Source organism: Achromobacter marplatensis (assembly GCF_049060505.1).
GTDB lineage: Bacteria > Pseudomonadota > Gammaproteobacteria > Burkholderiales > Burkholderiaceae_B > Achromobacter > Achromobacter marplatensis_A.
Genome location: NZ_JBMGRB010000006.1, coordinates 279,797 through 337,467 on the forward strand (window position 1 = coordinate 279,797; position 57,671 = coordinate 337,467).

46 protein-coding genes (1 of these 46 cut by a window edge) are annotated in these 57,671 nt (G+C 64.1%); 21 read left to right on the forward strand and 25 right to left on the reverse strand.

The window, feature by feature from the left end; genetic code table 11:
- Positions 1–437, forward strand: the final stretch of a protein-coding gene (locus tag ACI0FO_RS17365) for an alpha/beta fold hydrolase (protein WP_416028550.1). 649 nt of this gene lie to the left of the window's left edge; 437 of the gene's 1,086 nt are visible here — the last part of the coding sequence; its start codon lies beyond the left edge, outside the window; its stop codon occupies positions 435–437.
- Positions 438–548: 111 nt separating this feature from the next.
- Here ACI0FO_RS17365 and ACI0FO_RS17370 read toward each other — a convergent pair whose 3' ends face one another.
- The gene (locus ACI0FO_RS17370; protein WP_416028552.1) at positions 549–1,496 is read right to left on the reverse strand and encodes a LysR substrate-binding domain-containing protein; all 948 of its coding nucleotides are present in this window, start codon (positions 1,494–1,496) and stop codon (positions 549–551) included.
- A gap of 121 nt (positions 1,497–1,617) precedes the next feature.
- On the opposite strand from ACI0FO_RS17370, the gene ACI0FO_RS17375 reads away from it, so the two are divergent.
- The 7 genes from ACI0FO_RS17375 (at position 1,618) to ACI0FO_RS17405 (ending at position 9,734) form a co-directional block, all read left to right on the forward strand.
- Positions 1,618–2,751 (forward strand): ABC transporter substrate-binding protein, encoded by a 1,134-nt coding sequence (locus ACI0FO_RS17375; protein WP_416028554.1) that lies wholly within the window; start codon positions 1,618–1,620, stop codon positions 2,749–2,751.
- Positions 2,752–2,777: 26 nt separating this feature from the next.
- A complete protein-coding gene (locus ACI0FO_RS17380) occupies positions 2,778–3,992 on the forward strand; it encodes a thiolase family protein (RefSeq protein ID WP_416028555.1) in 1,215 nt (404 codons plus the stop codon).
- Complete coding sequence (locus tag ACI0FO_RS17385; RefSeq protein ID WP_416028556.1) at positions 3,989–5,500, forward strand: AMP-binding protein; 1,512 nt, start codon at positions 3,989–3,991, stop codon at positions 5,498–5,500. Before ACI0FO_RS17380 ends, ACI0FO_RS17385 begins: the two co-directional genes overlap by 4 nt.
- 76 nt (positions 5,501–5,576) lie before the next feature.
- Entirely contained in the window at positions 5,577–6,476 is a 900-nt protein-coding gene (locus ACI0FO_RS17390; RefSeq protein WP_416028558.1) for a helix-turn-helix domain-containing protein, read from the forward strand.
- Positions 6,477–6,603: 127 nt separating this feature from the next.
- A complete protein-coding gene (locus ACI0FO_RS17395; RefSeq protein WP_416028560.1) occupies positions 6,604–8,289 on the forward strand; it encodes a thiamine pyrophosphate-binding protein in 1,686 nt (561 codons plus the stop codon).
- A gap of 85 nt (positions 8,290–8,374) precedes the next feature.
- Entirely contained in the window at positions 8,375–9,364 is a 990-nt protein-coding gene (locus ACI0FO_RS17400; protein WP_416028561.1) for a Bug family tripartite tricarboxylate transporter substrate binding protein, read from the forward strand.
- Between the two features lie 52 nt (positions 9,365–9,416).
- Positions 9,417–9,734 (forward strand): NIPSNAP family protein, encoded by a 318-nt coding sequence (locus ACI0FO_RS17405; RefSeq protein WP_332009528.1) that lies wholly within the window; start codon positions 9,417–9,419, stop codon positions 9,732–9,734.
- A 25-nt stretch (positions 9,735–9,759) separates the two neighbouring features.
- On the opposite strand, the gene ACI0FO_RS17410 is transcribed toward ACI0FO_RS17405, so the two are convergent.
- The 6 genes from ACI0FO_RS17410 to ACI0FO_RS17435 form a co-directional block, all read right to left on the reverse strand.
- Positions 9,760–10,875, reverse strand: coding sequence for a mandelate racemase/muconate lactonizing enzyme family protein (locus tag ACI0FO_RS17410; RefSeq protein ID WP_416028563.1), 1,116 nt, complete (start codon positions 10,873–10,875; stop codon positions 9,760–9,762).
- Positions 10,876–10,992: 117 nt separating this feature from the next.
- Positions 10,993–11,283, reverse strand: a complete 291-nt coding sequence (locus tag ACI0FO_RS17415; protein ID WP_416028565.1) for a hypothetical protein — start codon at positions 11,281–11,283, stop codon at positions 10,993–10,995.
- Between the two features lie 158 nt (positions 11,284–11,441).
- Positions 11,442–12,488: a MerR family transcriptional regulator gene (locus ACI0FO_RS17420; RefSeq protein WP_416028567.1), complete on the reverse strand. Its 1,047-nt coding sequence runs from the start codon at positions 12,486–12,488 to the stop codon at positions 11,442–11,444.
- Positions 12,489–12,690: 202 nt separating this feature from the next.
- Positions 12,691–15,780 carry an efflux RND transporter permease subunit gene (locus ACI0FO_RS17425; RefSeq protein ID WP_416028569.1) on the reverse strand — a complete coding sequence of 1,030 codons (3,090 nt, stop codon included), beginning with the start codon at positions 15,778–15,780 and terminating at the stop codon, positions 12,691–12,693.
- Positions 15,777–16,886 (reverse strand): efflux RND transporter periplasmic adaptor subunit, encoded by a 1,110-nt coding sequence (locus ACI0FO_RS17430; protein WP_416028571.1) that lies wholly within the window; start codon positions 16,884–16,886, stop codon positions 15,777–15,779. Before ACI0FO_RS17430 ends, ACI0FO_RS17425 begins: the two co-directional genes overlap by 4 nt.
- A 79-nt stretch (positions 16,887–16,965) precedes the next feature.
- Positions 16,966–17,580 (reverse strand): TetR/AcrR family transcriptional regulator, encoded by a 615-nt coding sequence (locus ACI0FO_RS17435; RefSeq protein ID WP_416028573.1) that lies wholly within the window; start codon positions 17,578–17,580, stop codon positions 16,966–16,968.
- A gap of 89 nt (positions 17,581–17,669) precedes the next feature.
- Between ACI0FO_RS17435 and ACI0FO_RS17440 the strand changes: the two genes are divergently transcribed.
- The 6 genes from ACI0FO_RS17440 to ACI0FO_RS17465 all read left to right on the forward strand — a co-directional run bounded on the left by ACI0FO_RS17440 (position 17,670) and on the right by ACI0FO_RS17465 (position 23,966).
- The gene (locus ACI0FO_RS17440; protein WP_416028575.1) at positions 17,670–19,130 is read left to right on the forward strand and encodes an efflux transporter outer membrane subunit; all 1,461 of its coding nucleotides are present in this window, start codon (positions 17,670–17,672) and stop codon (positions 19,128–19,130) included.
- A 116-nt stretch (positions 19,131–19,246) separates the two neighbouring features.
- Positions 19,247–20,143 carry a LysR substrate-binding domain-containing protein gene (locus ACI0FO_RS17445; protein WP_105556094.1) on the forward strand — a complete coding sequence of 299 codons (897 nt, stop codon included), beginning with the start codon at positions 19,247–19,249 and terminating at the stop codon, positions 20,141–20,143.
- A 134-nt stretch (positions 20,144–20,277) separates the two neighbouring features.
- Positions 20,278–21,471 carry a CaiB/BaiF CoA transferase family protein gene (locus ACI0FO_RS17450; RefSeq protein ID WP_416028577.1) on the forward strand — a complete coding sequence of 398 codons (1,194 nt, stop codon included), beginning with the start codon at positions 20,278–20,280 and terminating at the stop codon, positions 21,469–21,471.
- Positions 21,468–22,418, forward strand: coding sequence for a hydroxymethylglutaryl-CoA lyase (locus ACI0FO_RS17455; RefSeq protein WP_416028578.1), 951 nt, complete (start codon positions 21,468–21,470; stop codon positions 22,416–22,418). The genes ACI0FO_RS17450 and ACI0FO_RS17455 overlap by 4 nt, the downstream gene beginning before the upstream one ends.
- A gap of 82 nt (positions 22,419–22,500) precedes the next feature.
- A complete protein-coding gene (locus ACI0FO_RS17460) occupies positions 22,501–23,487 on the forward strand; it encodes a Bug family tripartite tricarboxylate transporter substrate binding protein (protein ID WP_416028580.1) in 987 nt (328 codons plus the stop codon).
- 200 nt (positions 23,488–23,687) lie between these two features.
- Positions 23,688–23,966, forward strand: a complete 279-nt coding sequence (locus ACI0FO_RS17465; protein ID WP_105556090.1) for a hypothetical protein — start codon at positions 23,688–23,690, stop codon at positions 23,964–23,966.
- 146 nt (positions 23,967–24,112) lie between these two features.
- Here ACI0FO_RS17465 and ACI0FO_RS17470 read toward each other — a convergent pair whose 3' ends face one another.
- The 4 genes from ACI0FO_RS17470 to ACI0FO_RS17485 form a co-directional block, all read right to left on the reverse strand.
- Positions 24,113–25,078 (reverse strand): Bug family tripartite tricarboxylate transporter substrate binding protein, encoded by a 966-nt coding sequence (locus ACI0FO_RS17470; protein ID WP_416028583.1) that lies wholly within the window; start codon positions 25,076–25,078, stop codon positions 24,113–24,115.
- A gap of 26 nt (positions 25,079–25,104) precedes the next feature.
- Positions 25,105–25,965 carry an alpha/beta hydrolase gene (locus tag ACI0FO_RS17475; protein WP_416028585.1) on the reverse strand — a complete coding sequence of 287 codons (861 nt, stop codon included), beginning with the start codon at positions 25,963–25,965 and terminating at the stop codon, positions 25,105–25,107.
- A 129-nt stretch (positions 25,966–26,094) separates the two neighbouring features.
- The gene (locus ACI0FO_RS17480; RefSeq protein ID WP_416028587.1) at positions 26,095–26,907 is read right to left on the reverse strand and encodes a tRNA U-34 5-methylaminomethyl-2-thiouridine biosynthesis protein; all 813 of its coding nucleotides are present in this window, start codon (positions 26,905–26,907) and stop codon (positions 26,095–26,097) included.
- Between the two features lie 33 nt (positions 26,908–26,940).
- A complete protein-coding gene (locus tag ACI0FO_RS17485) occupies positions 26,941–27,864 on the reverse strand; it encodes a tRNA U-34 5-methylaminomethyl-2-thiouridine biosynthesis protein (protein ID WP_416028589.1) in 924 nt (307 codons plus the stop codon).
- A gap of 255 nt (positions 27,865–28,119) precedes the next feature.
- On the opposite strand from ACI0FO_RS17485, the gene ACI0FO_RS17490 reads away from it, so the two are divergent.
- Complete coding sequence (locus ACI0FO_RS17490; protein ID WP_416028591.1) at positions 28,120–28,650, forward strand: MarR family winged helix-turn-helix transcriptional regulator; 531 nt, start codon at positions 28,120–28,122, stop codon at positions 28,648–28,650.
- Between the two features lie 86 nt (positions 28,651–28,736).
- On the opposite strand, the gene ACI0FO_RS17495 is transcribed toward ACI0FO_RS17490, so the two are convergent.
- Positions 28,737–29,183 carry a GNAT family N-acetyltransferase gene (locus ACI0FO_RS17495; protein WP_416028593.1) on the reverse strand — a complete coding sequence of 149 codons (447 nt, stop codon included), beginning with the start codon at positions 29,181–29,183 and terminating at the stop codon, positions 28,737–28,739.
- 239 nt (positions 29,184–29,422) lie between these two features.
- On the reverse strand, positions 29,423–30,151 hold the full coding sequence (locus ACI0FO_RS17500) for an IclR family transcriptional regulator (RefSeq protein WP_416028595.1): 729 nt from the start codon (positions 30,149–30,151) through the stop codon (positions 29,423–29,425).
- A 95-nt stretch (positions 30,152–30,246) separates the two neighbouring features.
- Between ACI0FO_RS17500 and ACI0FO_RS17505 the strand changes: the two genes are divergently transcribed.
- From ACI0FO_RS17505 to ACI0FO_RS17515, 3 genes are all read left to right on the forward strand, one after another.
- Positions 30,247–31,215: a Bug family tripartite tricarboxylate transporter substrate binding protein gene (locus ACI0FO_RS17505; RefSeq protein WP_416028597.1), complete on the forward strand. Its 969-nt coding sequence runs from the start codon at positions 30,247–30,249 to the stop codon at positions 31,213–31,215.
- Positions 31,216–31,324: 109 nt separating this feature from the next.
- Positions 31,325–32,008 carry an RraA family protein gene (locus ACI0FO_RS17510; protein WP_416028599.1) on the forward strand — a complete coding sequence of 228 codons (684 nt, stop codon included), beginning with the start codon at positions 31,325–31,327 and terminating at the stop codon, positions 32,006–32,008.
- Positions 32,005–32,958 carry an NAD(P)-dependent oxidoreductase gene (locus ACI0FO_RS17515; protein ID WP_416028601.1) on the forward strand — a complete coding sequence of 318 codons (954 nt, stop codon included), beginning with the start codon at positions 32,005–32,007 and terminating at the stop codon, positions 32,956–32,958. Before ACI0FO_RS17510 ends, ACI0FO_RS17515 begins: the two co-directional genes overlap by 4 nt.
- A gap of 21 nt (positions 32,959–32,979) precedes the next feature.
- Here ACI0FO_RS17515 and groL read toward each other — a convergent pair whose 3' ends face one another.
- The 5 genes from groL to ACI0FO_RS17540 all read right to left on the reverse strand — a co-directional run bounded on the left by groL (position 32,980) and on the right by ACI0FO_RS17540 (position 38,668).
- Positions 32,980–34,602 (reverse strand): chaperonin GroEL, encoded by a 1,623-nt coding sequence (groL, locus tag ACI0FO_RS17520; protein WP_416028602.1) that lies wholly within the window; start codon positions 34,600–34,602, stop codon positions 32,980–32,982.
- A gap of 57 nt (positions 34,603–34,659) precedes the next feature.
- Positions 34,660–34,977 (reverse strand): co-chaperone GroES, encoded by a 318-nt coding sequence (gene groES / locus ACI0FO_RS17525; protein WP_416028604.1) that lies wholly within the window; start codon positions 34,975–34,977, stop codon positions 34,660–34,662.
- Between the two features lie 113 nt (positions 34,978–35,090).
- Positions 35,091–35,714, reverse strand: a complete 624-nt coding sequence (locus ACI0FO_RS17530; protein WP_416028606.1) for a diguanylate cyclase — start codon at positions 35,712–35,714, stop codon at positions 35,091–35,093.
- A gap of 70 nt (positions 35,715–35,784) precedes the next feature.
- A complete protein-coding gene (locus ACI0FO_RS17535; protein WP_416028608.1) occupies positions 35,785–37,782 on the reverse strand; it encodes a sensor histidine kinase in 1,998 nt (665 codons plus the stop codon).
- Between the two features lie 115 nt (positions 37,783–37,897).
- Positions 37,898–38,668, reverse strand: coding sequence for a response regulator (locus ACI0FO_RS17540; protein WP_416028706.1), 771 nt, complete (start codon positions 38,666–38,668; stop codon positions 37,898–37,900).
- Between the two features lie 230 nt (positions 38,669–38,898).
- On the opposite strand from ACI0FO_RS17540, the gene ACI0FO_RS17545 reads away from it, so the two are divergent.
- Positions 38,899–45,930: an autotransporter outer membrane beta-barrel domain-containing protein gene (locus ACI0FO_RS17545; protein ID WP_416028609.1), complete on the forward strand. Its 7,032-nt coding sequence runs from the start codon at positions 38,899–38,901 to the stop codon at positions 45,928–45,930.
- Between the two features lie 28 nt (positions 45,931–45,958).
- Here ACI0FO_RS17545 and ACI0FO_RS17550 read toward each other — a convergent pair whose 3' ends face one another.
- From ACI0FO_RS17550 to ACI0FO_RS17580, 7 genes are all read right to left on the reverse strand, one after another.
- A complete protein-coding gene (locus tag ACI0FO_RS17550; RefSeq protein ID WP_416028610.1) occupies positions 45,959–48,169 on the reverse strand; it encodes a TonB-dependent receptor in 2,211 nt (736 codons plus the stop codon).
- A 100-nt stretch (positions 48,170–48,269) separates the two neighbouring features.
- The gene (locus ACI0FO_RS17555) at positions 48,270–49,283 is read right to left on the reverse strand and encodes a siderophore ABC transporter substrate-binding protein (RefSeq protein WP_416028613.1); all 1,014 of its coding nucleotides are present in this window, start codon (positions 49,281–49,283) and stop codon (positions 48,270–48,272) included.
- Positions 49,280–50,056 (reverse strand): ABC transporter ATP-binding protein, encoded by a 777-nt coding sequence (locus ACI0FO_RS17560; RefSeq protein ID WP_416028614.1) that lies wholly within the window; start codon positions 50,054–50,056, stop codon positions 49,280–49,282. The genes ACI0FO_RS17555 and ACI0FO_RS17560 overlap by 4 nt, the downstream gene beginning before the upstream one ends.
- Positions 50,053–51,000 (reverse strand): iron chelate uptake ABC transporter family permease subunit, encoded by a 948-nt coding sequence (locus tag ACI0FO_RS17565; protein ID WP_416028708.1) that lies wholly within the window; start codon positions 50,998–51,000, stop codon positions 50,053–50,055. The genes ACI0FO_RS17560 and ACI0FO_RS17565 overlap by 4 nt, the downstream gene beginning before the upstream one ends.
- On the reverse strand, positions 51,000–51,941 hold the full coding sequence (locus ACI0FO_RS17570) for an ABC transporter permease (RefSeq protein ID WP_416028615.1): 942 nt from the start codon (positions 51,939–51,941) through the stop codon (positions 51,000–51,002). Before ACI0FO_RS17570 ends, ACI0FO_RS17565 begins: the two co-directional genes overlap by 1 nt.
- Positions 51,941–53,695, reverse strand: a complete 1,755-nt coding sequence (locus ACI0FO_RS17575; RefSeq protein ID WP_416028617.1) for an ABC transporter ATP-binding protein — start codon at positions 53,693–53,695, stop codon at positions 51,941–51,943. The genes ACI0FO_RS17570 and ACI0FO_RS17575 overlap by 1 nt, the downstream gene beginning before the upstream one ends.
- Positions 53,689–55,497, reverse strand: coding sequence for an ABC transporter ATP-binding protein (locus tag ACI0FO_RS17580; protein ID WP_416028619.1), 1,809 nt, complete (start codon positions 55,495–55,497; stop codon positions 53,689–53,691). Before ACI0FO_RS17580 ends, ACI0FO_RS17575 begins: the two co-directional genes overlap by 7 nt.
- Before the next feature lie 138 nt (positions 55,498–55,635).
- Here ACI0FO_RS17580 and ACI0FO_RS17585 point away from each other — a divergent pair, with 138 nt between their 5' ends.
- Both ACI0FO_RS17585 and ACI0FO_RS17590 read left to right on the forward strand, forming a co-directional pair.
- Positions 55,636–56,262 carry a TetR/AcrR family transcriptional regulator gene (locus ACI0FO_RS17585; RefSeq protein ID WP_416028621.1) on the forward strand — a complete coding sequence of 209 codons (627 nt, stop codon included), beginning with the start codon at positions 55,636–55,638 and terminating at the stop codon, positions 56,260–56,262.
- Between the two features lie 57 nt (positions 56,263–56,319).
- Positions 56,320–57,243, forward strand: a complete 924-nt coding sequence (locus ACI0FO_RS17590) for an ADP-ribosylglycohydrolase family protein (RefSeq protein WP_416028623.1) — start codon at positions 56,320–56,322, stop codon at positions 57,241–57,243.
- The last annotated feature ends 428 nt before the right edge of the window (positions 57,244–57,671 follow it).

Here is a 57,671-nt window from a genome sequence, read left to right on the forward strand (position 1 = left end):
AGTGGCGCGACGACTACGACAAATGGGTACTGATGGCCGCCGGCATGCTGCAGGGCGACGGCCGGGAACGCGTGGCCTGGAACCAGGCGCTTACCTACGACATGATTTACACGCAGCCTGTCGTGCATGAGTTCGGTCAGATCGCCGTGCCCACTACCCTATTGATCGGCGAACAGGACAACACCGCGCCCGGCAAGGACGCCGCGCCGCCCGAGGTCGCCAAGCGCCTGGGCAATTACGCCGAACTGGGCCCGAAGACGGCTCGCGCGATCCCGGGCGCAACGCTGGTGATGTGGCCCGAACTGGGACACTCGCCGCAGGTCCAGGATCCGCAGCGCTTCAATGCAGCGCTGCTCGATGCACTGAAACGGCCCGCGCCGACCAAGGACGCGCCGATTAAGGGCGCACCAGTTAAGGGCGCACCGGTCAAAGGCTAAGTGCGCGCCGGCGTGGGCTCGCGGCTAGTCGCGCAGCGCATGCTCTCGCCGCGCGGGAACACTTGGCAAAAGCGTATCTCCGTGACGATTCGCAGGGACTGAAAAATCGCTTCACGCCCGTTGAACCACGGTTGCCGCCTCGCGCAGGGCGTTCAGGAACGACGAGGCGGCAGCCGCCGCACGCGCATCGCGCCGGGTCATGATGCCAACCGGATGCAGCCGCGCCTGCAGTTCCAGCGGCAGGATGGCCAGCTGCCCGCTGGCGGCAAATGCGCGCGCCACGCGCAACGGAATGGCCGACAGCAGCGAGGTCCGCTGCAGTAACGAAACAATAGTCAGAATGGCGCTGGATTCGATGGCGACCTGCGGAAAACCCGCCCCCCGCGCCGACACGGCGGCTGCGACCATGCTGTAGAGCGCGGCATTGCGCGACGGCAACACCCAGCGGCAACGATCCAGGGCAGCGCCGCTCAGCCGCCTGCGCAAGGCCAATGGATGCGCCGGTCCGCAGACGACGGCGGTCGCTTCGTCGTACAGAATCTCGCATTGCAAGTCCGCGTCCGCGCCCTCCACTCCCAGTCTTCCCACGACGCAATCCAGTTCGCCCGCGCGCAAGGCCGGCAGCAACTGCTTTTCCAAGCCCTCGGACAATTCGATGCGCAGCGCCGGGTGCGTCGCTTGCAGGCGCTCAACCGCCAAAGGCACCAACAGATGCGCCACCACCGGGAAAATACCCGCCCGCACCTTGCCCGTCGCGCCATTGGCTGCGGCGGCCAGTTCGGCATGGGTGGCATCCAGTTCGTTCAGCAGCAACCGCGCGCGGTCGATCATCAACATGCCCAGCGCCGTTGGCGCGACGCCATGATGCGACCGCTCGAACAGCGCTTGGCCCGCCAGCGCCTCGGCTTCGCCCAACAGTTTGCTCAGCGCCGGTTGGCTGAGGTGCATCGCTTCGGCCGCGCGGTGCAGATTTCCCACGCGCCCCAGCTCGTCCAGCAACACCAGGTGGCGGATGCGCAAGCGCGACCGCAATTGATGCAACGTGGGAATTTCCGACATGGGCGGCACTTGGAAAGTGGTTATCGACTGATCATGAATTGCAATTATCCAGTTATCGCCAACATGCCCATACTAGGGTCATCCCGCTAGCCGGGCCATATCCAGAAGAAGGGGAATAGCCATGTATCGTCGTCTTGCCGCGCTGGCGCTGGCCTGCGCCCTGGCGCCTAGCGCCGCCCTCGCTGACATCCGCATCGGCATAATCGCCAGCAGCACCGGACCTGGCGCATCCATGGGTTCGCTGTACCGCAGCACCGTGCCGCTCCTGCCCAAGACGCTGGGCGGCAGGCCCGTGGAGTACATCGCGCTGGATGACGCGACCGACCCGTCCTCCGCGGTCAAGACAGCGCGCAAGCTGGTCTCCGAGAACAATGTGGACGCCATCATCGGGCCAAGCAACGTGCCGACCTCGATGGCGGTCACGGAAGTTGCTCGCGAAGCCCGCACGCCGCAGTTGTCACTGGCGCCCATCGTGATCGGTCCCGACCGCGCCGAGTGGATTTTCGTGGTGGCGCACGGCATCGACCTGATGGTGGATTCACTAACCGCCAACATGTCCAAGCGTGGCGTGAAGACGGTGGCGTACATCGGCTTTTCGGACGCCTGGGGCGACGCCGTATATCGCGCGCTGCAAACGTCGGCCGCCAAGCGCGGCATCAAGGTGCTTAGCAACGAGCGCTATGCGCGCACCGACAATTCGGTCACGGCCCAGGTGCTGAAGATCGTATCGCTTACGCCGGACGCCGTGCTGGTCGGCGGATCGGGCACGCCGGGCGCCCTGCCCCATTTGTCGCTACGCGAGCGCGGCTACCAGGGCGTCCAGTACAACACCCATGGCGTCATCAACAAAGACTTCCTGAAACTCGGCGGCAAGGGAGTGGAGGGCGTGATCGTGCCCAGCGGCCCGGTGCAGGTGGTGGAACAATTGCCCGCCGACAGCCCGATCAAGCCGGTGGCCAGCCGTTACGCCCAACAGTACGAAGCGGCTTACGGCGCCGAATCGCGTAACGCCTTCGCGCCGTATACCTACGACGCCTACCTGCTGCTGGACGCCGCCGTGGCCAAGATTCCCGCCGACACGCCGTCCGGCACGCCGGCCTTCCGTCAAGCCTTGCGCGATGCGCTGGAAAGCCTGCAAGGCACGGTCGGCACGCAGGGCATCTACATGATGTCGCCCACCAACCACAACGGCCTGGACGAGCGCGGCGTCGTACTGATGCAAGCCCGTTCTGGCGCCTGGCAGTTCCTGCCCTGAACCGTCCTTTTGCAGCAGGAGTCCGCATGACCGGTGTACACATTCCCTATGGCGTGTATTGGAGCACCCCGTTTTCGCGTTGGCAGGGCAGTTTGTCACGCCTGCATAGTCTGCGCTTCGCGGCCTGGACCGCGAGCCGCGAACTGGAACGCCGGGGCATTGCCCCCACGGCGCTGCAAAGCGCGGTGCTGGGCTGCTCGGTGCCGCAACAAGGGGCGTTTTACGGCCTGCCCTGGGTAGCCGGCATGCTGGGCGCACCTCATCTGGCGGGACCGGTGGTGTCGCAGGCTTGCGCCACATCCGTGCGTGGTCTGGCAACGGCCGCGGCCGACCTCATGCTTGGCAATGCCGAGACCTCGCTGGTCCTGATGGCTGACCGGGTTTCGAACGGCCCGCAGCTCTACTATCCCGACCCCGCCGGCCCCGGCGGTTCCGGCACGCACGAAAACTGGGTGCTGGACAACTTTTCGCATGACCCCTGGAGCGGCCTGTCCATGGTGCAAACGGGCGAGCGCGTGGCCGCGCGCCACGGCATATCCACCGATGAGCAAAATGCGGTCACGCTGCGCCGCTACGAGCAATACGCGCAGGCCTGCGCCGATGGACGCCGGTTCCAGCAGCGCTACATGACTCTGCCCTTCGAAGTCCCCGACGCGCGTTACGCCAAGATCGCGTCGGTGATGGAAGGCGACGAGGGCATCCACGCCACCACGGCGGACGGCCTGGCGCGCCTGGCCCCGGTGCTGGCCGACGGCACCATCACCTACGGCGGCCAGACGCATCCGGCGGACGGCAACGCGGGCATGATCCTGGCGACCGCGGAGCGCGCCCGCGAGTTGTCGCGCCGCCCCGAGATCAGCATCGAGATCCTGGCCTTCGGCCAGTCGCGCACCGAAAAGGGATACATGCCGCAGGCGCCCATCGAAGCCGCCAGCCGCGCGTTGGCGCGAGCCGGCCTGGCGGTCGCGGACTTGCATGCCGTGAAGACACACAATCCTTTCGTGGTGTCGGACATCGCATTGGCGCGCGCCATGGGGTTCGACGTCATGGCCATGAACAACAATGGCTGCTCGCTGGTGTGGGGCCACCCCCAAAGTCCGACCGGACTGCGGTCTGTCATCGAGCTCATCGAGGAGCTGGCCGATCGCGGCGGCGGCCTGGGCTTGTTCACCGGCTGCGCCGCCGGCGACAGCGCCATGTCGATCGTGCTACGGGTAGACGCTACCGGAGGCGCAGCATGAGCCCCGTCAGCCTGGAAAACGTACCGCGCATTCCCGCACTGCTGGCGCGCGCGGCCCAAGACTATCCGGAGCGTACCGCGCTTGTCTTCGGCGCGCGCCGTATCGACTACCGGCGCTATGCGGCGGAAATCCAGGCAACGGCCGGCCGCCTGCGCGAGGCCACTCGCTTGGGCGACCGGGTCGCGACGCTGCTGGGCAATTCCGACCTGGCGTGCGTCATGACGCTGGCGCTGCAATGCGCCGGCAACCAGCACGTCCCGCTCAATCCGCTGTATACGGCCCGCGAATTGGAGTTCATCCTGCGGGATGCGCAACCCGGGCTGCTGGTCGCCGACGGTCCGTCCGCCGCCGTGGCCGCCCCACTTGCGACGGCGTTGGGCATCCGGCTGGTCATGGAAGACGAGGCCCGCGCCTGGATGGAGCCTGCGCCGGACATGGCGGCCACGCCCCTGGACGACGTCGCGTCGCAAGCGCCGGCCTTGCTGCAATACACGGGCGGCACGACCGGGCAACCCAAGGGCGTGATCCTGGGGCGAGACGCCATCGCCACCAATGTGTTTCAACGGGAATTGGCCCTACCCACCCGGTACGGCGCCGACAGCGTGCTGTGCGCCATGCCGCTATTCCATTCCTATGGCATGGCAATGGGCCTGTTCCTGGCGGCCAGCGCCGCCGCGACGCTGGTGCTGCTGCCACGCTACCGTCCCGACGATGTTTGCGACGCCGTTGAGCGCGAGCGCATTACGTTGTTTCCCGGCAGCCCCACCATCTATACCGGCCTGCTGGCGCACGCGCGCTTCGCGCTTACCGACTGGTCCAGCGTGCGTGTCTGCTATTCCGGATCCGCGCCGCTAGCCGAAGAAGTGCATCGGCGCTGGGAGGCCGCGGTGGGCGCGCCGATATACGAGGGCTACGGCCAGACGGAAGCTGGCCCCATCCTTACCTACAACGGCCCGTCGGGAACGCGCCACGGCTCCGTGGGCACGCCGGTCGCATGCACCGAGGTGCAGGTGGTCGATCTGGAATCGGGCACCGTCGTGCTGCCGCCCGGCCAGCGCGGCGAAATCCGCGCGCGCGGCCCCCAGATCATGCAGGGTTACCTGGCCAGGCCGGATGCCACCGCCGAATCCCTGCGCGACGGCTGGCTATATACGGGCGATATCGGTGAATTCGCGGAGGACGGCTTTTTGTACATCCGCGACCGCAAGAAAGACCTGGTGATCTCAGGCGGCTACAACATCTATCCGCGCGAAGTCGACGAAGTGCTGTATTTGCACCCGGACGTAGCGGAAGCGGCGGCGGTGGGCTGGCCGGACAGCTACCGCGGCGAGGTCATCCGCGCCTTTGTGGTCCTGCGGCCGGGCGCGGCGGTCGACGAAGCCGGCCTGATCGCGCACTGCCAATCCAATCTGGCGCGCTACAAGGTGCCGACGGTCATCAGCATTCTTGACGCCCTGCCCTATACCAGCGCCAACAAGGTCGACAAGAAAGCGCTGCGCGCCGCCTAGGGGCCGGCTTTTCCGGGTTTGCCTATATCATGGCAAAAAATAGAGCCGCCCCGCGCGCCGTCAAGGAGACTCCCGCTTGTCCGCAGGCATGCACACGCCCAACCCGGAACCGTTCCCCACCTTTGAAACTTCCGATTTCTCAGGCGAGGGATCGTTCTATTTCGACCTTGTCCGCTTGCAGGACCGGGACGATATCCCGCGCGGCTTCCTGCACCGGCACAACTACTATCACTTGCTCTGGATGAGCGAGGCTCGTGGCACCCACATGCTGGACTTCGAGCAGCACGAGGTGCGTGACCACTCGGTGTTCTTCCTGTCACCCGGCCAGATCCACGCCTGGACTTCGTCCGTCAAGCCACGCGGCTACGTGCTGAACATCAGCACGGACTTCTTCGCGCACATGTTCCCGCGCGCGGACGACATCGCCAAATTTCCCTTCTTCCACCTGGCGGGCGGTTCGCCCGCCATTTATCTGTCGCGGGAACAGCACGACGGCATGCTGCCGCTGCTTAATGAAATCGAACGCGAAACGCGCGACCGCCAGACGGGGCGCTTCGACGTGGTGCGCTCTTACCTGCTGATCCTGCTGACGCAGCTGCGCCGCCTTTACCCGGCCGACGAGCGAGAGACCACTGCCGGCCCCAGCTATTCGCTGGCCAAGCGGTTCACCATGCTGATCGAAGAACACTATCTGGACTTCGACGCCATCCGCCAATACGCCGACGCGTTATGCGTCAGCGAACGCCAGCTGAACGAGGCGGTCAAGCGCAGTGTGGGCCGCACCGCCAGCCAACTGGTGCAAGAACGCGTCGCGCTGGAGGCCAAGCGCCTGCTTAGCAATACGGGCCTGAGCATCGCCGAAATCGCGTTCCAGCTGAACTTCGAAGACCCCTCGTACTTCGCCCGCTTCTTCAAGAAGCACACTGGCTGCACCGCCGGCGACTTCCGCAAGAAGTACGACCGCCCCATCGGCTGACGGCCGCCCGGGCGAACCTGCGGAAAAGTGCAATACAAGCTCTGATCTGTCCTAACGCGCCCGACGCCGGGCTGCGTAAAGTTCATCCAGACCCAACCCGCCGCCTTGCGGCCTGATTGAAACTGCGATGAACGACACTCCAACATTGATGACAGGCGGCCAGCACGTGGTACGGGCGCTGCTGGAACACGGCGTGGACACCGTATTCGGCGTTCCCGGCGAAAGCTATCTGGACGTGCTGGACGCGTTGTACACGGAACGCGAGCGGATCCGCCTGGTGTCCTGCCGCCACGAAGGCGCGGCCTCGTTCATGGCTGAAGCGCATGGCAAGCTGACCGGCCGACCGGGCATCTGCATGGTCACGCGCGGCCCCGGCGCCACCAACGCCAGCATCGGCGTGCAGACGGCGTTTCAGGATTCCACGCCGCTTATCGTGCTGGTGGGCCAGGTGGGCAACGACATGGTCGAGCGCGAGGCGTTCCAGGAAATCGATTACCGGCGCATGTTCGGCCAGTTCAGCAAATGGGTGGCGCAGATCGACAGCGCCGCGCGCGTCACCGAATACATGAACCGCGCCTTTTCGGTAGCGATGTCGGGCCGGCCCGGCCCAGTGGTATTGGCGCTGCCCGAGGACATGCTGACCGAACTTGCCGCGCCCCAGGGCTGCGGCACGATCCAGTTTCCGCAGGCGCACCCGGCGCCGGATGCACTGGCCGACATGCAGGCCCTTCTGGCCGGCGCGCGGCGGCCGCTGATGGTCGTGGGCGGTTCGGGCTGGACAGACGCCGGCCTGGACAGCCTGGCCCGTTACGCCAGCCGGAACGGCCTGCCCGTGACGTGCTCGTTCCGCCGCCAGGACCTCTACGACAACCACCATCCGCAATACGTCGGTGAAGTGGGTATAGGCGTCAATCCGGAACTGGCCGACGCCGTGCGCAACGCCGATGTGATCCTGGCGGTGGGCGCGCGCCTGGGTGAAATGGTGACGGGCGGCTATACGCTGCTGCAGGCTCCCGTGCCCAGGCAGACGCTGATCCATGTGCTGGCCAGCCCTGAAGAGCTGGGCCGGGTGTATCAGCCCGTCTTGAAGATACCGTCGGGCCTGAACGCCTTCGCGGACGCGGCCGCCAGACTGGAGCCAGTAGACGCGGCCCCGTGGCGCGGCTGGCTGGACGGGCTGCGGCAGAGCTACCTGCGCTACACGGAACCGCCCGCCAACGATCTGCGCATGGATCCCGCACGTGTCATCGTCGCCCTGCGCGATGGGCTGGATGCGCGCGCCATCCTGACCAACGGCGCGGGCAACTACAGCGCCTGGGCGCATCGCTACTACCGTTTCAGCCATCGCCGCACCCAGCTGGCGCCCACCAGCGGCGCCATGGGCTACGGCGTGCCCGCCGCCATCGCGGCCAAGCTGCGCCACCCCGAACGGCAGGTCGTCTGCCTGGCCGGCGACGGCTGCTTTCTGATGACCTCGCAGGAGCTGGCCACCGTCAAGCAACACCGCCTGGCCATCGTCTTCATCGTGTTCAACAACGGCATGTACGGCACGATCCGCATGCACCAGGAAGTGAGCTATCCGGGCCGAACCATCGGCACGGACCTCTGCAACCCCGACTTCGTCGCCTACGCGGAATCGTTCGGCGTGGCCGCTGAACGCGTGGACAGCCACGAGGGCTTCGCGCCCGCCTTGACGCGGGCGCTGGACAGCGGTTCCCCCTATCTGATCGAACTCAGTCTGGACCCCGAGGTGATCACACCCCGGGCCACCCTGACCCGCTTGCGCGAAAAGGCGCAGCTTGCCGCATCCTGACGTTCAGGATCGGATTGCCGCGCACCGGCCGCAAGCACGGCGTGCGGCGACCCCATAAAAAAAAAGCCATACCTGGAGAGAGACTATGAATACCCCCCTGCCCCCCTTGCGGCGGCTGGCCGTGGCCGCGATGCTGGCCGCCGCCACCCTCAGCACCGCATCGTCCGCCGCCGCCTCCGGCTACCCCGAGCGCCCCTTGCGCATCATCGTGCCCTTTGCCGCGGGCGGCGCCACCGACGTGATCGCCCGCACCGTGGCGCAATCCATGTCCACCCGCCTTGGCCAGCCGGTGGTGGTGGAAAACAAAGCCGGCGCCAACGGCAACATCGGCGCCGTCATGGCGGCGCGCGCCGAGCCCGACGGCTACACGCTGCTGATGGCCACGTCCAGCCATGCCATCAATTCCACGCTTTATCACAAGCTGGACTACAGCCTGACGGGCGACTTCGCGGGCCTGTCGAACCTGGCATCGGTGCCCTTGCTGCTGGTGGTGAACCCGTCGGTGCCGGCCAAGACGCCCGAAGCACTGGCCGCATACGCCAAAGCCAACGGCAACCGCGTGAACTACGCCTCGGGCGGCACCGGCACGGCATCGCACCTGGCGGGCGCCCAGTTCAATTCGCTGGCCGGCGCGCAGATGACGCACGTGCCCTACAAAGGGGGTTCGCAAGCGCTTAATGACCTGATGGGCGGCCAGGTCCAGATCATGTTCGCGAACCTGCCCGAAGTGCTGTCGCAGGTGCAGGCCGGCCGGCTGACGCCCATCGCCGTCACGGGCCAGCAGCGCCATGCCGCGCTGCCCAACGTGCCGGCGTTTTCCGAAACGTCCTACCCGGCCATGAACGCCCGGTCCTGGTTCGGCCTGTTCGTGCCCGCGGCCACGCCGGCGCCCGTGGTGGAAAAGCTGTCGCAGGCCATCACCCAGGGCGTGGCCGACCCCGCCGTGCAAGACAAGCTGAAAGGGCTGGGCGCCGACCCCGTCGGCGACGGCCATGCCGCCTTCCAGCAATACGTGAACCAGGAAGTCGAACGCTGGAGCGTGCTGGTAAAGCAGTCCGGCGCCACGGCCGACTGACGATCGATTCCCCTTCGCAACCCCAATCGCAACACCCCATCAAGGAAACACCATGCTTTACGACGTAAGGACTTACACCTGCCGCGCCGGCACCATCAAGAAGCACCTGGCGCTTTATGCAGAGCACGGCTATGAGGTGCAAAGCCGCCACCTGGGCAAACCCCTGGCCTACATGCAGACCGAGACGGGCGACGTCAACAGCTACATGCACATCTGGGTCTATGACAGCGCCGCCGACCGCGAAGCCAAGCGCCAAGCGCTGCAGAAGGACCCCGCCTGGGCGGGCTACCTGGCCAAGAGCGCCGACGCCGGCTATCTGATCCGCCAGGAAAACCGGCTGATGACGCCCACGGCGTTCTTCCAGCCCTGAGGCACGTCCAACGCCCAATTGCGCTTTATCTGACAGTGCAGGAAGCGCGGCAGTAGGTTTCGATGCTGTGCAAGTCGACCTCGAATCCCAAACCCGGTGCTTCGGGCAACGATAGAAAGCCGTTATTGATCCATCCATCATAGGTACAGGTGGATCGAAGGGGGTTGTGATTAACGTCCAACTCCAAAAACCCTTCCCCTCCCGTTGCGGCAAGCACGTGGGCAGATGCCATCGCGGCGATGTGGGTTCCGAAGGAATGGGGGCAGAAGTGCCTATCCAAAGCGATTGCGTGAAGCCCGACGGTATGGACTCCGCTGACTCCGCCCCATTTCGCAACGTCAGGTTGGATGACGTCGAGCCAAGACATGGCCTCGACGAATTCGCCGGAAGCGGCGAGGTTCTCGCCAGCAGCAATCGGAAGCCGCGTCATGGACTTGAGCGCCCGCCATTCGGAGGCGGGGCACTCCGGGCCCAACGGCTCCTCGATCCAAGCGAAATCACCCTCCTCCAACTGCGCCAAAGCCTGCTTGGCGGCGGCCAGGTCCCAGCCACAATTGGCATCCAGCATGATTGATTCTGCTGGATCCAGCCCGCGTTGTTGCCGGAGCAACAGGGGGATGGTCCTGGCGTCGTCGAAACCGGCTTTGAACTTGAACGCCCGGAATCCCTGCTCCCGCAACCTATCGAGACGAGCGGGCGATGTATCCGGCGCAAGCCCGCTTGCGTAGCACCGCATACGGGCTCGCGTACCACCCAGGACACGATAAAGGGGCAAGCCCAATCGCCTTGCCTGAAGATCCCAAAGGGCCGTATCGATGCCGCCAAGAATCTGGGCGGCCGGTCCCGGCTCTCCCGCCAGGCGAACGACTGGCAGGAGCAGTCGGCGCAGTTGGGCGACAGCCGGCTGTACCTCCTGAAACGTCGTCCCCACCAGCGCAGGAGCGACAAACTCTCGAAGAAGGTTCAGCCGGTGCAGCGCGCCCGACGCAGGCATGCCTGCCCATACTTCGCCCCAACCGCAGGAGCCGGAGTGACCGCAGCAAGTTGCTCGATACGAGTCTCGAGGTGGTCTACATGGAGGACGCTGTGACTGCCGCCTCCCAGGCCTTTCTTGCTTACTTGAAAGGACAGGGAGTGGCACTCAAGCGAAGTGCGTAACGCCGTGGCCAGGATGGCAGCTACCGGCCAGACACGTCGGTTGCCATTGAGGCCGCCGATTGCATGCAGGACTTGAACCGATCGCCCCTGGCGAGGGCGTTCAGGCGCTCAGGAAGCGAGTGACTTCGGCCCAATCGTTCGTCGACAGGGCGACGTCCTCGAAGTCGCCAGCTTCCTCGTCGTAGCGCGAAACACAGAAGCGCTGGCTCCTGCCGGATGCGCGGTCGGCATAGTTGGCGTAGTCGACATACACTTTCAAAGTGCCCTCCTTGTTCTCGAATGAAGGCGCTGCATCGATGTAGCTCGACGCGTCGAAATACCCTTCGGGTAGGGTGGGCAGGGTCGTGATGTCAAAGTCGGGAAATTCACGACGGAGTCGTTCAAGGTTCATAAAAGACGCATTTGGAGGCCGAAGGCCTGATATTTTACGTTGTTCAGTGTCGTCAGTCGCCACAATGGCCCCCAAATAGAGTTTGAATCAGCGCTGCGCGAATTTTCGCCATGCCATGCGAAGAGCCTCGCACGTTGCGCATGCGTATCCCGGGATCACTATTGCCTCCTGCGCGGGCTTTGTTTCTGACTATGCGCCCCCATCGCCTGCCGCATGAACGCCAGCGTCGCGTCGTCCGCCCAGGTGCCGGCGGTTAATTCAGGCTCGGTCATCAGTGCCTGCCGGAACTTGGCGTGCGTGGCCGGGTTCTTGCCCGCATACGAACTGAACAGTTCCAGCCACCGCCGCGCCAGCGCCCGGCCGGTTTCCGAGTCGGGCGCCACGCCCGCGTCAATGGCGTTCCGCACCTCTGCGATTAACGACGGCCATTCCGAGATCCGGTCGCCGTAATGCTCACGCATGAACCGGGCTTCGTCTGGCGTCAGATATTTTTCGTAGATAAGCAGTTTGCTTTCCGAGAAGGCGCGCAGTACATAGTCGCGCATGGCTTTGGAAACGCCGACGTGCGTCTGCATGCCGGGTTCCTGCTCGTGCATGTGATTCAGCTTCACCAATAAGCGCGGATCGCCGTTGGTATCGCGCAGCAGCAGTTCCATCCAGCGCTGGGCAAGTTGGCGCGGCTTAACGTCCTCGGGTGCCACGCCCTGCCCCATCTGCTGCCCCACTTCCCGAACCAACGCAAGCCAATCCGGGTCGCCGTCCGGCCCACGGGTGTACAGGGGCAAACGCGCCAGTTCTTCTGGCGAAAAGTATTTATCGTACATAGTCATCATTTCCAGAGTTTTTAGCCAATCGGCCAGCTCAGGCTCCGTGCCGTCCGCCAGCTGCTCGTGCAGCTGCGCCAAGCGTTCGCGCAGGCGCGCGGCCTGCTGCATCTGACGGTCCAACAGGGCAATCTGCCGGGCGATCACGTCCGCCAAGGGAGCGCCGGGCTGGTCCAGGTAAGCGCCGATTTCCGCCAACGCCAATCCGAAGCGACGCAATGCCTGGATCTGATGCAGACGGGCAATCTCGTCGCGGCCGTACAGGCGATAGCCGTTGTCGGCGCGCGCTGAAGGCGTCAACAAACCAATCGCGTGATAGTGGTGAAGCGTGCGCACGGTCAGCCCGCTACGCTTTGCCAGTTCTCCTACGGTCAGCCGCATGTTTCCTCCTTCGAATGCGCAGGCCAAACTCTGGGGCATCACGTTACGTGAGGGTCAAGCAGTGCTGCAAGTTCTGTGGGCGGCCAGGGTTCAATGCGATGTGAGGCGCCGGAGCATGCCGGAAGCGACACACGTGGGTTGACCGCGCCGCGCCGGCACTTCTGCATCGAGCGCAGTTGCAAGCCGCCATCCCGCCGCCCGGTTATGCGTGCTGAGCCGTTTCGGTGTTTTTGTCCTGCTCTGGGCGAATCTTGAACCAGATCGAATACATCGCCGGCAGAAAGACGAGTGTCATGATCGTGCCGCCCAGCGTCCCTCCGATCAAGGTATAGGCCAACGTTCCCCAGAACACCGAATGCGTAAGCGGGATGAAGGCCAGAATGGCCGCCAGGGCGGTGAGCAGCACGGGGCGCGAGCGCTGGACCGTAGCTTCCACCACCGCGTGAAAGGGGTCCAACCCCTCGTGCTCATTGTGGTGAATCTGCCCAATCAGAATCAGCGTGTTCCGCATCAAGATGCCCGACAGCGCGATCAGGCCCACCAGTGCGTTGATGCCAAACGGCTGCTGGAAAATCAGCAAGGTCGGCACCACACCGATCAGCCCAAGCGGCGCAGTGAGGAACACCATGACCATGGCCGACATCGAACGGACCTGCAGAATGATGATCAGCAGCGTCAGGGCGATCATGATCGGGAACAGCGGCAGCATCGCCGTGCTGGCTTTGCCCGATTCCTCGATCGAACCCGCCTGTTCAATCCGGTAACCATCAGGAAGCCTTTCGATGACCGGCTGCAAGTCTTTGGATATCGCTGCAGATACGTCAGGCGGCTGCAGGCCTTCGGCAATATCGCCTCGCACCGTAATGGTGGGGGTGCGGTCCCGACGACGCAGAATGGGATCTTCCATGCGAACATCGGCGTTGCCCACCTGTGACAGCGGGATGCGCTGGCCAGCGGAACCCACGAGGGTAAAGCCTTCAATCTTGGCGGGATCGAGTCGGATATCGCCCGCTGCGCGCCCCACCACCTGGACGGACCGAATATCCTCGCGGACGGCAGTGATCGGCACGCCGGTGAGCAGGAATTGCAACTGCTGGGCAACGGCCGAGGACGTCAGCCCAACCGCCTGCAAACGATCCTGATCCAGCGAGAAATGCAGTGTCGGCACCAGCGGCCCCCAGTCAGTATTGACCGTGCGCATCATGGGACTGGCTTGCATCACCTGCTGCACCTGACCGGCGATATCGCGCAACCTGGACGGATCGGGTCCCATCACTCGGTAGGCCACAGGGAACGGCGAATACGGGCCGAACACGAGCTGCGAGACCCTGACGCGGGCTTCCGGCGCAAGTCCGTCAGCCGCGGCTTCACGCAGGCGTAGCTTGAGCGTTTCGCGCGCCTCCTGGCTGTCGGTAAGCACGACGATCTTTGCGAACGAGGGGTCGGGCAGCTCAGGCGCCATGGCCAGATAGAAGCGCGGCGCGCCCTGGCCAACATACGCCGTGACGATCAGCGCTTCTTCCTGCTTTTGCAGCCAGGCTTCGATCTTCGCCGTGGTGGCGCTGGTTTGCTCAATGGAGGTGCCATAGGGCATCTGCACCTCGACCAGCACCTCCGGACGATCAGAATTCGGAAAGAACTGCTTCTTGACCACGCCCATGCCAGCGATCGCCACCGCAAATGCCGCGATGACCGTTCCAGCCACCAGCCACTTGCGGGCGATGACACGGGCCAGCACCTTGCGAAAGCGGTTGTAGCGAGGCGTGTCGTAAATGGCCGCGTGCCCTCCCTCGACTTTTTTGATATTCGGCAGCATCTTCACCCCAAGGTAAGGGGTAAAGACCACGGCGACGACCCACGAGGCGATCAGGGCAATGCCCACGATCCAGAACATGTTGCTGGTGTACTCACCCGCCGTCGACTGGGCAAAGCCGTTGGGCATGAAGCCGACTGCGGTGACCAGGGTGCCAGAGAGCATGGGCGCCGCGGTGTGGCTCCAGGCATAGGCCGAGGCGCTGATCCGCTCATAGCCTTCCTCCATTTTCACGACCATCATTTCGATGGCAATGATGGCGTCGTCCACCAACAGGCCAAGCGCCAGAATCAGAGAACCCAGTGTGATTCGGTCGAAGTTCTTGCCGGTGGCCGCCATGATCACGAAGACCACCGCCAACGTCAGCGGCACGGCCGCCGCGACCACCACGCCCACTCGCCATCCCATGCTGACAAAGCACACCACCATCACCACCAGCAGGGCGACGAAGAATTTGACCATGAATTCGTCGACCGCCGAGCTAATGTTGACAGACTGGTCGGTGACCTTGGTCAGGGTCATACCCAGTGGCATGTCTTCATTGATTTTGACCGCCTCGGCATCAAGCGCCTTGCCCAGATCCAGGCCATTCCAGCCTTCGCGCATGATGACGCCCAGCAGCAGGGCTTCTTCGCCGTTATTGCGCACCAGGAACGACGCCGGGTCTTCATACCCGCGCTGGATGGTTGCTACATCCGAAAGCTTGAACGAGCGCCCCCCCGCTACGATGGGCGTATTGCGGATCTTTTCCAGTTTGTCGAAGGCCCCGTCAAGGCGCAGGAAAACCTGCGGCCCTTCGGTCTCGATCGAGCCGGCCGGGGTAAGGACGTTCTGACTGTTCAGTGCAGAAAAAATGTCCTGTGGCGATACGCCTAGCGTGGCAAGACGGTCATGCGAAAACGAAACGAAAATACGTTCGGCCTGCTCGCCAATGATGTTGACTTTTTTGACACCAGGCACGTGCAGAAGACGTTGACGCAGCGTTTCGGCGTCTCGCACCAACAACCGCTGCGGCTCGCCCCGGGCTTTCAGCGCGAAGAGCGCAAAGGTCACGTCCGAGAACTCATCGTTGACCATCGGTCCGATAACACCGGCCGGCAACTTGCCCGATTCGTCGCTGAGCTTCTTGCGGGCCTGATAGAACTCCTCCTGGACTTCGGAGGGCGGCGTCTTGTCGGCAAGAGACACCATGGTGAAGGCCAAGCCTGGACGGGTGTAGGTTTCCGTTCGGTCGTACCACTTCAACTCCTGCATGCGCTTTTCAAGCGGCTCGGCCACCTGATCCTGCATTTCCTGGGCAGTAGCGCCCGGCCAGGCGGTGATGATCGTCATCTGCTTAACCGTGAACGGCGGATCCTCCGCACGACCCAACTGGAAAAACGCCAGGGTTCCGGCAACCGCAATCAGAAAAATGAGGAATACCGTAACCGAGCGCTCACGAACGGCAAGCGCCGAAAGATTGAAACGCCCCTCGCTCATGGACGGCTCCCGGCTACGCTGGCGACGCTCTGAGAAGCCAGCCGGACCTGCTCGCCCTCATGCAGCAAATGGGCGCCCAGCGCGACAATCTGCTCGCCGGGCTTCAGTTCACCGGACACGCGCGCGGCATCATCGCCCAGGCTCAGGACCTCGACGGATCGCCACGTCACTTTTGCCGGGTTGCCCGCAATCGCCCACACACCCGGCCCCTTGCCGGCGTTATAGATGGCCGCGATCGGCACTTGAAGCACTGGCTTGTTGGTGGGCCCTTCGGGAATATGAAGCGTAACCGTCGCGCCCAGTGGGGCATTAGACAGCGCACCTTCCAGTACGTAGCGCGCCTCGAACGTCCGAGTAAGACGGTCCGCCGAGTCAGACAGCAGCCTCAGCGTTGCGGATACCGCACCGGTGTTGCGGCCATATAGCGTCGCTAGCGCCGTGGATCCAGGAGCCGGGCGCAGCGTCTCTGGCAGGTTCACGATTGCCTCTCGCTGGCCAGCGCGCGCCAATCGAACCACTGGCTGCCCCGGACTGACGACCTGCCCGGGCTCGGCCAATGTCTCCATCACCACACCATCGGCGTCGGCCAGCAGCACGGCGTAGCCCGAGGCATTGCGGGCCACATCGGCCTGTGCGACCGAAGCGCTTAACTGCGCCCTGGCCGAGTCGGCGGCTGCCTTGATCTGGTCATACGCGGATGCCGACACGGCGCCGGCAGCGACCAGGTCACGATAACGCGCCTCATCATCGGCGGTTTGCTTGGCCCGCGCCCGCGCGGCCGTCACTGCCTCTTGCTGTGCGCGTGCCTGAAGACCAAGGTCAATGGGATCCAGGCGCATCAGCGGCTCACCGCGCTTGACGGTCTGTCCGGTATCGACCAGCCGCTCAAGGACCTTGCCCGATACGCGGAAGCCCAAGTCGCTCTGCACACGGGCCGCGACAGTGCCGGTGAACGAACGGGAAGTATTGGAAGCATGTTGGACCACTGCCGATCTTACGAGTGGCGCGTAAGTGCGCGGATCGTCGGCCCTCGAGGGCTCGCCACACGCCGTCAAGACGAAAGGCAGCAAGCAAACGGCAATGGTGGCAGGTCGTAGCCGAAGCATGGGTTCCCTTACTTAGATGGATAGAACAGGAACCGCATTCTGCGACTAGTGACTACTAAAGTCAACGGTCACTACAAATCTAGGGCGACAGGCTCCTCAGGATGAGCGCTGATAGTTGCACTGCCGACTCCGTCGCCATGTCGAGGTTGTACTGAAGCTGTACAGGATTGATGTAAGGCCGCATGACCAGATAGATGGCGTTGGACGCTTCGTCCAGCGGCGTCTTACGCTCGAATTCGCCCGATTCGCGTCCCTCCAGAAGGATGTTCTGGATCACCTGGCGCAAATGTGCCTCCAGCGCACGCACGGCAGGCCATTGATCGCGTGCGGCAACGGCGGCAATGTCATAGAGCTTGCGATCATGGAAGAAAAGGTCGCTGCCGGTCTCGGCCAGCGCACGGAAAAGGCGACGCAATCGCTCTGACGCGGAGGGCGAATCAGCGATTACCGAGTCCACGACCTGCATGATGATCGCAAGACGGTTCGAGCAAATCACCTCGCCGATGGCCTGCTTGGAGTCGAAGAATTTATAGATGTAAGCCTTGGAGAAACCGATCGCCTTGGCCAGATCCGACACAGTCGTCTTCTCGTAGCCGTAGTGGCTGAAGTGCTCGGTCGCCGCGTCGACGATCTGGTCGCGCACGTTGTGCTCGGAAGGCCCACGCGAGGGGGCTGTAGTACTGTTTTCAGTCATTTACTTAGCTTAGCCTGAAGAACTTTGATTGACAACGAGTGACTATATTGTAATATCGTCACCTCTCCGTGCTCATTCAAGGATCCCCCATGCTTTCCCCTCGCTCTCTCGCCCTGGTGATGAGCGCCTGCCTGGTGACGGGTTGTGCGGTGGGGCCGGACTATCACCGGCCGGATGCTCCGCTTTCAGAGCACTACATGGGCAAGCAGGCCGTCGAACAACGGACGGCGGCTACCCCTGCCAGCCTTGCGATCTGGTGGGAGGGCTTTGGAGACCCGGTACTGAGTCACTTCGTCACAAGGGCGCTTGAGCAGAACCTGGATCTTGCCCAGGCTTTGGCCAGGGTGACTCAGGCGCGCGCCGGACTGGGCGCCGCGACAGCCGCATTATTGCCTACCGGCAACATCAATGGCCAGGCAGGACGTGCGTATCAGTCTATTGAAACGCCGCTCGGCCAGGTGCTGAACTCGACCCCGGATTTCGACCGGTACGGCAACTCGTATGAGACCAACCTGGGTGCAAGCTGGGAACTGGATGTGTTTGGAGGGTTGCGCCGCGAACGCCAGGCCGCGCTCGCCGAATACCAGGCATCAGAGGCAGGTGCTGCGGCCACACGGCTGGCCGTCGCCGCGCAGACCGCCGACATTTACATCACCATCCGCGGATTGCAGGCGCGCCTGGACATTGCAAACCAACAGGTAAAGACGCAACGGGGGTTGCTGGAGAAGGTTCAGTTGCTACACAGCAAGGGCCTTGCCGCCGAATACCAGGTTCGGCAGACTGAAGGCTCGCTTGCCCAGGTGCAGGCAACGGTTCCCGTGCTTCAGACCGGCCTGGATGCCGCGATGAATGCGCTGGACGTCATGCTGGGCACCCCGCCTGGCACCCATCGCACGGAACTGGCAGCCATCGGAACTATCCCGAAGGCCCCGCAGATCGCCTCCGCAGGTACGCCTGCGGACCTGTTACGCCGTCGACCCGATCTCATCGTGGCAGAACGTCGCCTTGCCGCATCCAACGCGCGCATTGGCGTGGCGATCGCCGAGTACTACCCGAAATTCTCGCTGAATGCCTTGCTGGGCAGCGCCACTTCCATTTCCGGCGGTAACCTGTTCACAAGCGGCGCCAGCCAGTCGGCCGCGATTCTGGGCCTGCGGTGGCGGCTTTTCGACTTCGGCCGCATCAATGCGCAGATCGATCAGGCCAAGGGACAGGAAGCCGAAGCGCTCGCGGCCTACCGCCAGTCCGTGCTTCGCGCCACCGAAGACGTCGAGAACGCGTTCTCGGCCCTGGTCAACCGGGAGGCGCAAGCCACGACGCTTACCGGTGGCGAGGACTCGTTGACGCGTGCGCGTCAGTCGTCATTCATCGCCTACGAGAAAGGCACGGCCAGCCTGATCGACGTCCTGCATGCGGACGAAACCCTGCTGCAAGCCTCGGACGCAAGGGCGCAAGCGCAGACCGAGTCGGCTCGGGCCGCCATTTCGGTGTTCAAGGCGCTGGGCGGCGGCTGGCTGCCCCCTCGGTTTGAGTCCGTGGCGGTTCGATGACCTGGCGCTTGCGCGCATTGGGGGGCCAAGGAGAAATTCGGACATAATTATTGAATTGGCGACCCGGCCATAGCACTCAGCCGCACCGCCTTGGCATACTCCGCGCCGAATTTTCCATGAACCTTGCCCGCATCGACCTTGTCACACTTGCCCTGTTTGTTTCCGTTGCGCGCCAGGGCAGCATCTCGGCCGGCGCACGCCAGTCGCACCTGGCGGTTGGGGCGGCCAGCAAACGAATTTCGGACCTGGAGGCGGCCCTGGGCACCGCGCTGCTGTACCGCAACGCGGCCGGGGTGGAATTGACCGACGCCGGCCAAGCCTGCCTGGTGCACGCGCTTCGCGTGTTGCAGGAAGTGGAGCAGATGACGGGCGCGCTATCTGATTTCGCCCAGGGCGTGCGCGGGCAAGTACGCATTGCCGCCAATACCTCGTCGCTGACGCAGTTTCTGCCCGAAGACCTGGCCGCCTTCATGGATGGCCATCCGGCCGTGCGGATCGACCTGGAAGAGCAGAACAGCAGCGACATCGTGACCGCCGTGCTAGAGAACCGCGCCGATATTGGCGTATTCGCCGACCGCACGCCGGCCGACGGCTTGTCGACATTTCCCTATCGGCTGGATGAACTGGTGCTGATCGTGCCGCAGCGCCATCCGTTGGCCGCCGAGGCACAGGTGGCGTTTGCGGACACGTTGGCCTACGACTACGTGGGCCTGCCGCCGGCCACGTCGCTGGCGACCCGCCTGTCCGACGAAAGCGGCCGTCTGGGCCGGGCGATGCGTTTGCGCATCCAGGTGCGCAGCTTTGACGCCATCTGCCGCATGGTGGCAGCGACCCGTGGCGTGGGCATCCTGCCGCGCATCGCCGCCGAACCGCATGCGCGGTCGATGCCGATCAAACTCATCCCCCTGACCGATGAATGGGCGCGCCGCTGGCTGCTGCTGGGCGTGCGCGATGCCGACACGCTGACCGTCGGCGCCCGCCTGCTGCTGGCGCATCTGCGCGGCGATCACTGAGGCGATTGCCGCTGCGGGTTTGCCCGGGGTTTCTCGTTCCAGGAATACCCCTTTCCCCGATTGTCCATTCCGTGCGCCCTCGCTTCGCGGGCACACTGCCGCCTATCAATATCGAGTGTCGCCAAGGAGGCGTAATGGCTGGGCAGATTCTTGCTGGCATCCGCGTGCTGGAGCTGGGTCAACTGATAGCAGGGCCGTTCGCCGCCAAGACCCTGGCGGATTTTGGCGCGCAGGTCATCAAGATCGAACCGCCCGGACAGGGTGATCCGCTGCGCAAATGGCGTTTGCTGCACGAAGGCACGTCCGTGTGGTGGGAAGCGCAGTCGCGCAATAAACAGTCGGTGTGCGTGGACCTGCGCCAGCAGGAAGGCCAGGACATCGTGCGCTTGTTGGCGCAGCAGGCCGACGTGCTGATCGAGAATTTCCGCCCCGGCACCCTGGAAAAATGGGGTTTGTCGTGGGAAACCCTGCATGAACTGAACCCGCGCCTGATCATGCTGCGCATCTCGGGCTACGGCCAGACCGGCCCCAAGGCGCGCGAACCGGGCTTTGCCGCCATCGGCGAGGCCATGGCCGGGCTGCGCTATCTGAACGGCGAACCGGGCCGCGCGCCGGTGCGGGCCGGCTTGTCGCTGGGTGACACCATCGCGGGTCTGCATGGCGCGCTGGGCGTAATGATGGCGCTGTACCAGCGCGATGCCCGTGGCGGCGTGGGCCAGGTGATCGACGCGGCGCTGTACGAAAGCCTGTTCAACCTAAGCGAAAGCCTGTTGCCGGAATACTCCGTTTTCGGCGCCGTGCGCGAGCCGGCCGGGGCCGCGCTGCCTGGCATCGCGCCGTCCAATGCCTATCCCTGCCAGGACGGCTACGTGCTCATCGCCGGCAATGGCGACGCCATCTACACCCGCCTGATGGCCCGCATTGGCCGCGACGACCTGGGCCAGGACCCGGCCTTGGCGCACAACGATGGCCGCGCCCGACGCGTTGCCGAGATCGACGCCGCCATCGGCGCATGGACGCAGACCCGGCTTATCGACGACGTATTGGCCGCGATGCGCGAAGCCGACGTGCCGGCGGGCCGCATCTATTCGGTAGCGGATATCGCCGCCGACCCGCACTACCGGGCCCGTAACGCCATCACCACCGTGGCATCCGCCGCCGGCGTGCAAGTGGAAATGCCGTCCGTCTTTCCGTATCTCTCGGCCAATCCCGGCGCGGTGCGCGAACGCGCGCCCACGCTGGGCGAACACACCGATACCGTGCTGGCGCAGGCGGGATTGTCGAACGAACAACGCGCCGCGCTGCGCGTCAAGGGAGTGATTGCATGAACGCCGGCCCCGCCAAGATCGAGATCAACGAAGTCGGCCCCCGCGACGGCCTGCAGATTGAAAAAGCCCTGGTCGCCACCGACGACAAGGTCGCCTTCGTGGACGCCTTGTCCGACTGCGGCTTTGCGCGCATCGAAGTCACCAGTTTCACGTCGCCCAAGGCTATCCCCGCGCTGGCCGACGCCACGGAAGTGATGCGCCGCATCCGCCGCCGTCCGGGCGTGATCTACACCGCGTTGGTGCCCAACATCCGCGGGCTTGAACGCGCGTTGGAAGCCGGCACCGACGAAATGAACCTGGTCATGTCGTGCAGCGAGACGCATAACCGCGCCAACCTGCGCATGACGCGCGAGCAGTCGTATGCGGAACTGTCGCAGGTGCTGGCCGCCGCCGGCCGCAGCGGCACGCCGTGCAACGTGTCACTGTCCACCGCCTTCGGCTGTCCGTTTGACGGCGACGTGGCCGTGAACCAGGTGCTGGATCTGGCCGCGCGGCTGGCGGACGCGGGCGCCACCGGCATCACGCTGTGCGACACCACCGGCATGGCGTTCCCGACGCAAGTAGCCGCCTTGTGTGAACAGGCGTCCGCGCGTCTGCCCGGCGTGGCGCTGACCGTGCACCTGCACAATACGCGCGGCATGGCGCTGGCCAACGCGATGGCCGCCTGGCAAACCGGCATCACCCGCTTCGACGCGGCGGCCGGCGGCCTGGGCGGATGCCCGTATGCGCCCGGCGCCAGCGGCAACGTCAACACCGAAGAACTGGTCCACATGTTCGCCTGCATGGGCGTGGACACCGGCGTGTCGCTTGCGCCTTTGCTGGCCATCGTGCGCGGCTTGCCCGCGCTGGTGCAGCGCGACCTGAGCAACGCCTTGCTGCAAGCGGGGCCTCGCCTGGCAACGCACGCGGCCCCAGCCTGGCTGGCCGAGAGATTTCCGCAGTCGTAGCGATGTAGCGCCCTACCGAGGTCGCGCAGCCGTTTTATCCGTTTGTTTTGACCACACCTATAAAAAACCAAGGAGACATCCCATGGCATTGCCAAGCCTGCCCACCATCCTGCGCGCCGGTATCGCCGCCGCGCTGACCCTCGGCGCCAGCGCCGCCAGCGCACAAGCGGACTTTCCCAACCGCCCTGTCACGTTGATTGTGTCCGCCGCGCCCGGCGGCACCACCGACATTGCCGCCCGCCTGATCGCCCAGCCCCTGGGCGCGGCGCTTGGCCAAAGCGTCGTGGTCGAGAACAAGCCGGGCGCCTCCGGCGGCATCGCCGCGCAGGCGGTGGCCCGCGCCAAGCCCGACGGCTATACGCTGCTGCTGCAATACTCCGGTTTCCAGGTCATCACGCCGCACGTGACGCCTGCCGCCGGCTGGGATCCCATCAAGGACTTTGCCCCCGTCGCCAACGTGCTGTCGGCGCCGCAAGTCGTGGTGGTGCGCCCGGACCTGCCCATCAACTCGCTCAAGGAACTGGTGGCATACGCCAAGGCCAACCCGGGCAAGCTGAACTACGCGTCGTCCGGCAACGGCTCGTTGCAACAGGTGGCCACTGAATTGCTGAACCAGATGGCTGGCACGCAGATCACGCATATTCCCTACAAAGGCACCGGCCCCGCGCTGAACGACCTGCTGGGCGGCGCCGTGGACATGACCATCACCACGCCCCCGCCGCTGTTGGGCCAGATCGCCGCCGGCAAGCTACGCGCGCTGGCTGTCACGGGCAATGCCCGCCTGCCGTCCCTGCCGAACGTACCAACCGCGGCCGAAGCCGGCTATCCCGACCTGATCGTGTCGTCGTGGTTTGCCATGTACGCGCCCAAGGACACGCCCGCGCCAGTCGTGGATAAGATCGCCGGTGAAATCCAGAAGATCATGAAGACCGACGCCTTCCGCCAGAAGGCCGCCGAACAAGGCGCCGAAGCCATCTTCATGGGGCCGAAGGAACTGGGGGCTTATACGCAATCGGAACTGGACCGCTGGGGCAAGGTGGTCAAGGCCGCCAACATCACGGCCAACTGATCGCAGGTTTCCGTCCTGGAATGGGAAAGGCAGGTCTTTCCAACGTGGGACGGTCAGCCGCTCACGTGCGAAGGCCCGGGTCCGGTATTGCACCGGACCCGGGCCTTACTGCGTGGCGCCCCCCGCGCCGCGTCGGGCGGTAGCGCGCCAGTTCACCGCGGGAGTATCGTGAAAGTCGGCAACAGACACCGGAGCCCGTCATGCTCGACACGCCCTACATCGAGGCCAGCGCTTCGCAACTTGGCAATCTGACACAGTTTCTGATCTGGGTGGCCGAACGCCCCCGTACCTACGCCGACATCATGGAGGCGTGGCGCACGTCATGCCCGCGCCTTTCTGCATGGGAGGACGCGACCGCCAACGGGCTGGTCGATCTGGCCCCCGATCCGTCCGCGGCGACGAAAACCCCGGTGGCGGTTTTGACGCCCAAGGGTCGCGCGTGGCTGTCGACGCGAGGGGCGCAGCGCGAGCAGGCATAAGTGCCTGGCTCGGGATGAAGCAGCGGATTTAGAATGACCGGCGCACATTCGCGTTTATCGAATGCGGGCGGCTGTTGCCGGCATACTGGCCCGCGTATCCCAGCCTTAGCGACGCCGTGCGCTTGCATCGTTGCCGTTGACGCCCTCTATTCCGCTCTAGCCCCCGAAACCTTGACCGTCTCGGCCCACCGTTTTGTTTCTGCGGCAATGAATGCCGCGAATTCTTCAGGCGTGGAGCTGATCGGATTGAGCGACATCGCGGCATTGGCCTGGGCGACTTGAGGGGTCTTGAGCGCAAGCCCGATCGCTTCGTTCATACGCCCAACGATTGCGTCCGGGGTTCCCTTTGGCGCCACGATTCCTCCCCATGCCACCGCTTCGAAGTTCGGAAACCCGGATTCAGCCATCGTCGGAACATCCGGCATTGTCGCCAGGCGCTTCGAACTGGTGACCGCAAACGCTTTAAGCGTTCCGTTGCTGATGAACTGTTGCACGCCATTCACGTTGTCGAACATGACGTCGACCCGGCCGCTGACGACATCTGATAGCGCCATGGAACCACTGCGATACGGCACGTGAGTAATCTCAAGCGCTCCGACGGCTTTCATCATTTCACCGGTCAGATGGCTACCCGAACCTACCCCCGTTCCGGACGCGAAGTTCACCTTGCCGGGGTGCTGTTTTACATACGCAATAAACTCGGCGATGGAATTCGGCTTGAAGTCTTTCCTTGCAACCAGGATGTAGGGGTTATCGAACAGCAAACCGACTGGAGAAAAGTCCTTTATCGGATCATAGGGCAGGCTGCGATAGAAACTCGTATTAACTGCCAAGGTGATGTTGTTGCCAAAGCCAAACGTGTATCCATCCGGCGCTGCCCTTGCGACCGTACGGGTGCCCACGATCCCGCCAGCGCTCGCCAGGTTTTCCACGATAACGGGCTGTTTGAGAATTCTTCCGATCTGTTCGGCAACGGGGCGCGTTGCAACGTCAGGACCCGACCCTGCGGCATAGGGAATGATCAGCTTGATCGGCTTGCTTGGCCAAGATTGCGCATGCACTGCCGTAGACAATGTAATTGCCAAGAGCAATATCAATCGGGGAATTTTCATTGCGTTCTCCAACGTACCTATTAAGTTCATCCGTGCAAGATTTGAATCAGCCGATTCGTCCAGGGCGAGTTCGGTTCCCCTGCCGAAATCGCCGGGGAAAAATGATCACCCGGGAGCACCATGGTTTCGCATGGAAGCCGCAGCCGGCGCAGCTCGACTTCCATGGTTTGATTTCCCTTCACGATGCGTGGCAAGTCCTCGCTGGCATAAGCCAGCAACATATAGGGCACGTCCTTATTCAAGAGACACACCGGACTCGCCATCGCGGCTTCCGAAACGTCGTTAAACAGATTCAGATGAGTGCGCTCTTCTCCACTGCCCGGCGCGCGATCGGGATATCGGATATCAAGAGGCGCGCACAGTGGAAAACAAGCAACGATCGACGACGTCGGGATGTCGTGACGGGTCAGACCCTCGGCGCTCAGGGCGGCAAGCGTCATCAAATGACCGCCTGCGGAATGGCCTCCAAGAGCCATGCGCTTGGGGTCCCCGCCATACTTGTGAATGTTCCGATGCACCCAGGAAACCGCTGATAGGCAATCGTCCAGCAGCGCCTGCCATTTGAAGCGGGGCGCGAGGCGATACGAAACCGAGACAAACGTAATGCCGGCGGCGACCAAGGCAGGGGCCATCAACCCCACCCATTCCTTGTAGCCATTCGTCCACGCTCCGCCGTGCGCGAAGACCAGCACTGGGCTCGCTCTCCCATCTGCGTTTCGGCTCGGGTACACGTCCAGCCTGTGCGCGGCGGTATCCCCGTATTGGATGTCGGCGACACGTTCGCAGCGCAGCGCGGCAGCGGCCGACAGTTCCAGGGCCGCCTGCGCATAGTCCTCGGCCTCTGGGGGATACAACGGGGGCTGTGCAGAGAGATTGGCAAAACTCATGTCTATTCCGTCTTGATGAAGGTCGTTGCAAGAAAGCGCTGGCCAATAGCGACCCATTGAGACGCCCAACGCGCCCCCGACGGCTCCTTGGCAAATACAGGCCGGCTTGGCAAGCCCCGCTGAAAGGCACTACTGAAGATTGAACTCCACGACGGCGCCACCGCTGCCGTACAGCGGCGCGTACTCGTGCACGATTGCGCGCTTGAAATTCCCACCTATCGCGCCAAGTAGCCAATAGAACTGCTTCAGCCCCATGTCCGGACGCGCTTCTTTGGCATATTCCGGCAGGCTTGCGCGAATAGCCTCCACATCGCCGCTTTCCATCAAGGCAAGCAAACGCCGATTCCACGCGTCATCCGCTTCCGACAGGATGTGATCTTTCTGAAGATCGATGTTTTCGCGGAACATGCCGCTGGAGAGCCCCCCGATTCCAACCACCGCGACGCGTTTGTCTTGCAAGGCGTTGGCGGCGATGGCACCCAGCTGCTCCGTCTGCGCGGCGCTGTGGTAAAGGTTGTTTGCGGCGATGACCACCGGAAGCACCGATGAGCCAAAGCGCATCAGTGTCGTCGCGGTAATGGTGCCGGTGTCTATCGGGAATTGGTCGTAGTCGACACCGCGTGTCTTGATACCTGCTTCGTTGCAGGCTTGGACGCATCGATGCGCCAGAGCTGACTCAGAATGAATGTCGAACGGCTGCTCACCGAACTCGTGCCAGTTCTCATCGACATGTAGCCCGGTGCTGCGTGGCCGGGTTATCCAAAGCTGGTCCAACACGGCGAACCATTGTGTCGAGTAGACCAGCACGCAATCCGGTTTTGACTCGGCCAGCAGTTTTCCGGCTTGCGCGAAGGCGTCTTTAAGGCGGCCCCACGGCGCAACATCGGGACGCAACTGCGGCAGAGGACTGCCCGGAACAAGAAACGCGGATACGACGCTCATGCAATTCCCCTTTTTCTTTAGCAAGCTGCGCAATCAAGCGGGCCGGGCTGCTGACTTCAGGCCTGAAAGCCCTGCATCCTGAAGGTTCCACTCGACAACGGCGTTGCCGGTGCCGATGACGGTGCCATAGCCGTGCAGCCTGCCGGCAAGTTCGGGATATCCCATCGCGGCGTGCATCCATGTGAAGGCGCCGGACTTCACCTCGGCAAAAGCTTCATCAATGAACTGAGGAAGAAGTTGGAAGGTCTCTTTCATGCGGCCTTGTCGCATCAAATTGATCATCCGCACGTCCCACTTGTAGCCGTCATAGCGCTCGGGATGCTCTTTGGTCATGTCTTCAGGCAACTCCGGTTCTTCGTGAAAATGCCAGTGGGACAAGGTATTGCTGGCCAGCAGAACGGCGCGGCGTCCGGTCTTGCGGATGGCCTCCCGCGTGGCACGGCCCAGAAGATCCATCTCGCCCAGGCCTTCCTTGGTGTTGAGGAAATACGGCGTGTTATTGGCGGATATCCCCACAACGGGGATGTCCCATTGTGGTCGGACCATGTGGAGTGTCGTGATCGTTCCGTAGTCGGGCCGGAACTTCGGATTGCGCATCATCTTGCTGACCAGCCCAAGATTTTTGGCCTCTTCGCAGCACGCCTCGGCCAATTCGACGTCCACGTCCATGCCGAAGTCATACCGGAAAATGTTGGGGAAGATGGGATCGACCGAACGCCCGGTAAGCCTGGGAACGCCAAGAAAGTGGTGCCCCACCTGCGTAATCCAATGAGGGGAATGGACCAGCAGCACGTCAGGCTTCATGCGTTCGATGCTCTCGCGCGCGTGCTCATACGCCCAGCGCAGCGGTTCCCAGCCGCCTTCAGACCGCGGTTCGTTCTGGGGCGGGTTTTCACCGTAGACCAGATGGGGAGGATGCGGCGCCAGGAAACCGGAAAGAATCAGTCCTTCGCTCATGATGAAGCTCCTTACTTTGACAGTTGAAGCTCACCTCCGCGGCGGCATCCTGCGGACTGGGCTTTATCAGACGTATACGTACTATCGTAAGTCGGAGCGAAATGCCAAGAAACGCGTACAAACCCTATATTTATTGCTTGGCTGTAAGGGCAAGGGCTTTCGGAAAAAACCTGAACTTATACGTACACGTGCTATGGTAATTACGCGGGATCCCCTCCTAATATCCTCAACGACCGTCAAAGCGCTGCGATCAAAATGGCCCGATCACCCTCCCCGAAGCTCCCCCCACCGCATGTCTCGCCTTCGCCCGCCCCGGCCAAAGTCGAATCACTGCTGAAAAATTTCCGCCTTGAGGATGTGCCGTCCCATCTTTTACGCCGAGCTCATTTCAAGGCCGAGGAGATCTTCGCGGCTACGTTTCCCGGCGAGGGGGTAACACCCAGGCAAAAAGCCGCCTTAGTCTTGCTTTACCAAGAGCCCGGGCTTAGCCAAAACTCCTTGGCGGAACGCTTGGCAATGGATCGCAATACCGTCGCCGAAATGGTGAGACGCATGCATAGCGGCGGACTGATAGAACGACGGCCGTCACCGACGGACGCTCGGGCCTACCAGCTTTATGTCGCGCCAGCCGGTATGGACCTTCTGTGCAGGGTGATGCCGCGCGATGTGCTGGTGGAAGACCAGCTGCTGGCGCGCCTGCCCGAGGAATACCGGGGACTGTTCGTCAAGTGCTTACGTTTGATTGTTGAGTACGGCAATGACGCGGGCCCGCCAAAGCCTGATTGACGAATGCCGGTCCGGCGCGGGCAAGGGCGGACGCTGGCCGTCCGGGAGGTGATGCCATCGTCGGACCCAACGACATGGCAACCGGGTCAGGGCAGGGTTTTGCGCATTCTCACTGCGTGTGAGAACTCCGTGTCCACGGTGGCGGCAAACAGAAATCCGGAGGCTTCGTAGAATGATCGCGCTCGATCGCCAACCACGGCGTGGAGCGACCGAATTCCAAGCTGCGCGGCGCGATGCTCGGCTTCGTTAAGCAGCCGCGTTCCCACACCCATTCGCCATAGTTCGGGCGCGACAAACAGGTCTTCGAGTTCCGCCTCGGTGCCGGTCTCGGGGACTACCGTTATGAACCCGACGAGAACGCCATCCAGTTCGGCGACCATGGCGTATGGCAGACGTGCAGCGGAAAACTGCCCCGCCTCTGCCAGCGCAAGCAACTCGTCAACATGATCGCCCCACGCCAGCGTGGATCGCAGTTTGAGCGTGCCAAGGGTATCTTTGTCCGCGTGGTGTGCCGCTCGAATCAAGACCTCCATAGCGATTTTTCCTTATCTCGCGTTCGCGACCAGTTTCTTACGCTACAGGGCATTGCCCGTGCAGCACATCGCCCTTGAGCAGCTTTTTTCGCAATCGACGGCTCACGGCCAGGAGCGGTCGCTTGACATCGAGGCCGCCGATCGCATGCAGGAATCCACTGCACAGATTCAGGTTGGGCAGCAGCCGAAACTACTCGTCAACCGCCTTCAACCGCCACCGACCATCACCCTGACACTCCCTACGCTTGTCGAACGCCCATCATCGACCGCGAAAGTCGACTGGCTGCGGTCAGAATGGGCTCCTTGAGCTCGAGCAGCACGCTTTCGGTCAGACGCGAAATCGGCCCCGAGATGCAGATGGCCCCCTGCAAGGTCCAGTTGATGCCGTAGACCGGCGCGGAAATGCTGGAGACTTCCGCATCGCGCTCGCCCAGGGAAATCATGTAGCCCGCGCGACGCACCGATTCGTAAGGCTCGCCCGGCTCTCCGGAAAACGCCAGCAGCACACGCCCCGGTGAGCCCAATTCAAGCGGCAGCGCCGCGCCAATCCGCACATGATGGCGGATTGATTTGGGTCCTTCGACCCGCGCCATGCAAATGCGCTGTTTGCCCTCGCGCACATAGAACGTGGCGCTTTCTCCCGTTGTGGCCGATACCTCCCTCAGGACGGGCTGCACGATTTCCGCGATGTTGAACGTGGCCTGGTAGCAGGCGCCAAGCCAGCCGGCTGCGCGCGCCAGACGCCACGTGCCGTCTGGCCGTTGGGCCAGATAGTCGTCCATGGCGAGCGTGCGCGCCAAGCGCAATACGGTGGACCGGTGAAAGCCGGTACGCCGGCTCAGTTCCGCCAGGGACAGATGGGTGTCTTCCACGCCGAACGCCGCAAGGATGCTCATCGCTCGACGCACGGCCACTACGCCTTCTTCTGCCGGGGACTCATCAGCATCGCTAGGTTCTTCTGCGTTCATGGTATGGAACATGTTTCATCTGACGGACTTGCATTGTATTAGCCGGAACACCGATTCACAATGCCGGCACCAAAAACAACGATCGGAGACAAATCATGAAGCAGATCGCGCGTGTGCTTTCGGGCCTGGCCCTGGTGTGCGTGAGTGGCCTTGCCGCGGCGCAGGGCTACCCCAACAAACCCATTCGTCTGATCGTTCCTTTCCCGCCTGGCGGCGGCACCGATGTGCTGGCCAGAGAGGCGGCGATCAAGGTAGCCAGCAATACGGGCTGGAACATCGTCACGGAAAACAGACCCGGATCGGGCGGCAACATCGGCGTGGATACGGCAGCCAAGTCGGCGCCGGACGGCTATACGCTGGTACTGGGCCAAACCAGCAACTTGGCGATCAATCCCACGCTCTACGCCAAGTTGCCCTACGACCCCGAAAAAGACCTGACCGCTATCGGTCTGGTCGCGGACGCCCCGCTGGTGATCGTGGTTCCCGCCAACTCGCCGCTGAAGACCTTCGAGGACATGCTTGCCGCAGCCAAAGCCAAGCCGGAGTCCTTGAACTTCGCCAGTTCGGGCAACGGCACCGTGGCTCATCTGGCTGCGGTGCAACTGCAGAATGCCGCGGGCATCAAGCTTACGCACATTCCTTATAAGGGCGCGGCGCAAGCGTCCAATGACCTGATTGGCGGGCAGATCGACATGTATCTGTCATCAGTGCCCACGCTGATTGGCCACGTGCGCAGCGGCAAGATGCGGGCGCTGGCGGTGACCTCGGCACAGCGCGTGCCCGATATGCCCGACGTGCCCACCATTGCCGAACGCGGCTTCCCGGGCTTTGAAGCCGTGACCTGGTTCGGCCTGGCCGCGCCGGCCGGCACGCCCGAGGACATCGTGCAGCGCCTGAATACGGAGTTCAACAAGGCGCTGCAAGCTAAGGACCTGAGCGTGAAATACCAGGAACAAGGCGCGCGCGTGCTGACCAGCACGCCGGCAGATTTCGGAAAACTGATCCACGACGACCGCATCCGCTGGGGCAAGATCGTCGAAGAATCGGGCGCGAAGGTCGAGTGATTGGTCATGCAGGCGCGCTATTCCCATCGCTGCAAAGTCATCCGCGGAGCCGGTATCAAGCCGGCCTGATTACTCCCCGCATCACCCGCTTCTTCAAACAGGAATACTCATGGCCAATCAGGACATCATCAAGGATTTCCCCCGCGTCAGCGCCGACATTGTGCGTCGCGCCGCGGATCTGCAACCTGCCATCCTGGCCGACGTAGCCGGCCGACGCGGCGCCCTCAACGGCCGCATCCGTCCGTTGCATCCCGGCATGAAGCTTGCCGGCACGGCGTTTACGGTTGAAGTGCGTCCCGGCGACAACCTCATGATCCACGCCGCGATTTCCCTGGCCAAGCCCGGCGACGTTCTGGTGATCGACGGCAAGGGCGACCTCAGCTCGGCGCTGATGGGGACCATCATGATGAACGCCTGCCGCAAGCTCGGCATCGTCGGCGTGGTGATGGACGGCGCCGCGCGCGACACGGTCGAGATCATCCAGATGGACTACCCGGTGTTCGCCGCCGGCACGAATCCCAATGGTCCGACCAAGAACGTCCCCGGCCGCATCGGCCATCCCGTGTCGGTGGGCGGCGTGACGGTCAATGCCGGCGACTTCATCATCGGTGACGCCGACGGCGTAGTCGTGGTCGAGCGCGAAAAGATAGAAGGACTGTTGCCCGCCGCCGAAAAGAAAGTGCGCGATGAAGCCGCGCGCATTGCCGCCATCCAAGCCGGCGACACCGAAGCCAAATGGCTCGGCGCGGCCCTGCGCGCCGCTGGGGTCCTGAAAGAAGGGGAATCGCTGTGAACGCCGCCGCGACGGGCAAGCCCGCCATCGTCGTGACCGCGGCGGACCTGGCGCCGGAGGCGTTGGCGCTGCTCCAGGATTTCGAGCTGGCTTTCGCTGGAAAAACACCCACGGAGAGCGACATCGTGACGCTGTGCCGCAAGCACAACCCGGTCGCCATCATCGTGCGGTACAGCAAGGTGGGCGCCGCGGCGATGGACGCGGCCCCCGCCCTGCGTGTGATCTCCAAGCATGGCAGCGGCACTGACACCATTGACAAGACGGCGGCCGCCGAACGCGGCATCCAGGTCGTCGCCGCAGTCGGCGTGAACGCCGCCGCCGTGGCGGAACAGGCGCTGGCGCTGCTTCTGGCCTGCGCCAAATCGGTCATCGGGCTGGACGAGCGCATGCGAGCGGGCCACTGGGACAAGTCCACGCACAAGAGCATGGAGCTGGGCGGCAAGACCATCGGCCTGATTGGCCTGGGCGCCATCGGCCAGCGCATGGCCGCCATGGTCCGCGGCCTGGACATGCGCGTGATCGGCTTCGACCCCTATGCAAAGAACTTGCCGGGCCATATCGAGAATGTGTCGTTGGACACGATCTGGCGCGAGGCCGATGTGGTGTCGCTGCACTGCCCGCTTACCGATGAGAACCGCGGCATGATCAACGCGACGACGCTGGCGCAGTGCAAGCAGGGCGTGATCCTGGTGAACACGGCGCGCGGCGGCCTGGTCGACGAGGACGCACTGTTGCAGGCCGTGCGCTCGGGCCATGTGCAAGCGGCCGGCCTGGACAGTTTCGCGGTCGAGCCCATGCCTGCCGGCCATCCGTTCCAGCAAGAGCCGCGCATTATCCTGAGCCCCCACATCGGCGGCGTTACCAGCGCCGCCTACGTCAACATGGGCGTGGCCGCGGCGAACAACGTGCTGGACGTGCTGACACGCGAAGGCGCCAGACGGCAAGGTTGACCTTGCCGCCCGGCGTCCTGGTTAGAACGACATTTCAGGAGCAGGTGCGGCGGGGGCCTTGGCCTCCTCCGGCGCCTGCGCCACGGTCGCGTCCGTCGTCAGGATCAGGCCGGCGATCGACGCCGCGTTCTGCAACGCGGTGCGGGTGACCTTAGTGGGATCGATCACACCCAGTTCCACCAGGTCGCCATAGTTACCCGTGGCCGCGTCGTAGCCATGGTTGCCCTTACCTTCCAGCACCTTCGCCACGATCACCGAGGGCTCGTCACCCGCGTTGGTGACAATGGCCCGCAACGGTGCCTCCAGCGCACGCAACACGATGCGGATGCCCGCGTCCTGATCCGCGTTGGCGCCTTTCAGGCCGTGGATGGCCGTGCGCGCCCGCAGCAACGCCACGCCGCCCCCGGGCACAATGCCCTCTTCCACGGCGGCGCGCGTCGCGTGCAACGCGTCGTCCACACGGTCCTTCTTCTCTTTCATCTCGACTTCGGTGGCGGCGCCCACCTTGATCACGGCAACCCCGCCGGCCAGCTTCGCCACGCGTTCCTGGAGCTTTTCGCGATCGTAGTCGCTGGTGGCTTCGTCTGCCTGCTTGCGCAAGACCGCCACCCGCGCTTCGATGTCCGCCTGCTTGCCTGCGCCGCCGATGATGACGGACGCTTCTTTGCGCACCTCGATGCGCTGCGCGTTGCCCAGTTCTTCCAGCGTGGCTTTTTCCAGCTGCATGCCGGTCTCGTCCGAGATCACCGTCGCGCCGGTCAGGATGGCGATATCTTCAAGCATCGCGCGTCGGCGGTCGCCAAAGCCGGGGGCCTTCACCGCCACCACTTTCAGCACGCCGCGAATGGCGTTCACGACCAGGGTGGCCAGGGCTTCACCGTCCACGTCCTCGGCCACGATCATCAACGGCTTGCCCGCCTTGGCGGCAATTTCCAGCACTGGCAGCAGATCGCGAATGTTCGAGATCTTCTTGTCATGCAACAGCACCAGCGGCTCGTCCAGCTGCGCCACCTGCTTCTCGGGGTCGGTCACGAAATACGGGCTGAGATAGCCGCGGTCAAACTGCATACCCTCGACCACGTCCAGTTCGTTGTCCAGCGACTTGCCGTCTTCCACGGTAATGACGCCTTCGCGGCCAACCTTGTCCATGGCCTGGGCAATGATCTGGCCGATGGTCTCGTCGGAATTGGCCGACAAGGACGCGACCTGGGCAATTTCCTTGCTGGTCGAGATCGGTTTGGAAAGCGCTTTCAGCTTTTCCACGACGGCCTGCACCGCCTGGTCCACGCCGCGCTTCAGGTCCATGGGGTTCATGCCCGAGGCCACATACTTCATGCCCTCTTGCACGATGGCCTGCGCCAGCACAGTGGCGGTGGTGGTGCCGTCGCCCGCCACGTCGGCGGTCTTCGAGGCCACTTGCTTGACGATCTGCGCCCCCATGTTTTCGAACTTGTCCTTCAGCTCGATTTCCTTGGCGACGGACACGCCGTCTTTCGTGATGGTCGGGGCGCCGAAGCTGCGTTCCAGCAGCACGTTACGCCCCTTGGGGCCCAGCGTGACCTTGACGGCGTCGGCCAGAATGTTGACGCCCTTCACCACGCGGGCGCGCGCGTTATCGTGAAATTGAATGTCCTTGGCACTCATTTCTAAGGCTCCTGATATTTCTTTGGAAGATTCCTGATACCGGCTCGGGCAGCGGCATCAAGCCGCTTTCTTCAACGTGTCGCGGGCGGGTTCCAGCACCGCCAGCACATCGTCTTCCCGCATGACCAACAGCTCTTGGCCATCGACCTTCACGGTCTGCCCGGCATATTTTCCGAAAAGGACGTGGTCGCCCACTTTCAGTTGCAGCTTCTGCACGGCGCCGTCGCGACTGACCTTGCCGCTACCGACCGCCACGACTTCGCCCTGCTCGGGCTTTTCCGCCGCGGAATCGGGAATCACGATGCCGGATGCGGTCTTGCGTTCCTGTTCGATGCGCTTGACGATTACCCGGTCATAGAGGGGACGGATCTTCATGACTCAATCTCCTGAACAAATCAGATCACCAAACACTGCGCCTCGCGGGCGCGCATCAAGATTTATGGGCAAGCTCCAGCGACTTCAAGAGCCCAAAATTGCATCAAATTGCATCACCCACGAACCCAGATGCCGACGGCCTTGCCCAGCCGGAAAGTCACGCGTTTTTGCAGCCTGCCCGAGGGCGCGACATGCACGGGACACGGCTGCGAGCGCCCGCCCTCGGCGTCCACCGTGGCGTCGTCCGCGTCGGTCTGATTCCAGATGCCGTTCTTGCGCGGCCGGAACATCCAGCGCAGATACCCCTTCCTGGCGGCCAGCTCCATCAGCGCCGAGTGATCCGGCGCTTCAAGCGCGACCCGCTCCTGCCCGCCGGGCAAATCGGAATAATCGGCAAACGCCCGTCGGCAGGCCACGGCTTCTTCCAGCGGCGCATTCAGACGGCACCAGCCCGAATGCGCCACGCGTTCCACGTCCCAGGCGCCCAAGCGCCATCCCGCTTCCAGCATGGCCTGGTCGATGTCGGCCACATCGTTCCAGCGCTGGTTCAGCTGCATGGCTGACGCGGCAACCGAGCGTAGCGGTTTTGTAATCGCCGTCCTGTCGGCCGTAAAGCCGTGCCAGTGCAGCGTCAACAAAATGGGAGTGTCGGCCTTTTGCACAGCGCTGGCGCTGACCGCGTACAGCGGCAGGCCAAGCGCGGCAATGTGGGTGCGAATAGTCGTGATTAGGTCCATGAGATCTCCGTTAGCCAGAAGCGGATTTCGCGTGGGGTGATGCCCAACGAACCAGACATGCCAAGTAAATTTATCGCTTCTTGGGGTGGCGCTCAACTGCCTGGTGTAGACCTTCAGCGTGCCGAGCTTCTGGTTCGCCATGCGCCTCGGGCAGCTTTTTCTGCTCGTCACCGTCGTGCGGGAACAATGGCAGCCACAGCTTGAACAGCGTGCCGTCAGGCAGTGGCTGCCAAACGCACCGCGCGCCCAGTACCGCCACGCGATTGCGGATATTGGCCACGCCCCGCCGCCCCGGCAATGCCAACTCCGGCGGCGGTGGCATGAATGGCCGGCCATTGTCCCGCACGCACACCCACACGCCGACCTCACCCGCGCCGCTCGCAGCCGCCATCGCTTCGGCGGTGGTCACGGTGATTTCGGTCGCATCGCTGTGCTTGACGATATTGGTCAGCACTTCCTGCAGGATACGCAGCACATGCAGGGCGCTTTGCGCGTCGAGCCACTGCAGCGGCGGCAGGTCGCTCATCCGCCAACGCAGCGCGATCCCGGCCCCGGTCAACCTCGGCCCCAGACGAAAGCGCAAGGCCCCCAATAAGGCCAACAGGTCGGCATCGGTGCTTTCCAGGGAATCGATGGCAATCTTCAGATCGTCGATGCATTCCCGCAGAACCTGGGCGATATCAAGCGGCGTGCGCCCCAGCTCCACCTGGCGCAGCGCGCTCATCAGAGAAGATCCCACGCCATCATGCATCTCGCTCATCAGGCGCTGACGCTCGTTCAATAGTGTCTGTTCGCGCTCGGCGACGCGCAGACGCTCGTGGGCCTGGACCAGTTCGCGTTCCTGTGCGGCCAATTGCTCGGCCAGCACGACCCGGGCTCGCGCAGCCACCTCCAGCGCACGGGTGTAGCGCGTGAACGCGACATACACGAACAGAGTGAGCAAGCCCAGATTCACATAAGGCGTCAGGTAAATGCCTTCCATGTCGACCTTGAAGCTCTGCATGCGCAGGTCATGCCACGCCATCAGCAACGACACGGGCCCCCATGCGGCCAGCAGCACATTGGCGCGGCTGCGCTCATGCCAGGCGTTGGCCATGGCGGCATAGATCTGCGCCAGGGCCGGCGGCAGGACTGCCAGGCGTTGCACTGCCAGAACCCCCGGATACTCCGCCCACCAATAGGGCAGCGTCGCCACGACGACGATGGCCCAGTACACCACCAGGACGCGGCCCAGGCGCGGGCGCGGACGGCGCTGCACCATGCCAAGAAAATGAAACCCGCAGACCGGCACGGTGACCATGCCCACCAAGGTCATCCAGGAGAACCAGGCGAAGCTCATGTCCAGGCCCGCGTCATCCACCAGGAACAGCAAGGCAGCCAGCGCCTGCGCAACCGCCATGCAGAAGAAAAGCGCGAACGGCCACGCCCCGCCGGCCGGCGCCAAGCTGGTATCGCGACGGCGGTTAGCGCGCAGCCACACGGCGATGCCCAAGGCAAAGAATCCCAGCAGCAGGAAAGAGCCGCGCCAATAGGTCGGCAGCGCCGTCTGCAGAAAAGTGCGCCAGCGCCAGGACGGCACCAGATCGGCAGCCGATCCGACCCACATCGACGACAGCGCGCCGCCCGTATTCGGCTGGTTGGCCATGCGCACATACACCCATGCGTCCTTGCCCGGCTGGAGCAGACCGCCCAGATCCACCCATAAAGGATGATTGAAATTGTTCCAGGCGCGGTCACCCCGCGATTGCCAGGCGCGCTGCCCGTTCACGTATACGGCCAGCGTGCCGGTTGCCTGCCAGCGGGGAGCGTATAGCCGCAGCCGCGGCGTCGTGAAGGCCGTGGCGGCAATGTGCATGCGGTACCACTGCACTTCGGCGCGGTCCGCGGCGCCCTGCACACGTCGCGGCCACGGCGCTCGCGGCCGGGCATGCGGCAGATCTATTGGATGCCAGTCGGTGTCGGCGGCATTCATGGCGCTGTCCCCGGCGTCCAGTTCAGCCATCGAAGCCGGCTGCATCCAGGCCGTGCTTGATGATGACCACATCTGCGCTTCGGTGATATGGATCACGGGCGACTCGGCGCGCGCCAATCCGCAAACAGCCAGCAGAAAAAAGCCGAGCATTGACGTGAGCACAGCGTCCCAATCACGAATGGCCACCCAAGGCCACCCCCTCCCTGCCCGTTCAATCCTCACTCAGCCACCCGTGTCGCGCGCCCTCGCGCACCGCTTCGGCCCGCGAATTCACCTGCAGCTTGGTATAGATACGCCGCACAAAGGTCTGCACGGTGTGCGGTGAGACGCCCAAGGCACTGGCGACCTCGTCTACCGTATAGCCGCGCGAGACCAGGCGCAGCGTCTCGGCTTCGCGCGCCGAAGGCGATACCAGGGGCACGCTTGCCGGGGCGGCGACGGCCTCGACGGGCGCCGCCTGCACGGTGTGCCGCAACAGCAGCTTCCTGGCCACCATCGGGTTGATCGGACTGCCTCCCGCATGCAGGCTGCGGATTTCGGCGACCAGTTCCTGCGCGCTCAAGTCCTTCAGCACATAGCCCATGGCGCCCGCTTCGATGGCGCGCAGGACGTGCGTCTCATCGCCAAAAATGGTGCTTACCATCACGGCGCAATCAGGCCAGGCCTGCCGCGCCGCGGTAATCACATCCAGGCCGGAGCCATCGGGCAAGCCCAGGTCCACCAGCAGCACGTCGAGCGGCTGGCGCGGCAGCAGGGACAACGCTTCGCGCCGGTTGGCCGCCATCCACACCATGCTTAATCCCTGCGCGGTCTCCACGGCGTGCGCCAACGCCTGCAGGCAAACCGCATCGTCTTCGACCGTCGCGACACGTATAGGCGCCCCGTCGGCTGCCGATGCGCGGCTCGCGCGCGGCAGCGCTTGGTTCGTGCCGGGAGTTTGCGCCGCCGGTTCAGGCCTTTGTTGAGTGTCTTTTTTTCGCATCAGATGATCATCGGACGGCTTCGATTTATCTCGACCCTGGCGCACCGGATCCCTAGGATGAACCCCGCTCGGAACATAAACGAGGAGTCTGCCTTCATCGGCTTCTTCCGTCATGTCCTTAGTTCTAGGGACATACAGTGTCGCACAAGTTTTTTATGCTGCGTCAGCCTCCCTCAGCGCCCTATTGATAACCGGAAGACCGCATGACCAACCGCCGGGTTTACCTTCGCGTGACCACACTCTCAGCCGCGATTGCCGGCGCCTTTTTGGGAGGTACGGCGTCTGGCCAGACGTACAACTGCGGCGGCAACAGCGGCGGGCTGTCCTGCAACACGTCGGGCACTTCCCAGGAAGCGGTCATATTCCAGGCCGGAAACTACAACCCCGTGCCGCCCATGAACGCGAGTACCAGCGCGGACATCACGGTAACGGTTGGTGCGTCAACGAAGGCCGCGCTGCAGGCCTTGTCGATAGGCGGCAACGGCAATCCAGATGGCACGCTGACCGGTATCGATACACAAGGCCTGACCGTGATCAACACGGGCAACCTGACGTTGCAGTCCGCAGGAGGTTCGATCGTCACCGACGGCAACCTCTACGGGCTTTTCGCCCAAATGCAGGGCGGCAATGCCGCCAGCAGCAGCAACGGCGACTATGGCGGCAATGGCGGCGTAGCCGGCCGGTCGCAGACCGAGATCCTTTCGGTGACCAATCATGGCGACGTCAGCATCAATCTGCCCAACGTCACGGTGGCGGGCGGCGCGGCCGTGGCCGCGCTGAGCCAAGGCGGGGCCGGCAGCGGCACCACGGATGACCATAACCCCAGCGGGGCCGGCGGCCAGTCGGCGGGAGCGTCCATCGTCAATACGGGAAACATCAACGTCAACCTCGCTGGAACGGGACGCTACGCAGGCATCCTGGCCTCTAGCAGCGGCGGCAATGGCGCCGATCAATACGACGGCGGCGCCAACATGGGCGGCGGCGGCGGCAGCGCTTCGGTCACGAATTCCGGCAACGTCGCATTGAATTGGGTTTGGGCGAACAACTCGGACGCCTCGTCCGCGCTGTATGGCGTCCTGGCCCAGTCCACGTCGGGCAAGGGCGGCGATTCGACCGACAAGGGCCTGGGTGATGGCGGTGCGGCCGGCATCGGCGCCGCCAGCGACCTCAGCGCCAAGGTCACCTTGCTAAGCGGCGGCAACGTCAGCGTCACGCAGGCCGGCACGCCGCCAGCCCCCGGAGCGGGCGTTGCAGCCATCATCGTGGCGGGCAATGGCGGCAATGGCATGGCCGACGAGGATGACACCTTGGGCGGCAATGGCGGCAATGCGGGCAGCATCAACGGCTCGCAGGTGCCCTTGCAGATCAACGTGACGGACGCCAGCGTTTCAACGACGGGAAGTCAGTTGCCGGCGTTGCTGGTTTCAGCGCGCGGCGGCGCCGGCGGCGGCAACTTCAACAGCGGCAGCTATCACGATCGTAATGGCGGCCTTGGGGGTCAGGCTGGCGACGCGGGCGTATGGGTCACCACGGCCAGCGCCCCCATCACCTTGTCCACCACAGGCGACCATGCTTCGGGCATCCAGACCTTACAAGTGGGCGGGGCGGGCGGCGCGGGCGGCTACTACAGCGGCGATGCGCTGGGGTTAGGCAGCAGCAACGCGGGCAATGGCGGCAACGGTGGCAATGTCGGCAGCTTGACGGTCAAATTGGCGGGCAGCAAGGCCCTGCCCATCGCCATCACCACCACGGCGAGCGACTCCCATGGCATCTATGCGGTGTTGCAAGGCGGACTGGGGGGCAACGGCGGTACGCTGACCGGAACGATCGGCGGCGGTTCAGGAGGCGATGGCGGCGCCGGCGGCTCCACCGGATCGATGAACGTGACCCTGAGCGGAACATCGATCTCCACGCAGGGCGCGAACTCCTTCGGCATCCTTGCGCAGAACCTGGGCAATGTTGGCGGTACCGCCGCGTCCGCTACCGGGACTGACGTCCAGGGCGGCAACGGCGGCAATGGGGGCTCGACGGGCACGGTGACGATATCCACGGATGCAAACACGACCATATCGACGCAAGGGCAAAGCTCGCCCGGCATCCTGGCACAAACCGCCAGCGGTGCCGGCGCTAACGGCGGCAACGGCAACGGCCAGTTGAGCGGCGTTGACGGCAGTGGTGGCAACGGCGGCGCGGCAGGCGCGATAACCATAGCCAACGCCGGCACGATCACGACCGCCGGCGCGGACGCAATCGGCATCATCGCGCAGTCCCTGGGGGGCGCGGGCGGCGCCGCGTCGGTCGACTACGGCATCTTCTACAGCAAAGGCGGCACCGGCGGCGCCGCGGGTTCGCCCGGCGCCATTACCGTGACCAACACCGGCGCCATTCGCACCAGCGGCACCATGGCGATGGGCGTCTTGGCACAGTCCATCGGCGGCAGCGGCGGCGCGGCGGGAAGCGCCAGCGGCCTGGGTGTTTCGCTGGGTGGCGATGCCAACACCAATCCGCTCCAGGCTAATGCCAACAAGGTGAGCATCAACGCGTCCGGGACCATCACCACCACGGGGCTGTCCGCGATAGGTGTCCTGGCGCAATCCATCGGCGGCGGCGGCGGCGCGGGCGGTGCCACGCAGGGGCTGATCAGCCTGGGCAGCACCGGTGGCAAAGGCGGCTCGGGCGGCGAAGTCATCGGCACGCCCACCAACCTGACACTCACTACCGGCGGCGACAACGCGCACGGCCTGGTCGCCCAATCCATCGGCGGTGGCGGCGGCAATGGGGGCAATGCCAGCAGCTTTGGCATTTTCCATTCGGTCGCCATTGGCGCATCGGGCGGCGACGGTGGCACGGGCGCGTCCGTCGTGTTGAACCTGGACAATTCCAATATCGTCACCCAGGGAACCAAGGCGGCAGGCCTGGTCGGCCAGTCCATCGGGGGTGGCGGCGGCACCGGGGGGCAGGCGTTCGCTTACAGCGTCGGCCCCCTGGCGACAGTCGCCGTCGCGGTGGGCGGGCAAGGCGGAGCCGGCGGCAACAGCGGCGTCGTCAGTTCCCAGATGTTGGGCGGCAGCATCAAGACGGGCCAGACCTCGCGGCTGGTCAACGGCACCTGCGCCGACCCGTGCCTGACGGCGAACGCGCAGCCCATCGATTCGTTTGGCGTCGTCATCCAAAGCGTAGGCGGTGGCGGCGGGTTAGGCGGTAACGCCACGGCGAAGGCGGCGGCAATCGGGATCCCGGTGACTGAAGCCGGCACACAGGTTTCGATTCCTGTTTCGGTGGCGGTGGGCGGCACGGGCGGTATCGCCGGTGATGGCAACTACGTGACCTTTGCCGCGGCGCAAGGGGCACAGATCGAAACCCGGGGCCAGGGCGCGCACGGTGTATTGATCCAGAGCATCGGCGGCGGCGGCGGCGCGGGCGGCGACTCGTCGTCGCTGGCCGCTGCGCTGGATTACGGCGGGACGGTGCCGGAAAAAGCGCTCTCCTTATCCCTGAATGTGGCCGTGGCCGTGGGTGCGGACGGCGGCGCCGGCGGCAGCGGCAATTCCGTCTGGAGCGCCCTTGGGGGAACGGTCAACGTATCCGGCGGGCAAGCGACGTTCACGGCTGATGCGGCCGGCACCGCAAGCAGCACGATCGCCACCTACGGCGATTATGCCAACGGCATCACCGCACAATCGATCGGTGGCGGGGGCGGCAACGCCGGCTTTGGCAGTGCAAACACGCAGGATTTCGGCACCGGGTCCGTCCTGACGGCGAGCATCGGCTTGGGCGGATCAGGCGCTGGCGGCGGCGATGGGGGCCTGGTCCAGGTGGAGGTCTTGCCCACGGGGCAGATCCAGACCGCGGGATCGGGCGCCATGGGCGTGCTGGCGCAGAGTATTGGCGGCGGCGGGGGTGCGTCACAAGGCGGCTCCTATAACTTCGTTGGCCTGGCCATGCACGTGTCACCGTCGTTCGACGTCAAAGTGGGCAAGACGGGCGGGGCCGGTGGCGCGGGAGGCGCCGTTGGGGTGACGGTCGGCGGCAACATCGCCACCTACGGCGGTGACGCCGCGGGCGTGCAGGCGCAGTCCATCGGCGGTGGTGGCGGGCAAGGTGGGTCGGCCGGGTCGGATGGTTCCGCGGACAATCCCATCGTCTCCATTCTTGATGGTCGCGTCGACGTCAAGAACGTGCTCCAGGATGTGTACCAGAAGCTCTTGAAAGAGACGCCGCCCAACTTTCAGCTCAACCTTAATCATGATGTGTCGATCGGCGGCGCGGGCGGCGCAGGCAATACCGGTGGCGCGGTCACGGTGAATCTGGATCCCACAGGCACGATCACCACCGCGGGCGATTGGTCTGCGGGGATATTCGCCCAGAGCATCGGCGGCGGCGGCGGTAAAGGGGGCAGCGCCCTTGCAACGGGCTCGGGCTGGGTAGATCCGACGAAAATCGACGTGAACTCCAACTACAGCCTGGGCGGCGATGGTGGCAAGGGCTCAACCGGCGGCAGGGTGACGATGGCGCTCAATGGTGGATCGATTGCCACCAGCGGCTATGGCGCGGCCGGCATCTACGCGCAGAGCGTGGGCGGTGGCGGCGGCCATGCCGCGGATGGCTCGGACGGCTTTTTCGGCACCCTCGCCGTCGGCGTCGGCTACGGCGGATCGGGCGGTGGCGCCGGCGATGGCGGCGCGGTCACCCTCTTTACCCCTGCCGGCACTCCGGCCAATATCACGACCATCGGCACGCAAGGCGAAGCGGCGTTCGGCACGGTGCTGCAATCGGTGGGCGGTGGCGGCGGCTTCGCGGGTGCGGGCACCAGTGTGCGGGTTGCCGTAGCCGACGATCCCATACCGGCCATCAAACTGTCGACCGGCCAAGCCCAGAATACAAGCGAAGGCAACGGCGGCGCCGTGACGCTGCAAGACAGCGGTACGCTGCGCATTACGACGCAAGGCAATAACGCCTTTGGGGTGCTTGCGCAAAGCGTGGGCGGCGGCGGCGGGATCGTGATCAACTCGCAAAATCAACAAGCGACCGCCGGGATCAACACCAGCATTTTCGGCAGCACGCCGGAGATCGGCGCGCGGACTGACGGCGGCACGGTGACCGCAAGTCTGGGCACGCAAAGCTGGATCAAGACAACCGGGACCGGCTCCCATGGCCTGGTCGTCCAATCGGTGGGCGGAGGCGGTGGCTTAATCGGCCTGCCAGGCACTTCGCCCATCCTCAGCGTCGATGCGAGCCAGGCCGGGTCCATATCCGCGGGCGAAGGGCAAGGTGGCAACGTCTCGGTGACCAACAACGGCATCATCGCCGTGACGGGCGCCGGCGCGGTCGGGATCCTGGCGCAAAGCGTCAGCGGCGCCGGCGGCCTGAAGCTGGCGGCGGATGGAAATACCGTCTATGCAGGATCAGTCGTTTCGGAATTCCTCAGCGAAGCCACGGTCGATGTCACGGTCGGCCCCAATGCGATCGTCTCGTCAACGGCGGTCAATGGCATCGGCATCTTCGCGCAGAACGCGAATGGAAATGGTGTCACCCTCACCATCGGCGGCAGCGTCACCGGCGGATCCGCCACCGCGCAAGCAACCGGCATATGGACGGACAGCGCGGCCCATAGCATGATGACCATAGCGAGCACTGGCTCGGTAACCGGTGCCACCGCGGTCCGGGCCACGACCGGCCTGCTCAATATCAACAACGCCGGCTTGTTGATGGGGAACGTCTACCAGAACGGCGGCGGGATGATAAATACCGGCACCTTTTCGTCCGGCCCGGAATACGTAGGGGTATCGCTGCAGAACAACGGCTTGGTTGCGCTGGGCGGACGTGAAGGCATCAACTGGGGTTATGACCGAACCCGTTTCGTCGCAACGACCTTCAACACGACTTACACGCAGTCCGCGCAGGGCACCCTAAAGGTAGGGGCTGACTTCGACAAGATGGCATCCGACTTCCTTACCCTCAACGGGCCTGCCACCCTGGATGGCAAGTTGCTCGTGGCGCCGCTCGCGCTGTTGCCGAATCGGGAGTTGGCGGTAATGAACGTCAAGGGTGTCCACACCGGCGCCTTGGCCGCATCGGATTCCCCAGTGGTCGACTACGAAACCCGCCAGGATGGCAGCACGACCCACGTGCGCGCTGTGGGCGCCAACTTCAACGCGGATTCGATGCAGTTAAAGCGCAACGCGACCAACGTGGCGAGCCACTTGCAACGTGACTGGGATCAAGGCGGATCCGCCGAGCTTGCCAAGCTGTACGCGGTGCTGGACGCGGCTTCGCGCCAAGGCGCTGGCTCGTACCAGAATCGCCTGTCGGACCTGTCGCCCGGCGTCGCGCTGGCGCCCGCCGCGCAAATGCAGCTGGGCATGGCGCGCTTCACCGGCGCGATGATGTCCTGCCCGACGTTCGTGGCGGACGGTCCGATGACCAAGGAGCAAGAGTGCGTCTGGGGGCAGATCACAGGGCGCAACACCAACCAGGACGGCGCCAACGGCTCATCGGGATTCTCGCTGGACAGCGTTACGTACCAGCTGGGCGGTCAGCGGCGGATTGCGCCGGACTGGTATCTGGGCGGCTCATTCGCCTACCAGAACTCGCATCTTAGCGGCGACGACAATCGCGTCACCGGTTCTGGCGACACGGGGTATGCCGGCCTGGTGCTCAAGCGTGAAGCCGGACCCTGGACGATTTCGGGCGCGCTGGGCGGAGGCTATGGGTCGTATGACCTGAATCGCAATCTGGCGATTCCCAATTTCAAGTCGCAAGCCACGGGCAAGCCCAATGTGTATAGCTTCGGCGCGCGCATACGCGTGGCCAGAACGTTTACCGACGGCAACGTCTACGTGAAGCCCTATGTGGATCTGGACGCGACTTACTCACGAATGTCCAGCTATGAAGAGTCGGGTGACGCCCTGCATCTGAAGGTGGCCAGCAGCGATCAAATGGTCTTCGGCCTTGCCCCCACTTTGGAAGTCGGCGGACGCAGCGAACTGCCGCGCGGCGCCATGTTGCGGCCCTTCGCCTACGCAGGCGTGTCGCTGCTTTCGGAAGATGGCTGGAAAACCAAGTCCAGGATCGCGGGCGCCTCTGACAGCGTGGGAAGCTTCACCACCACGATGCCCACCGACAATGTGGTCGGACGCATCGGCGCGGGCATCCAGGTCACGCACGCCAATAAGCTGGACTTCAGGCTGCAGTACGACGGCGAGTTCGCGTCCCGAGGCAACAGCCATTCGGGATCGCTGAAGGCGGCTTATCGGTTCTAGGGGGCCGGCGCACGGCCCCCTACCTGCTTCAAAAGTCCATTGAAGCAGAGAGCATGAAAGTTCGCGGCGCGCCGAGGGCCAGGCTAGACAGTTGAGGCATCCCCCAGTAAGCCTTATTCGTCAGATTGGTGATGCCGCCTCGCAGCGTGACGGCATGGTCGGCCACCCGGGTCGCGTAACGCGCGCCCACGTCGTAGGTCGTGTGCCCCGCCACGGACAACGCGTTGTCGGCACTGATGTATTGCTTGGATACCGCGGTCGCATTGGCGGTCAACGTCAAGCCCTGCACCGCCGGCACATCCCATTCCACGCCCAGCTTGCCCTGAAGCCTGGGAATGCCGGTAGCCTGCTTGCCCTCGTTGGCTGAAATGGCGGCTTTCGTCACCTTGGGGTCGATATACGCGACGCCGCCCATGAGCCGCACGCCGGCCATCGGCTCGCCGAAGAAGCCCCATTCCACGCCTTGATTGCGCTGTTCGCCGCCAAACGAGAAGACGTTGGTGACGGGGTCCGTATAGCTGCTGGGCCTGTTTATCTCGAACAGCGCCAGCGTATGGGTGAAATCGCCCAGATCAACCTTGAGTCCGATTTCCTTCTGCTTGGTCTTGAACGGCGGGAACAGCTGCCCGGCATTGGCGGCGGTTACCGGCGCGGTCTGGCCTTTGCTCAGGCCCTCGATGTAGTTGGCATAGACGGAAATATTGTCCGTCGCCTTGATCAGCAACGCGGCGGCGGGCGACGTGGCGCTTGCGTCATAGCGGCTGGTCAGCGCCCCGGTCGTCGCGTTCAGGGTATCGGTGCGGACTTCCTGCCGGCGCGCGCCCAGGGTCAGTTGCACGCGGTCTTCGGCGAAGGACAGCGTATCCGCCAGGCCGTAGCTGACCAGGCGCGTCTTGGAGCGCAATATCGGCGGCCAGAAACCGGCAGGGGCCGGCCCCCAGGCCGGGTTGTAGAGGTTGGTGACCCAATCCGCCCCGGGCACCGAACGGCGGCCGTAGTCCCGCTGATCGTCCGAGTAGTACGTGGCATTGAGCACCCACTGGTGCTTGACGGCGCCCGTTTGCAGTTTGCCCCGGAAGCCGGCTTCACCCGACGTCTTCTTCAAGTTCATGTTCAGCTGGCCCATCGAGGTCCGAAAGTCGCCAGCATCGTTAAATACCTGCGCCGACATAGCGCCGTTGTAGGTGTACTCGGTTCTGCTGGTGCCGATCGCCGCGTAGGCCATCAGGCTGTCGCTGACGTCGAATTCACCGCGGATCATGGCCGCCCTGTCCTGGTTTTTCGCATAGGCCCAGTCCGGGTTCAGCAGGGTTTCCGGCTTGGGCGGCTTGGGCACGCCGATGCCGGGCGCCAGGTTGATGCCGCGCGTCACGCCGTCAATGCGCTCATCGCTGTCGTACAGGTCGGCGGAAATGCGCACGCGCTCGCCACGCCAGTCCAGGCCTACCGCCGCCAATTGCGCCCGCCGCTTCTGATGGTCGACGGGGCCGTCTCCATCCCGATACACACCATTGAACCGCAGGCCGAACTGCTGGTTCTCGCCGAAGCGCCGCCCCATGTCCACATGCCCTCCGAACTGCGCATCCGACATGTAGGTAGTGGTCAGGCGCGTCAATGGCTCCGCGCCGGCACGCTTGGGAACCAGGTTGATGCTCCCGCCCACCGATCCCCCCGGAGGCATGCCGTTCAACAGGGCGGACGGCCCCTTTAGCACCTCGATGCGTTCGAACATGTCGGGCATCGTCCGGTAATACGGCGCCATGCCGAACAGCCCGTTGAACGCCGTATCCGTCGTGCTAGTACCGAAACCGCGTATCGAATAGGTCTCGCTCCAGGCGCCCGTCACGCCGTTGCTGAAAACCGATGGATCAGTCCTGGCGATCACGTCGGTGATGTCCCTGGCCTGCACATCCTGGATGTACTTGTCCGTATAGCTGATGACGGAGAACGGCGTGTCCATGAAATCCTTGTCGCCAAGAAAGCCTACGCGGCCACCATACGTGACCTGCTCCCCTGCGTAGGGGGTGGCCGGGACCTCGGCCTGCCCCGTGACCGTCACCGTCGGAAGCGTCTTCACCCCGGCCTCGGCGGCTTCCTGGGCCAACGCTGCCGGCGCGGCGGCGCCGAGGGTCAGGCCGAACAAGGCTGCGACGAGGTGGTTGGGGGCGAAGACGGCGTTTGCCCGCCGTGCTTGTAGCGCAGGGCGTGCGGCGTATCCGCTCTGGCGGCGTTTGCTCATGGAATGCTCCGTTGGGTTGAGCTTTGGTTTGCCCGGAAATTCAGGCGACTGGGAATCATTTACGTTTGAATCGACAAAGACGCGCCTGGCGTCGATCGAATCAGTTCCGGTAGGGCTTGGTCACGTCGTCGATCATGAGTTCAAGCGACTTCACGCTGGCGGCGGTGACGTACCAGGCCTCGGCGTCCGCAAACACCACGCGGCCGTTGCGCCACGCGGACGTCTGGCGCAAAAGGGGATTGCTTAGCGTGTCGGCGTTCAGGCTCGGCCGGCGCTCCATCACGGCGGTGCGATCGACCACGTAGACGATGTCGGGATTTGCCTGCTGGATGAACTCGCTGGATATCGGCTGGCCGTGCAGGCCGGCCTCGGCCGACGGGCTGGCGGGCTTGACGCCCAGGGCCTTGAAGATGAAGCCATAACGCGACTGCGTCCCGAACGAACTGAACGCGCCGTTGTTGTGCAGCACGATGAGCGCCGTCTCGGGCCGGTCCTGGATAAGGGTCCGTGCCGCTTTCACCTTGGCGTCAAGTTCCGCGGCCCTCTGGCGGGCAAGGCCTTCCTTCTGGAAGATCCGCCCCAGCGTCATAAGGTGGTCCTTGACGATTTCGACGTGATTGGCCTGGCTGTCGCGATAGTCCACGTCGAAGTGGATCGTCGGCGCGATCTCGCTCAGCGCTTTGTAGTGGTTCGCCTGCAGCGAAGTGATCAGGATCAGGTCGGGCCTGGCGGCATGCACGCGTTCCAGGTTCGGCTGCACGATAGCGCCCATGTCCTGCACCTGCGCCGCATCCTTGTAGCGGGCAAGAAAGTGCGGCACAAAATCTTTGGGCATGCCGACGACCGGCACGCCAAGTTCGTCCAGGAAGTCGACTTCGTTCATATCCAGGGCCACCACACGCTGCGGCAGCTTTTCAATGACGGTCGTGCCCAGTTTGTGCTGAACCGTGATGCTGGCGTAGGGCTGTGACGCAGCGGAGCTGGCGGCCGCCGCGGGTGCCTCTGCCTTGGATGATTCCGCGGCTTCCTGGCTGCACCCTGGCAGCGCGGCCATCGCACCCAGTGATACCGCCAACGACAAGGCCAGTGCACGCGGTCTGTGCGTAAAGATCATTTCAATTCTCCCGGGGGGTTGAAGTAGTTGCACAGGCGTCCCCGTTCTCCGTGCGTGATCTCGAAATCCAGTCCATACAACTCCCGCAGGCAGTCTTCGGTCACCACCTCGGACACGGCGCCGGCGCAACGCACCGCGCCGTCCTTCATCGCAACGATGTGATCGGAGTAGCAGGCCGCGAAATTAATGTCGTGCACCACCAGGATCACCGTGCGGCCTTGTTCATCGCACAGCCGGCGTAGCGCTCGCATGATCTGAACGGCGTGCTTGATGTCAAGGTTGTTCAGCGGTTCGTCCAGCAACAGGCAATCCGTCTGCTGGGCAATGGTCATGGCCAGGAACGCCATCTGGCGCTGGCCGCCGCTTAGCTCGTCGACATAGGCGCGGCGCAGTCGGTCCAGCGAGAGAAACGCGATGGCCTCGTCGATCGCCCGCAGGTCGCGCGGCGTCAATGCGCCGCGGCTGTACGGAAACCGGCCAAAGGCGACAAGTTCCTCAACCGTCAGGCGCAGGTTGAATTCCGGGGATTGGCGCAAGGTGGCGACACGCTTCGCGTAATCGGCGCTACGCACTCGGGCCACGCTGGAACCGTCGAGCAGGATGTCGCCGTGGGTCGGGTCCAGCAGCCGCGCGATCATCATCAAGAGCGTGGTCTTGCCCGCGCCGTTCGGACCAATAAGCGAGGTCAGCGCGCCAGTGGGAAATTGCACGCTCACATCGCGCAGGACGGACTTCGATCCGTATGTTTTGAACAGATTCCGAGTGGTAATCATGCCGTGCCCCGCGTGCGCGCCATCATTGCAAGAAACCACCCGCCGCACACCAGGTTGACCAGGATGCCAACGGTGGTCTTGTAGTTAAAGACATGCTCGACCGCGAGCTGGGCCAGGATGAAGATGCCCACGGCGATGGCGCAGCCGGTGGGCAAAGTGATTCGGTGCCTGCGCGAGCGCGCCTGCGCATAGGAGGTATTGGCGATGAAGATCCCCATGAACGCCGTGGGCCCGAGCAGGCTGGTCGACACCGCAACCAGTACCGCGATCAAAGCCAGATGCAGCCGGACGGTGCGCCGATGGTCCACGCCGAGGGAAATGGCCTGATCGCGCCCCAGCAAGATCACGTCCAGCGTCGGCAGGCTTCTGAAGCCCGCCAGGCACACCGCGGCAACAAGGGCGGCGGAAACAAGCAACTGCCCCGGCTCTGCCCGGCCGAATGACGCCTGGGTGAATCCGAGCAGAATCGAGAACTCGCCGGGACTGGTTTTCAGCTGCACGAACTGCGTGAGGGTGCCAATCACCATCGTCAGCACCAGCCCCACCAGCAGCACGAAATACACGTTCTGGCCGCCGTTGCGGAACAGCCAGCGATGAAGAATCCACGAATAGCCCAGCATCAGCAGGACCGACAGGAAGAAGTTGCCGTTCACGCCCAGCGCCACCAGGCTCTGCGCCCCCATGGCCAGCACCAGCAGGGATTGCAGCAAGAGGTAGACCGCCTCATAGCCCATGATCGCCGGCGTGAGGATCCGGTTCCCGGTGAGGGTCTGGAACGCGATCGACGACCAGGCAATGCAGATGCCGCCGAGGATCATGGCCGCCAGCCGGGCCAGCCGCTTCGGAATCACGTAATCGAAGTCCAGGCCCGATCGAAAGAACAGAAAGAACACGGCCAGTGCGATGACCGTCAACCAGATCATTCTTTGGGAAGCGGCGCGCATCATCGGTGCTTCCACAGGATAAGCGCAAGGAACAAGACGCCGCCCATGCCCCCGGCGGTCAGGCCGATGGGGACTTCGAACGGATAAATCAGCAGGCGGCCAACGATGTCGCAAAACAGCAGCAGCGACGCCCCGCCCAGGGCCACGACAGGCAAGGTGCGGCTGAGGTTGTCGCCATAATGGAGCGCGACCAGGTTGGGGATGACCAGCCCGACAAACGGAATCGCTCCGACGGTGATGACGGTGGCCGACACGGTCACCGCCACCAGCATCAATCCCAACGCCACGGTGGCCGAATAGTTCAGCCCCAGGCTGGACGCCATGCCCTCGCCCATGCCCACCACCGTGAAGCGGTGCGCATACAGATAGGTCAGCGCGACGATCGGCAGGATCAGATAGACGAGTTCGTAGTTGCCCTGCACGATCTTGGAAAAGTCGCCCAGCAGCCAGCCCTGCATGCTCTGCAGGATGTTGTTGCGGTAAGCGTGGAATTCCGCCAGCGCGCTCAGCACGCCGCCGTACATCAGGCCGATAACCGGGACGAGGATCGTGTTCTTGAACTTCACGCGGCGCACGATGGCCACGAAGACCAGGCTGGCCGCGAAACAAAAGCCCAGCGCAAACAGCATCCGCCCCACCGTCCCGATGGACGGCGCCAGCGTCATCGCCACCAGGATGCCAAGCTTGGCGGCGTCAAGCCCGCCCGACGTCGCCGGCTCGACGAACTTGTTGCGGACGATGTGCTGCAGGATCACGCCGCAGACCGACAGCCCGATTCCCGTCAGCGTCAGCGCCGCCAGCCGCGGTAGCCGACTCGCGGTCAACGTCAGCCACGCGTCGCCGGACAGCGAGAACAGCTGCAACCACGCCATCTGCCGGGCGCCGATCAATAGCGATATGCCGCAGAGCGCGACGAACAGCGCTAACAGCCCTGCACGCATCAGGCGTCCCCTCCGCCAATGCGCCATCCTTTGGCGGCCTGACGCTGGCTAAGAAACCGCGCATACCGCCCCCGGTTTTCGCGCAGCGCCGCGGGCGTCCCCTCTTCCACGATCCGGCCGCCCTCCAGCACCGCGATCCGGTCGGCCATCGCCACCGTGGAAAGCTGATGCGCGATCACCACCAGCGTGCGCTTGCCGCGTAGCCGCGCCAGCGTCTCGGCGATGACGGCCTGGTTCTCCGCGTCCAGGGCCGCGGTGGCCTCGTCCACCAGCAGAATAGGCGCGTCGCTGAGCAGCGCCCGCGCGATGGCGATGCGCTGCCGCTCGCCGCCGGACAGGCTTGTGCCCCCCTCGCCCACGGGCGTTTCCAGGCCCTGCGGCAGGCGCAAGACGATTTCCGCCACGCCTGCCTGCCGCACGGCGTCCAGGAGTTCGGCATCGGTGCAATCGGGTTTTCCGACGCGGATGTTGTCTGCGATGGTTCCCGTGAACAGATAGTTATCCTGGAAGATCTGGCTGATCTGACCCGCCAGCCGCCCGCTGGAAATCTTCCGCACGTCCACGCCGCCGAGCCGCACGCTGCCTTCATCCACATCGAAGAAGCGCGCGATCAGCCGCGCCAGCGTGGTCTTGCCAGAACCCGATTCGCCGATCAAGGCGATCATGCTGCCAGGCTCGATGCGCAGATTCACGCCGTGCAGCACATAGGGTTCGTCCTGGGCGTAGCGAAAGTGAACATCGCGCAGTTCGATCGACGCGTCCAGCGGCACCTGCGGCGCGTCGGGCTCCGGCAAGGGTTCGACCGCAAGCAATGCTTCGATGGCGTCAAGCTGGGCGCGCGCGCCGCGCAGGATTTCGCCATAGCCGGCCACCTCCAGCAGCGAATCGATGTAGCGGGCGACCAGCAACATCGAGACCATGGCCGCCACAAGCGCCGCGGCCCCTGCCTGGCTGCCCAGCAACGCGTTGATCCACCAGGCTCCCGCGATCAACAAGGCGGCAAACGTGGCCTGGACGGCCCATGCGTTCAGAACGGCGGCTCCGGCCGACAGCCAGATCAACCGCGCCCCCGACGCGCGCTGCCGCTCCACGGCCTCTTCGAAATAGCGCATGCCCCCTCCCTGCCCGCTGAAGGCGCGCAGCACCGATTGGGCTTGGGCGAATTCCACCACGCGCTGGCTGGCGTCGGCGAAACGCTGGTGAAAGGCATTGTCGGCACGCCGCGCAAGCCGCGCCGTAAGAAAGAGGACGCCCGCCAGCAAGGGCAGGGCCGTCAAGGCCATCACGCCCAGCAGCCAATGCTGTGCAAACAAGGCGAACACAAGCACCACGGGCGTCGCCACGCCCGCGATGACCGGCGTAAACACGTGCGCCGGAAGCTGGGCCGCGGACATCATGCCCTGCGTGACCACGTGCCCAAGACGGGCCGTGTTCTGCGGCGTGAACCAGCCGACAGGCAGGCGTGCCACATGGTCGCCAAGCCGGTGGCGGCCGCCTTGAAGGATGGCGACGCCCACGCGCACGCCGGCACGCTCAACGTGGCCACGCAGCGCCCAGCAGATCCCTGCCCCGCCGAGCAGCGCAATCAGCCAGGGTGCGGCCCGCCTGGCTTCTGCGCCCAGCAAGTGGGTAAGCATCGGCACGATGGACGCAATGGTGAGGCCGCAGAAAACGCCGTAGACAAGGGCCAGCCAGAGGTAGCGGCGCAGGACGGGCGCGTCCCGGCCCAGCAATTGCATCAAGGACTTCAGCATGACGGCTCCTCTTGGGCCGTAGCCGTTTCGTAGCCGCCCAGCTTCCAAAGCCGCGCGTAGCGGCCGCCTTGCGCCAGCAACTGCTCATGCCGGCCTTGTTCTGTGATGACGCCGTCCTCCAAGACGATGATGCGGTCGGCGTGCTTCACCGTGTCCAGCCGGTGCGCAATGACCATCAGCGTGCGCCCTTGGGCGAAGCACGACAGCGCCGCCTGGATCGCCGCCTCGCTGCCGGCGTCCGCCGCCGCCGTGGCTTCGTCCAGCACCAGCACGGGAGGGTCGAGAAGCACCGCGCGGGCGATGCTCACGCGCTGACGCTCGCCGCCGGAAAGCTGCGCGTCTTCGCCGACCATGGAATCGTAGCCGCGCGGCAGGGCCAGGATGCGTTCATGGATGTTGGCAGTACGCGCGGCGGCTTCTATCTCCTGCTGGCTGGCGGCGGGCCTGCCCAGCGCGATGTTGTCGCGCACGCTGGCATGAATCAGGCGCACTTCCTGCAATACGAAACCCACGCGCCGGTAGAGCTGCGTGCTTTCAATCCGCCGCAAGTCGGCGCCGCCGAGCGTAATGCGGCCTTCGGCGGGATCAAAGAATCTCAGCAACAGTCGCGCCAGCGTGGATTTCCCCGCGCCCGACGGGCCAACGATGGCCGTGACCGTCCCGGGTTCCAGGGTGAAGCTAATGTTCGATAGCGCCGCGCCTGCGGCGTCGTAGGAATAGCCCACGCCCTCGAATCGGACTTCATGCCCCTCGGGAGTTTGCTGGCGGCCCGGCGCGGGCGCTTCCAGCACCGGGGTTTTCAGCAACGCCAGCACGCGCTGCGCGGCACCCGTGGCGCTGCCCAGGTCGTGCAGCAGCGTGTGCAGCAGCAGTAGCGGGCTGCAAATGCACGGCGCCACCAAGGCGAATGCCAGCACATCCACCGGCGCCATCCAGCCCAGACCCACAAAAAGCGCGCCAAAACCCAGCACCACGCTCAGCACGGCGACCGGCGCGATCAGTGCGTGGGCACGGGCCATCGCCGCGACCAGCGGACGCGTGAATTCGACGAAGGCGTCGGCAAATCCGTCCACGGCGTCCCGGTAGCCGCGATGCGCCTTGCCGGCGTCGCCGAACGCCTTGGCCACGGAGATCCCGCTTACGAACTCGACCGTCGCGCCATTGATGCGCCCAAGCCGGGCGACAAACGCCTGCATGTTCTTCCCGCTGGCCTTCATCGCCCGGCGCAGGAACAGGAAGAAGCCGCAGAACGGCAACAGCGCCACCAGGGCGAGGCGCCAGTCCAGCGCGAAGAGGTAGATGACGGAGATCACGATGACGCCAGCCGCGCGTGCCACCGCCGTGAAGAAATGCGCGGTCAGGCTGTGCAGGGTCGCCATGTCGTCCTGCAACGCCTGCTTGACCTCGCCCGACGCCCTGCCGGTGAACCAGCCCAGCGGCACCTGCGCCAGCCGCCGTGCACCGGCGAGGCGAAGGCGATGGGTGATGCGATTGTCAGCCAGGTGGGCGGTCAATTCGCCCGCGGAGACCATCAGCATGCCGGCGAACATGCACGCCACCGCGCCGATGACGGTCCACCAGATTTCGGGCCAGGCGTCGGCCAGGTGAGCGCCTTCGCTGCCGGCGCCGGAAAGGAGGAGTCGCGCAATATGCGCGATGGCTGCCAGCGGCGCCAGCGTCAGCATGGCGCCCACCGCGGCCAGTACGGATGCGACGATGAGTTGCCCCCGGATAGGGGTCAACACCAGATCGAGCGGGCCGGCGTGGCGGGGGTTGGCCGGCTCGGCGCCAGAAGTCTTCATGAACAAATACCGGGATGTTGGTGATAATTATTTGCATTACTATAAACTAAATCACGCTTTAGTTGCATGCCAATAAACTAACTATTCATGGGGCAAGTTAAAGTGCTGGGTAGACGTCATCACGAAGAGGGAACAGACATGCAGCCGCCAGAGCGCCGCACCACGCGGGGACGGCCTCCCACCATCACTCGCGAACGGATCGCCGATGCCGGCATCGCGCTGGGCTTGCCCAATATCACCTTTGTGGGCGTTGCGGCGGCGTTGGGCGTCAGCCACATGGCGCTCTACAAACACGTGCCCAGCCTTCAGGAGCTCAAGCGCCTGGTCGCCGATGAGATCTTCAGCCGCTGGGATATCCCCCAGGCCTGTAGCAACGGCGCGGGCGGGTTGAAGCAATACCTGACCCTGTTCGCCACGTCGGCAAGAGAGTTCGTGAAAGCCCACCCGGGCGTGACGCCCTACGTGATCCGCAGATTGGCGGCAACGCCGGCCATGCTTGCGAAAATAGACGGGCACCAGCGCCATATCGCCAGCGCGTTCGGCATTTCAAAGGAGCAGTCCCGAATCCTGCTCGCAACCGTGGCCTTCCACGGCCTGGCGGTAGCCGATACGGTGTACACGGTCGCGGGGAAAGAGCCGGTCGTGGACGAGGCGCGCGCCGCGGAAGAGTCAGAGATGGAAGTGGAGCTTGACCAGGGCATGCAGGCGCTGATCATCGGCCTGCTAAGCATGTTGGAAGAAGGTCCGGCGCAGCCGACTAATTAAGCGTAAAAGCGTTGACACCACCCGTGCCAATAGCAGTGATATGAGCAGCATTTCCCAATGACAATCAACGCGAACCAAGGCCGCCTGCGCGGATGCCTTTTTGGCCTGTTGGTCGGCGACGCCCTCGGCGTTCCATACGAATTCCACGGAACGGAGTCCATCCCTTCGCCCCCCGACATCGAAATGGTGCCCCCCGCCGGCTTCGATCGAGCCCATGGCGGCGTCCCTGCAGGCACATGGAGCGATGACGGCGCACAGGCGCTCGCTTTGTTGGATGCGCTATTGCGCGATGGGGATCTCGATCTCGACGCATTCGCCATCAATCTGCTTGACTGGGCCCGGCAAGGGAAATTCACCCCGGACGGCAACGTCTTTGATATCGGATTGCAAACCCAGCGGGCATTTCAAGCGTTGGGTTCGGGCACCGCACCTGCCGTCGCCGGTCCCGCGGACGAACGTGACAATGGCAATGGGTCGCTGATGCGATGCTTGTCAGTGGTGATGGTGGCGTCGTCGCGGGAGAGTGCGATTAGCCTGTCCATGAAGCAGAGCTTGATCACGCACGGACACATACGCGCGCAACTGTGCTGCGCGCTGTGTTGCCTGACGGCCATGGGCATTCTGGACGGGCAGTCGGCGCCCGATGCCGTTCGCGCGGCGGAAGATGAGTTGCTGGGACGTTATGCCGGCTTGGCGGAAGAAGCTGAGTTGAAGATCGTACTGGACGGCCGTTTCGATCCCCCTCAAGGCTCCGGCTATGTGGTCGACAGCTTCTGGTCCGCCATTCATTGCCTGTTATCGACCGGCAGCTACGAAGGCTGCGTGAAACGCGCAGTTGCTCTGGGCAACGACACGGATACCACGGCAGCTATCGCCGGCGGGTTGGCGGGCCTTCTCTACGGAGTCACCGCCATCCCTGACCGCTGGCTAGCGGCACTACGCGGCAAGGACTTTGTCGAATCCCTGTTGGCAGAGATTTAAAGTGCGGAGACTCCTCTCGGCCAGAAGCAGCCCTCGGCGAAAGGGCGCTGCCGACCGAGGCTGGGTGATAACGCTTTCCGTTCTGACAGCCACAGCGCAATCGCCTGGACCGCACCGACTTGGACGGTATTCGGTTCAATTTTCCGAAGCGGGGCTCGCCCTGGACCGTTTGGGCGGCCTGGATAAGTCCTGAGGTGTGTCCTTGGGCACATAGAGGGCTTAGCCGCCCGCAGCTAGCATTGCTTTCATCGTTTGCGACACACCGCAAGGAGACCGCCATCGACTTGATCGCGGACCTAAAGTCGACGTCGCGTCATCAACCTAGGCCCGTCTGGCGCGCTATTCGGGCGCGCGCACCTATCGCTAACACCAATGGCTGATTGATGGTGTTGAGGCCGAGTCCTACTCTGCGTCTGCGCCTGATCGTC

Bases quoted from the DNA above. Each gene is read 5' to 3' on its own strand.
- ACI0FO_RS17395 (WP_416028560.1), top strand. From the start codon at position 6,604: ATGAACGACACTCCAACATTGATGACAGGCGGCCAGCACGTGGTACGG.
- ACI0FO_RS17505 (WP_416028597.1), top strand. From the start codon at position 30,247: ATGAAGCAGATCGCGCGTGTGCTTTCGGGCCTGGCCCTGGTGTGCGTG.
- ACI0FO_RS17470 (WP_416028583.1), bottom strand. From the start codon at position 25,078: ATGAAAATTCCCCGATTGATATTGCTCTTGGCAATTACATTGTCTACG.
- ACI0FO_RS17560 (WP_416028614.1), bottom strand. From the start codon at position 50,056: ATGATTACCACTCGGAATCTGTTCAAAACATACGGATCGAAGTCCGTC.
- ACI0FO_RS17530 (WP_416028606.1), bottom strand. From the start codon at position 35,714: ATGGACCTAATCACGACTATTCGCACCCACATTGCCGCGCTTGGCCTG.
- ACI0FO_RS17370 (WP_416028552.1), bottom strand. From the start codon at position 1,496: ATGTCGGAAATTCCCACGTTGCATCAATTGCGGTCGCGCTTGCGCATC.
- ACI0FO_RS17495 (WP_416028593.1), bottom strand. From the start codon at position 29,183: ATGGAGGTCTTGATTCGAGCGGCACACCACGCGGACAAAGATACCCTT.
- ACI0FO_RS17445 (WP_105556094.1), top strand. From the start codon at position 19,247: ATGAACCTTGCCCGCATCGACCTTGTCACACTTGCCCTGTTTGTTTCC.
- ACI0FO_RS17555 (WP_416028613.1), bottom strand. From the start codon at position 49,283: ATGATCTTTACGCACAGACCGCGTGCACTGGCCTTGTCGTTGGCGGTA.
- ACI0FO_RS17425 (WP_416028569.1), bottom strand. From the start codon at position 15,780: ATGAGCGAGGGGCGTTTCAATCTTTCGGCGCTTGCCGTTCGTGAGCGC.
- ACI0FO_RS17440 (WP_416028575.1), top strand. From the start codon at position 17,670: ATGCTTTCCCCTCGCTCTCTCGCCCTGGTGATGAGCGCCTGCCTGGTG.
- ACI0FO_RS17485 (WP_416028589.1), bottom strand. From the start codon at position 27,864: ATGAGCGAAGGACTGATTCTTTCCGGTTTCCTGGCGCCGCATCCTCCC.
- ACI0FO_RS17490 (WP_416028591.1), top strand. From the start codon at position 28,120: ATGGCCCGATCACCCTCCCCGAAGCTCCCCCCACCGCATGTCTCGCCT.
- ACI0FO_RS17510 (WP_416028599.1), top strand. From the start codon at position 31,325: ATGGCCAATCAGGACATCATCAAGGATTTCCCCCGCGTCAGCGCCGAC.
- ACI0FO_RS17460 (WP_416028580.1), top strand. From the start codon at position 22,501: ATGGCATTGCCAAGCCTGCCCACCATCCTGCGCGCCGGTATCGCCGCC.
- ACI0FO_RS17550 (WP_416028610.1), bottom strand. From the start codon at position 48,169: ATGAGCAAACGCCGCCAGAGCGGATACGCCGCACGCCCTGCGCTACAA.
- ACI0FO_RS17420 (WP_416028567.1), bottom strand. From the start codon at position 12,488: ATGCGGCTGACCGTAGGAGAACTGGCAAAGCGTAGCGGGCTGACCGTG.
- ACI0FO_RS17380 (WP_416028555.1), top strand. From the start codon at position 2,778: ATGACCGGTGTACACATTCCCTATGGCGTGTATTGGAGCACCCCGTTT.
- ACI0FO_RS17590 (WP_416028623.1), top strand. From the start codon at position 56,320: ATGACAATCAACGCGAACCAAGGCCGCCTGCGCGGATGCCTTTTTGGC.
- ACI0FO_RS17465 (WP_105556090.1), top strand. From the start codon at position 23,688: ATGCTCGACACGCCCTACATCGAGGCCAGCGCTTCGCAACTTGGCAAT.
- ACI0FO_RS17585 (WP_416028621.1), top strand. From the start codon at position 55,636: ATGCAGCCGCCAGAGCGCCGCACCACGCGGGGACGGCCTCCCACCATC.
- ACI0FO_RS17455 (WP_416028578.1), top strand. From the start codon at position 21,468: ATGAACGCCGGCCCCGCCAAGATCGAGATCAACGAAGTCGGCCCCCGC.
- ACI0FO_RS17435 (WP_416028573.1), bottom strand. From the start codon at position 17,580: ATGACTGAAAACAGTACTACAGCCCCCTCGCGTGGGCCTTCCGAGCAC.
- ACI0FO_RS17475 (WP_416028585.1), bottom strand. From the start codon at position 25,965: ATGAGTTTTGCCAATCTCTCTGCACAGCCCCCGTTGTATCCCCCAGAG.
- ACI0FO_RS17500 (WP_416028595.1), bottom strand. From the start codon at position 30,151: ATGAACGCAGAAGAACCTAGCGATGCTGATGAGTCCCCGGCAGAAGAA.
- ACI0FO_RS17575 (WP_416028617.1), bottom strand. From the start codon at position 53,695: ATGCTGAAGTCCTTGATGCAATTGCTGGGCCGGGACGCGCCCGTCCTG.
- ACI0FO_RS17415 (WP_416028565.1), bottom strand. From the start codon at position 11,283: ATGAACCTTGAACGACTCCGTCGTGAATTTCCCGACTTTGACATCACG.
- ACI0FO_RS17375 (WP_416028554.1), top strand. From the start codon at position 1,618: ATGTATCGTCGTCTTGCCGCGCTGGCGCTGGCCTGCGCCCTGGCGCCT.
- ACI0FO_RS17565 (WP_416028708.1), bottom strand. From the start codon at position 51,000: ATGCGCGCCGCTTCCCAAAGAATGATCTGGTTGACGGTCATCGCACTG.
- ACI0FO_RS17580 (WP_416028619.1), bottom strand. From the start codon at position 55,497: ATGAAGACTTCTGGCGCCGAGCCGGCCAACCCCCGCCACGCCGGCCCG.
- ACI0FO_RS17450 (WP_416028577.1), top strand. From the start codon at position 20,278: ATGGCTGGGCAGATTCTTGCTGGCATCCGCGTGCTGGAGCTGGGTCAA.
- ACI0FO_RS17430 (WP_416028571.1), bottom strand. From the start codon at position 16,886: ATGCTTCGGCTACGACCTGCCACCATTGCCGTTTGCTTGCTGCCTTTC.
- ACI0FO_RS17400 (WP_416028561.1), top strand. From the start codon at position 8,375: ATGAATACCCCCCTGCCCCCCTTGCGGCGGCTGGCCGTGGCCGCGATG.
- ACI0FO_RS17570 (WP_416028615.1), bottom strand. From the start codon at position 51,941: ATGCGTGCAGGGCTGTTAGCGCTGTTCGTCGCGCTCTGCGGCATATCG.
- ACI0FO_RS17540 (WP_416028706.1), bottom strand. From the start codon at position 38,668: ATGCGAAAAAAAGACACTCAACAAAGGCCTGAACCGGCGGCGCAAACT.
- ACI0FO_RS17405 (WP_332009528.1), top strand. From the start codon at position 9,417: ATGCTTTACGACGTAAGGACTTACACCTGCCGCGCCGGCACCATCAAG.
- ACI0FO_RS17480 (WP_416028587.1), bottom strand. From the start codon at position 26,907: ATGAGCGTCGTATCCGCGTTTCTTGTTCCGGGCAGTCCTCTGCCGCAG.
- groES (WP_416028604.1), bottom strand. From the start codon at position 34,977: ATGAAGATCCGTCCCCTCTATGACCGGGTAATCGTCAAGCGCATCGAA.
- groL (WP_416028602.1), bottom strand. From the start codon at position 34,602: ATGAGTGCCAAGGACATTCAATTTCACGATAACGCGCGCGCCCGCGTG.
- ACI0FO_RS17385 (WP_416028556.1), top strand. From the start codon at position 3,989: ATGAGCCCCGTCAGCCTGGAAAACGTACCGCGCATTCCCGCACTGCTG.